53 protein-coding genes and 1 tRNA gene (1 of these 54 cut by a window edge) are annotated in these 56233 nt (G+C 66.7%); 24 read left to right on the top strand and 30 right to left on the bottom strand.

Features of this window, described 5'->3' with window-relative positions; translation table 11 throughout:
- From nagA to nagE, 4 genes are all read left to right on the top strand, one after another.
- Window positions 1-914: the 3' portion of an N-acetylglucosamine-6-phosphate deacetylase gene (nagA, locus tag DIE11_RS19005; RefSeq protein ID WP_059691447.1), read on the top strand. Its footprint begins 190 nt before the window's first position; the window shows 914 of its 1104 coding nt (coding positions 191-1104); its start codon lies beyond the left edge, outside the window; its stop codon occupies window positions 912-914.
- Entirely contained in the window at window positions 907-1914 is a 1008-nt protein-coding gene (locus DIE11_RS19000; RefSeq protein ID WP_059599886.1) for an SIS domain-containing protein, read from the top strand. Before nagA ends, DIE11_RS19000 begins: the two co-directional genes overlap by 8 nt.
- Before the next feature lie 15 nt (window positions 1915-1929).
- Window positions 1930-4512, top strand: a complete 2583-nt coding sequence (gene ptsP, locus DIE11_RS18995; RefSeq protein WP_124626324.1) for a phosphoenolpyruvate--protein phosphotransferase — start codon at window positions 1930-1932, stop codon at window positions 4510-4512.
- 86 nt (window positions 4513-4598) lie between these two features.
- Window positions 4599-6359: an N-acetylglucosamine-specific PTS transporter subunit IIBC gene (nagE, locus tag DIE11_RS18990; RefSeq protein ID WP_124626322.1), complete on the top strand. Its 1761-nt coding sequence runs from the start codon at window positions 4599-4601 to the stop codon at window positions 6357-6359.
- Window positions 6360-6549: 190 nt separating this feature from the next.
- Here nagE and DIE11_RS18985 read toward each other — a convergent pair whose 3' ends face one another.
- Window positions 6550-9033: a family 20 glycosylhydrolase gene (locus tag DIE11_RS18985; protein WP_124626320.1), complete on the bottom strand. Its 2484-nt coding sequence runs from the start codon at window positions 9031-9033 to the stop codon at window positions 6550-6552.
- A 167-nt stretch (window positions 9034-9200) separates the two neighbouring features.
- Between DIE11_RS18985 and DIE11_RS36405 the strand changes: the two genes are divergently transcribed.
- On the top strand, window positions 9201-9479 hold the full coding sequence (locus DIE11_RS36405; RefSeq protein WP_185633786.1) for a hypothetical protein: 279 nt from the start codon (window positions 9201-9203) through the stop codon (window positions 9477-9479).
- Between the two features lie 107 nt (window positions 9480-9586).
- Here DIE11_RS36405 and cydX read toward each other — a convergent pair whose 3' ends face one another.
- From cydX to rpoH, 5 genes are all read right to left on the bottom strand, one after another.
- Window positions 9587-9709 carry a cytochrome bd-I oxidase subunit CydX gene (gene cydX / locus DIE11_RS18975; protein ID WP_059598852.1) on the bottom strand — a complete coding sequence of 41 codons (123 nt, stop codon included), beginning with the start codon at window positions 9707-9709 and terminating at the stop codon, window positions 9587-9589.
- Between the two features lie 54 nt (window positions 9710-9763).
- Window positions 9764-10900, bottom strand: coding sequence for a cytochrome d ubiquinol oxidase subunit II (cydB, locus tag DIE11_RS18970; RefSeq protein ID WP_059598851.1), 1137 nt, complete (start codon window positions 10898-10900; stop codon window positions 9764-9766).
- Between the two features lie 31 nt (window positions 10901-10931).
- Window positions 10932-12512 (bottom strand): cytochrome ubiquinol oxidase subunit I, encoded by a 1581-nt coding sequence (locus DIE11_RS18965; protein WP_124626318.1) that lies wholly within the window; start codon window positions 12510-12512, stop codon window positions 10932-10934.
- Window positions 12499-12780 carry a cytochrome oxidase putative small subunit CydP gene (gene cydP / locus DIE11_RS18960; protein WP_124626316.1) on the bottom strand — a complete coding sequence of 94 codons (282 nt, stop codon included), beginning with the start codon at window positions 12778-12780 and terminating at the stop codon, window positions 12499-12501. Before cydP ends, DIE11_RS18965 begins: the two co-directional genes overlap by 14 nt.
- Before the next feature lie 328 nt (window positions 12781-13108).
- Window positions 13109-14044 carry an RNA polymerase sigma factor RpoH gene (gene rpoH / locus DIE11_RS18955; RefSeq protein ID WP_059541288.1) on the bottom strand — a complete coding sequence of 312 codons (936 nt, stop codon included), beginning with the start codon at window positions 14042-14044 and terminating at the stop codon, window positions 13109-13111.
- Window positions 14045-14405: 361 nt separating this feature from the next.
- Here rpoH and DIE11_RS18950 point away from each other — a divergent pair, with 361 nt between their 5' ends.
- Window positions 14406-14975, top strand: a complete 570-nt coding sequence (locus DIE11_RS18950) for an acyloxyacyl hydrolase (RefSeq protein ID WP_124626314.1) — start codon at window positions 14406-14408, stop codon at window positions 14973-14975.
- A gap of 45 nt (window positions 14976-15020) precedes the next feature.
- Window positions 15021-15404 carry a nuclear transport factor 2 family protein gene (locus tag DIE11_RS18945; protein ID WP_059464474.1) on the top strand — a complete coding sequence of 128 codons (384 nt, stop codon included), beginning with the start codon at window positions 15021-15023 and terminating at the stop codon, window positions 15402-15404.
- Between the two features lie 145 nt (window positions 15405-15549).
- On the opposite strand, the gene leuA is transcribed toward DIE11_RS18945, so the two are convergent.
- Together leuA and ybiB are read right to left on the bottom strand one after the other, a co-directional pair.
- Complete coding sequence (leuA, locus tag DIE11_RS18940) at window positions 15550-17196, bottom strand: 2-isopropylmalate synthase (RefSeq protein WP_124626312.1); 1647 nt, start codon at window positions 17194-17196, stop codon at window positions 15550-15552.
- Between the two features lie 394 nt (window positions 17197-17590).
- Window positions 17591-18583 (bottom strand): DNA-binding protein YbiB, encoded by a 993-nt coding sequence (gene ybiB / locus DIE11_RS18935; protein ID WP_124626310.1) that lies wholly within the window; start codon window positions 18581-18583, stop codon window positions 17591-17593.
- Between the two features lie 181 nt (window positions 18584-18764).
- Here ybiB and maiA point away from each other — a divergent pair, with 181 nt between their 5' ends.
- The gene (gene maiA, locus DIE11_RS18930; RefSeq protein WP_124626308.1) at window positions 18765-19409 is read left to right on the top strand and encodes a maleylacetoacetate isomerase; all 645 of its coding nucleotides are present in this window, start codon (window positions 18765-18767) and stop codon (window positions 19407-19409) included.
- Between the two features lie 104 nt (window positions 19410-19513).
- Here the strand turns inward: maiA and ftsY are convergent, their stop codons facing one another.
- Window positions 19514-20659 (bottom strand): signal recognition particle-docking protein FtsY, encoded by a 1146-nt coding sequence (gene ftsY, locus DIE11_RS18925; RefSeq protein ID WP_124626305.1) that lies wholly within the window; start codon window positions 20657-20659, stop codon window positions 19514-19516.
- A gap of 202 nt (window positions 20660-20861) precedes the next feature.
- Between ftsY and rsmD the strand changes: the two genes are divergently transcribed.
- The 3 genes from rsmD (at window position 20862) to DIE11_RS18910 (ending at window position 22411) form a co-directional block, all read left to right on the top strand.
- Entirely contained in the window at window positions 20862-21476 is a 615-nt protein-coding gene (rsmD, locus tag DIE11_RS18920) for a 16S rRNA (guanine(966)-N(2))-methyltransferase RsmD (RefSeq protein ID WP_124626303.1), read from the top strand.
- Between the two features lie 111 nt (window positions 21477-21587).
- The gene (gene coaD / locus DIE11_RS18915; RefSeq protein ID WP_006398238.1) at window positions 21588-22085 is read left to right on the top strand and encodes a pantetheine-phosphate adenylyltransferase; all 498 of its coding nucleotides are present in this window, start codon (window positions 21588-21590) and stop codon (window positions 22083-22085) included.
- Window positions 22086-22144: 59 nt separating this feature from the next.
- Window positions 22145-22411 carry a YfhL family 4Fe-4S dicluster ferredoxin gene (locus DIE11_RS18910; RefSeq protein ID WP_059598842.1) on the top strand — a complete coding sequence of 89 codons (267 nt, stop codon included), beginning with the start codon at window positions 22145-22147 and terminating at the stop codon, window positions 22409-22411.
- Between the two features lie 81 nt (window positions 22412-22492).
- On the opposite strand, the gene hisC is transcribed toward DIE11_RS18910, so the two are convergent.
- From hisC to DIE11_RS18870, 8 genes are all read right to left on the bottom strand, one after another.
- Window positions 22493-23560 (bottom strand): histidinol-phosphate transaminase, encoded by a 1068-nt coding sequence (gene hisC / locus DIE11_RS18905; RefSeq protein WP_124626301.1) that lies wholly within the window; start codon window positions 23558-23560, stop codon window positions 22493-22495.
- Window positions 23561-23690: 130 nt separating this feature from the next.
- Window positions 23691-24290: an aminoacyl-tRNA hydrolase gene (gene pth, locus DIE11_RS18900; RefSeq protein WP_059451462.1), complete on the bottom strand. Its 600-nt coding sequence runs from the start codon at window positions 24288-24290 to the stop codon at window positions 23691-23693.
- Between the two features lie 120 nt (window positions 24291-24410).
- Entirely contained in the window at window positions 24411-25019 is a 609-nt protein-coding gene (locus DIE11_RS18895; RefSeq protein WP_059598854.1) for a 50S ribosomal protein L25/general stress protein Ctc, read from the bottom strand.
- Window positions 25020-25181: 162 nt separating this feature from the next.
- Window positions 25182-26144, bottom strand: coding sequence for a ribose-phosphate pyrophosphokinase (locus DIE11_RS18890; protein WP_006483739.1), 963 nt, complete (start codon window positions 26142-26144; stop codon window positions 25182-25184).
- Window positions 26145-26188: 44 nt separating this feature from the next.
- Window positions 26189-26265: transfer RNA gene (locus DIE11_RS18885), tRNA-Gln, on the bottom strand.
- Window positions 26266-26318: 53 nt separating this feature from the next.
- Window positions 26319-27200 (bottom strand): 4-(cytidine 5'-diphospho)-2-C-methyl-D-erythritol kinase, encoded by an 882-nt coding sequence (gene ispE / locus DIE11_RS18880; protein ID WP_124626299.1) that lies wholly within the window; start codon window positions 27198-27200, stop codon window positions 26319-26321.
- A gap of 27 nt (window positions 27201-27227) precedes the next feature.
- The gene (lolB, locus tag DIE11_RS18875; protein ID WP_124626472.1) at window positions 27228-27848 is read right to left on the bottom strand and encodes a lipoprotein insertase outer membrane protein LolB; all 621 of its coding nucleotides are present in this window, start codon (window positions 27846-27848) and stop codon (window positions 27228-27230) included.
- On the bottom strand, window positions 27848-29671 hold the full coding sequence (locus tag DIE11_RS18870) for a tetratricopeptide repeat protein (protein WP_124626297.1): 1824 nt from the start codon (window positions 29669-29671) through the stop codon (window positions 27848-27850). The genes lolB and DIE11_RS18870 overlap by 1 nt, the downstream gene beginning before the upstream one ends.
- 86 nt (window positions 29672-29757) lie before the next feature.
- Between DIE11_RS18870 and mutM the strand changes: the two genes are divergently transcribed.
- Both mutM and mutY read left to right on the top strand, forming a co-directional pair.
- Window positions 29758-30585 (top strand): bifunctional DNA-formamidopyrimidine glycosylase/DNA-(apurinic or apyrimidinic site) lyase, encoded by an 828-nt coding sequence (gene mutM, locus DIE11_RS18865; protein WP_124626295.1) that lies wholly within the window; start codon window positions 29758-29760, stop codon window positions 30583-30585.
- A 37-nt stretch (window positions 30586-30622) separates the two neighbouring features.
- Window positions 30623-31729, top strand: coding sequence for an A/G-specific adenine glycosylase (mutY, locus tag DIE11_RS18860; protein WP_124626293.1), 1107 nt, complete (start codon window positions 30623-30625; stop codon window positions 31727-31729).
- 112 nt (window positions 31730-31841) lie between these two features.
- On the opposite strand, the gene DIE11_RS18855 is transcribed toward mutY, so the two are convergent.
- From DIE11_RS18855 to kdsD, 11 genes are all read right to left on the bottom strand, one after another.
- Window positions 31842-32477 (bottom strand): LON peptidase substrate-binding domain-containing protein, encoded by a 636-nt coding sequence (locus tag DIE11_RS18855; RefSeq protein ID WP_059598835.1) that lies wholly within the window; start codon window positions 32475-32477, stop codon window positions 31842-31844.
- A gap of 26 nt (window positions 32478-32503) precedes the next feature.
- Window positions 32504-33412 (bottom strand): RNase adapter RapZ, encoded by a 909-nt coding sequence (gene rapZ / locus DIE11_RS18850; protein WP_059526093.1) that lies wholly within the window; start codon window positions 33410-33412, stop codon window positions 32504-32506.
- Between the two features lie 76 nt (window positions 33413-33488).
- Window positions 33489-34457: an HPr(Ser) kinase/phosphatase gene (gene hprK, locus DIE11_RS18845; RefSeq protein WP_010090664.1), complete on the bottom strand. Its 969-nt coding sequence runs from the start codon at window positions 34455-34457 to the stop codon at window positions 33489-33491.
- Between the two features lie 119 nt (window positions 34458-34576).
- Entirely contained in the window at window positions 34577-35116 is a 540-nt protein-coding gene (locus DIE11_RS18840; protein ID WP_059598834.1) for a PTS sugar transporter subunit IIA, read from the bottom strand.
- Between the two features lie 170 nt (window positions 35117-35286).
- Window positions 35287-35646: a ribosome hibernation-promoting factor, HPF/YfiA family gene (gene hpf / locus DIE11_RS18835; RefSeq protein WP_006477786.1), complete on the bottom strand. Its 360-nt coding sequence runs from the start codon at window positions 35644-35646 to the stop codon at window positions 35287-35289.
- 159 nt (window positions 35647-35805) lie between these two features.
- Window positions 35806-37311, bottom strand: a complete 1506-nt coding sequence (locus DIE11_RS18830) for an RNA polymerase factor sigma-54 (protein WP_059598833.1) — start codon at window positions 37309-37311, stop codon at window positions 35806-35808.
- 134 nt (window positions 37312-37445) lie between these two features.
- Window positions 37446-38222 (bottom strand): LPS export ABC transporter ATP-binding protein, encoded by a 777-nt coding sequence (gene lptB / locus DIE11_RS18825; RefSeq protein ID WP_059598832.1) that lies wholly within the window; start codon window positions 38220-38222, stop codon window positions 37446-37448.
- Window positions 38219-38884 carry a lipopolysaccharide transport periplasmic protein LptA gene (gene lptA / locus DIE11_RS18820; protein ID WP_059464489.1) on the bottom strand — a complete coding sequence of 222 codons (666 nt, stop codon included), beginning with the start codon at window positions 38882-38884 and terminating at the stop codon, window positions 38219-38221. Before lptA ends, lptB begins: the two co-directional genes overlap by 4 nt.
- Before the next feature lie 20 nt (window positions 38885-38904).
- Window positions 38905-39519 (bottom strand): LPS export ABC transporter periplasmic protein LptC, encoded by a 615-nt coding sequence (gene lptC, locus DIE11_RS18815; RefSeq protein WP_059451451.1) that lies wholly within the window; start codon window positions 39517-39519, stop codon window positions 38905-38907.
- A 3-nt stretch (window positions 39520-39522) separates the two neighbouring features.
- Window positions 39523-40059, bottom strand: a complete 537-nt coding sequence (locus DIE11_RS18810) for an HAD family hydrolase (RefSeq protein WP_059598831.1) — start codon at window positions 40057-40059, stop codon at window positions 39523-39525.
- The gene (kdsD, locus tag DIE11_RS18805; RefSeq protein WP_059598830.1) at window positions 40059-41042 is read right to left on the bottom strand and encodes an arabinose 5-phosphate isomerase KdsD; all 984 of its coding nucleotides are present in this window, start codon (window positions 41040-41042) and stop codon (window positions 40059-40061) included. Before kdsD ends, DIE11_RS18810 begins: the two co-directional genes overlap by 1 nt.
- 125 nt (window positions 41043-41167) lie before the next feature.
- On the opposite strand from kdsD, the gene DIE11_RS18800 reads away from it, so the two are divergent.
- The 5 genes from DIE11_RS18800 to purU all read left to right on the top strand — a co-directional run bounded on the left by DIE11_RS18800 (window position 41168) and on the right by purU (window position 46292).
- Window positions 41168-43174 carry a monovalent cation:proton antiporter family protein gene (locus tag DIE11_RS18800; protein ID WP_124626291.1) on the top strand — a complete coding sequence of 669 codons (2007 nt, stop codon included), beginning with the start codon at window positions 41168-41170 and terminating at the stop codon, window positions 43172-43174.
- 78 nt (window positions 43175-43252) lie between these two features.
- Entirely contained in the window at window positions 43253-43819 is a 567-nt protein-coding gene (locus tag DIE11_RS18795) for an adenine phosphoribosyltransferase (RefSeq protein ID WP_059526281.1), read from the top strand.
- 34 nt (window positions 43820-43853) lie between these two features.
- On the top strand, window positions 43854-44468 hold the full coding sequence (locus DIE11_RS18790) for a LysE family translocator (protein ID WP_059451447.1): 615 nt from the start codon (window positions 43854-43856) through the stop codon (window positions 44466-44468).
- 5 nt (window positions 44469-44473) lie between these two features.
- Window positions 44474-45331, top strand: a complete 858-nt coding sequence (locus tag DIE11_RS18785) for a DUF4743 domain-containing protein (protein ID WP_124626289.1) — start codon at window positions 44474-44476, stop codon at window positions 45329-45331.
- 76 nt (window positions 45332-45407) lie between these two features.
- Window positions 45408-46292: a formyltetrahydrofolate deformylase gene (gene purU / locus DIE11_RS18780; RefSeq protein WP_124626287.1), complete on the top strand. Its 885-nt coding sequence runs from the start codon at window positions 45408-45410 to the stop codon at window positions 46290-46292.
- 119 nt (window positions 46293-46411) lie between these two features.
- On the opposite strand, the gene DIE11_RS18775 is transcribed toward purU, so the two are convergent.
- Together DIE11_RS18775 and uvrA are read right to left on the bottom strand one after the other, a co-directional pair.
- The gene (locus DIE11_RS18775; protein ID WP_185633785.1) at window positions 46412-47494 is read right to left on the bottom strand and encodes an AI-2E family transporter; all 1083 of its coding nucleotides are present in this window, start codon (window positions 47492-47494) and stop codon (window positions 46412-46414) included.
- A gap of 255 nt (window positions 47495-47749) precedes the next feature.
- On the bottom strand, window positions 47750-50635 hold the full coding sequence (gene uvrA, locus DIE11_RS18770; protein WP_059598825.1) for an excinuclease ABC subunit UvrA: 2886 nt from the start codon (window positions 50633-50635) through the stop codon (window positions 47750-47752).
- Window positions 50636-50903: 268 nt separating this feature from the next.
- Between uvrA and DIE11_RS18760 the strand changes: the two genes are divergently transcribed.
- The 6 genes from DIE11_RS18760 to phaP all read left to right on the top strand — a co-directional run bounded on the left by DIE11_RS18760 (window position 50904) and on the right by phaP (window position 55900).
- A complete protein-coding gene (locus tag DIE11_RS18760; RefSeq protein WP_124626285.1) occupies window positions 50904-52091 on the top strand; it encodes an MFS transporter in 1188 nt (395 codons plus the stop codon).
- Window positions 52092-52194: 103 nt separating this feature from the next.
- Window positions 52195-52746 carry a single-stranded DNA-binding protein gene (locus tag DIE11_RS18755; protein WP_059603013.1) on the top strand — a complete coding sequence of 184 codons (552 nt, stop codon included), beginning with the start codon at window positions 52195-52197 and terminating at the stop codon, window positions 52744-52746.
- Window positions 52747-52859: 113 nt separating this feature from the next.
- Window positions 52860-53411: a G/U mismatch-specific DNA glycosylase gene (mug, locus tag DIE11_RS18750; protein ID WP_124626284.1), complete on the top strand. Its 552-nt coding sequence runs from the start codon at window positions 52860-52862 to the stop codon at window positions 53409-53411.
- Entirely contained in the window at window positions 53398-54021 is a 624-nt protein-coding gene (locus DIE11_RS18745) for a DNA-3-methyladenine glycosylase (protein ID WP_124626283.1), read from the top strand. The genes mug and DIE11_RS18745 overlap by 14 nt, the downstream gene beginning before the upstream one ends.
- 71 nt (window positions 54022-54092) lie before the next feature.
- On the top strand, window positions 54093-54857 hold the full coding sequence (locus DIE11_RS18740) for a ParA family protein (RefSeq protein ID WP_059603020.1): 765 nt from the start codon (window positions 54093-54095) through the stop codon (window positions 54855-54857).
- 461 nt (window positions 54858-55318) lie between these two features.
- Window positions 55319-55900 carry a TIGR01841 family phasin gene (gene phaP / locus DIE11_RS18730; RefSeq protein ID WP_059603023.1) on the top strand — a complete coding sequence of 194 codons (582 nt, stop codon included), beginning with the start codon at window positions 55319-55321 and terminating at the stop codon, window positions 55898-55900.
- The last annotated feature ends 333 nt before the right edge of the window (window positions 55901-56233 follow it).

Here is a 56233-nt window from a genome sequence, read left to right as displayed (position 1 = left end):
ACGCGATCGAGACGATCGCACGCACACACGCGCAGTTCGGCACGACGAGCCTGCTCGCGACGACGATGACCGCGCCGCGCGACGAACTCATGCAGGTCGTCGCGAATCTCGGCACGGTCGCGCGCACTCGCACGCCGGGCGGCGCGCGCGTGCTCGGCGTGCATCTCGAAGGGCCGTACATCAACCCCGGCAAGCTCGGCGCGCAGCCGGACGCGGCCGTGTCGGCTGTGCTCGACGAAGTGCTGAAGTACCTGTCGATCGCGCCGATCCGGGTCGTCACGCTCGCGCCGGAAATCGCCGGTCACATCGAGATCATCGGCGAGATGGCCGCGCGCGGCGTGCGCGTGCAGCTCGGCCACTCGCTCGCGACCTACGACGACGCCGTCGCCGCGCTCAAGCACGGCGCATGCGGCTTCACGCACCTGTTCAACGCGATGTCGCCGCTGCATCACCGCAACCCGGGCCTCGTCGGCGCCGCACTCGCGCATGCCGAATACGCGGAAATCATCCCCGATCTGTTGCACGTGCACCCGGGCGCGATTCGTGCGGCGCTGCGCGCGATCCCGCGCCTGTACGTCGTGACCGACAGCACGTCCGCCACCGGCATGCCCGACGGCGAATACCGGCTCGGCAGCCAGCACGTGACGAAGTGCCTCGGCGGCGTGCGGCTGGCCGACGGCACGCTCGCCGGCAGCACGCTGACGATGGACCAGGCGCTGCGCAACCTCGTGTCGCTCGGCCTGCCGATCGCCGACGTGTCGAACCGGATGTCGCGCTATGCGGCCGACTACCTCGGCGTCACCGATCGCGGCCGCCTCGAGCGAGGCGCATGGGCCGACCTCGCCGTGTTCGATCGCGACCTGAACCTCACCGCGACCTACGTCGAAGGAGAATCGATTGTCGAATATGCTTAAGGAAGCGCGCGAGTCCGCCCAGGTCGTCGCCGCGCAACTCGCCGACACCACGCGCGTCGAAGCGCTCGCGGGCCAACTCCTCGATCACCCGCCGGCCGTCGCGCTGACGGTCGCGCGCGGCAGCTCGGATCACGCCGCCAGCTATTTCGCGAGCCTGACGATGAGCCGCCTCGGCGTGCCCGTCGCGTCGCTGCCGATGTCGGTCGCGACGCTGCAGCAGGCGCCGCTGAAGGTGCAGGACCAACTCGCGATCGCATTTTCCCAGTCGGGCAAGAGCCCCGACCTCGTCAACACCATGGCCGCGCTGCGCGAAGCCGGCGCGCGCACCGTCGCCGCCGTCAACGTCCTGCCGTCGCCGCTCGCCGATGCGTGCGAGCACCAGCTGCCGCTGCTTGCCGGCCCCGAACTGTCGGTCGCCGCGACCAAGAGTTACATCGCGATGCTGTCGCTGTCCGCGCAGATCGTCGCGTACTGGCAGCGCGACGCCGCGCTGATGACGGCATTGCGCGGCCTGCCCGACGTGCTCGCGCAGGCCGGCCGGCTCGACTGGTCGCCGGCCGTTGCCGCGCTCGCGGGCATCGAGCGGATGATCGTGATCGGCCGCGGCCTCGGTCTTGCGATCGCTCAGGAAGCCGCGCTGAAACTGAAGGAAACCTCCGGCATCCAGGCCGAGGCATTCTCGAGTGCCGAAGTCCGTCACGGCCCGATGGAGTTGATCGACCGCGACTATCCGCTGCTCGTGTTCGCGCCTCCGGGGCCGGAGCAGGCCGGGCTGCTGCAGCTCGCGCAGGACATGCGCGCACGTGGCGCGGCCGTGCTGCTCGCGGCGCCCGCCGGCACGCCCGGCGCGACCTTGCCGCTCGCGCAGTCCGCCCATTCGGCGCTCGACCCGATCGCCGCCATTCTTTCGTTCTACGTGATGGCGGCGGATCTCGCCGTCGCGCGCGGCCGCAATCCCGACACGCCGCGCCACCTGAACAAAGTCACCGAAACGCACTGATAGCCGAGACAGCCGATGAGACGCGCCGAGGAGTCCCAGTTGAAGAGTTCCACCCATGATCAGATCGTCCTGCTTGCCCCGCTGACCGGGCCGATCGTCGCGCTGGCCGACGTGCCCGATCCGGTGTTCTCCGGCGGGATGTTCGGCGACGGCATCGGCATCGATCCGCTCGCGGGCCGGCTCGTCGCGCCGTGTGCGGGCATCGTGTCGCATCTCGCGCGCACGGGCCACGCGGTGACGATCACGACGCCGGAAGGCGCGGAAGTGCTGCTGCACATCGGCATCGACACCGTCGAGCTGAACGGGCAGGGCTTCGCCGCGCATGTCGAGGCCGGCGCGCGCGTCGAAGCGGGCGACCTGCTGATCGAGTTCGACCAGGACGCGGTTGCACGCAGCGCGCATTCGCTGGTCTCCGTGATCGCCATCGCGAACTCCGACGCGTTCGACGTCATCGAGCGCGCGAGCGGTTTCGCGACGGCAGGCGAGACGCCGCTGCTGACGCTGCGCGGCAAGGGCGAGGCCGCCGCGCAGGCGGCGCAGGCCGGCGCGGCGGCGATGAACGAGGTGCGCCGCAAGGTCGTGCTGACGCAGCCCGGTGGCCTGCATGCGCGCCCGGCCGCGCGGGCGCGCGAAGCCGCGCGCGGGCTCGACGCACATGTCGAAGTGCATTTCGACGGTCGCAAGGCGCCGATCGCAAGCGTGGTCGGCCTGCTCGGCCTTGGTGCCGGCGAAGGCGCGACGATCGAGCTGGTCGGCCGCGGTGCGCACGCGCAGCAAGCCGTCGAAGCGGTCGAGCACGAGTTGCTGCGCGAAGCGCACGGCGAGGTCGAGGAAAGGCCGGCGCGGCTCAAGTCGCCCGCACCGCAGCCGATCGTGCGCAACACCGGCGCAACACTCGATCCGAACACGCTCGCGGGCGTGTGCGCGGCGCCCGGCATCGCGGTCGGCACGCTGGTGCGTCTCGACGATGCGGATATCGTGCCGCCCGAGCAAGCGACCGGCACGCCCGCGTCGGAAAGCCGCCGGCTCGACCAGGCGCTGATGGCAGTCGACGCCGAACTCGACGAAACGGTGCGCAGCGCATCGGCGCGCGGCGCGGTTGGCGAAGCGGGCATCTTCGCGGTGCATCGCGTGCTGCTCGAGGACCCGACGCTGGTCGACGCGGCGCGCGACCAGATCAGCCTCGGCAAGAGCGCGGGCTTCGCATGGCGCGCGACGATCCGCACGCAGATCGACACGCTGTCGAAGCTCGACGACGCACTGCTCGCCGAGCGTGCGGCGGACCTGCGCGATATCGAGAAGCGCGTGCTGCGCGCGCTCGGCCACACGAGCGGCGCGACGCGCACGCTGCCCGACGAGGCCGTGCTCGCGGCCGAGGAATTCACGCCGTCGGACCTTTCGTCGCTCGATCGCCAGCGCGTGACCGCGCTCGTGATGGCACGCGGCGGCGCGACGTCGCATGCGGCGATCATCGCGCGCCAGCTCGGCATTCCGGCGCTCGTCGCGGTCGGCGACGCGCTGTACGCGATTCCGGACGGCACGCAGGTCGTCGTCGATGCGAGCGCGGGCCGTCTCGAACACGCGCCGACCGCGCTCGACGTCGAACGCGCGCGCCACGAACGCCAGCGCCTGGACGGCGTGCGCGAAGCGAACCGGCAACTGGCCGGCGCCGCCGCCGCGACCGTCGACGGCCGCGCCATCGAGATCGCCGCGAACATCGCGACGCTCGACGACGCGAACACCGCGGTGGACAACGGCGCGGATGCGGTCGGCCTGTTGCGCACCGAACTGATGTTCATCCATCGCCAGGCCGCACCGAGCGTCGTCGAGCACCAGCAGAGCTACCAATCGATCGTCGACGCGCTGCAGGGCCGCACCGCGATCATCCGCACGCTCGACGTCGGCGCCGACAAGGAAGTCGACTACCTGACGCTGCCGCCCGAACCGAACCCGGCGCTCGGCCTGCGCGGCATTCGCCTCGCGCAGGTGCGCCCCGATCTGCTCGACGATCAGCTGCAGGGCCTGCTCGCGGTGAAGCCGTTCGGCGCGGTGCGCATCCTGCTGCCGATGGTGACGGATGCGGGCGAACTCGTGCGGCTGCGTAAGCGTATCGACGAATTCGCGCGTGCGCAGGGCCGTACCGAGCCGATCGAAGTCGGTGTGATGATCGAGGTGCCGTCGGCGGCGCTGCTCGCCGACCAGCTCGCGCAGCATGCGGATTTCCTGTCGATCGGCACCAACGACCTGACGCAGTACACGCTCGCGATGGACCGCTGCCAGGCCGATCTGGCCGCGCAGTCCGACGGCCTGCATCCGGCCGTGCTGCGCCTGATCGACATCGCGGTGCGGGGCGCGGCGAAGCACGGCAAGTGGGTCGGCGTGTGCGGCGCGCTCGGCGGCGATCCGCTCGCGGTACCGATCCTCGTCGGCCTCGGCGTGACCGAACTGTCGGTCGACCCGGTGTCGGTGCCGGGCATCAAGGCGCGCGTGCGCCGTCTCGATTACCAGTTGTGTCGCCAGCGTGCGCAGGATCTGCTCGCACTCGACTCGGCACAGGCGGTAAGGGCAGCAAGCCGCGAGGTCTGGCCGCTCGACTGAACGTCGACGGCGGGCGCGCGAGCGTTTCACGACGCAAGCAATTAGGTCAACGACGATTAATGACGAGACATGGATTGGAGGACTGAATGGACGGGAATCCGTTTCTGAAGATACAGGGCCTGGGCCGGGCGCTGATGCTGCCGATCGCGGTGTTGCCGGTCGCCGGCATCCTGCTGCGGCTCGGACAGCCGGACGTGTTCAACATCAAGATGATCGCCGACGCCGGCGGCGCGATCTTCGACAACCTGCCGCTGCTGTTCGCAATCGGCGTGGCGGTCGGTTTCGCGAAGGACAACAACGGCGTGGCGGCACTCGCGGGTGCGATCGGTTACCTGATCGAAACCGCGATCATGAAGGATATCGATCCCAAGCTGAACATGGGCGTGCTGTCCGGGATCATCGCGGGCGTGGTCGCGGGCTTGCTGTACAACCGCTACAAGGACATCAAGCTGCCCGACTACCTCGCGTTCTTCGGCGGGAAACGGTTCGTGCCGATCATCACGGGGCTGGTCTGCGTGGTGCTCGGCATCGTGTTCGGGTATGTGTGGCAGCCGGTCCAGCATGCGATTGACGCGGCCGGCCAGTGGCTGACGACGGCGGGCGCGATCGGTGCGTTCGTGTTCGGCTTCCTGAACCGCCTGCTGCTCGTCACGGGCCTGCACCACATCATCAATTCGCTCGCGTGGTTCGTGTTCGGCAACTTCACGCCGCCGGCCGGCGGCGAGCTCGTGCACGGCGACCTGCACCGCTTCTTCGCGGGCGATCCGACCGCGGGCACCTTCATGGCCGGCTTCTTCCCGATCATGATGTTCGGCCTGCCGGCCGCGTGTCTCGCGATGCTGCACGAAGCACCGAAGGAGCGCCGTGCGATGGTCGGCGGCCTGCTGTTCTCGATGGCGCTCACGTCATTCCTGACGGGTGTGACCGAGCCGATCGAATTCAGCTTCATGTTCCTCGCGCCGGTGCTGTACGTGATCCACGCGGTGCTCACGGGGCTGTCGCTCGCGATCTGCCAGATCCTCGGCGTGAAGCTCGGCTTCACGTTCTCGGCCGGCGCGATCGACTACGTGCTGAACTATGGGCTGTCGACGAAGGGCTGGATCGCGGTGCCGCTCGGTATCGCATACGGCGTCGCGTATTACGGGCTGTTCCGCTTCTTCATCCGCAAGTTCAACATGGCGACGCCGGGCCGCGAGCCGGCCTCGACCGACGCTGCGGCCGAGTCGTACGCATCGGGCGGCTTCGTCGCGCCGGCAGCTGGCGCGGCGGCGGCACCGCGTGCGCAGCGCTACATCGCCGCGCTCGGCGGCGCCGGCAACCTGACGGTCGTCGACGCATGCACGACGCGCCTGCGCCTGACCGTCGTCGATCCGGAGAAGGTGTCGGAGCCGGAACTGAAGTCGATCGGCGCGCGCGGCGTGCTCAAGCGCGGCGGCAACAGCGTGCAGGTGATCATCGGGCCCGAGGCCGACATTATTGCCGACGAGATGCGCTCGTCGATCAGCAGCGGCGCGACCATCGCGGCGGCGACGGCGACGGCCCCTGCAGCTCAGCCGGTCACGGGTGCGGCGGCCGGTCCGCTCGATCCCGATCCGCTGCGCTGGCTCGCGGTGTTCGGCGGTGCGACCAACGTCGCTTCGCTCGACGCGATCGCGACCACGCGCCTGCGCGTCGTCGTGCGTGACGCATCGGCGGTCGATCGCGATCGACTCGGCGCGCTCGATGTCGCATGGGTGTCGCTGGACACGTTCCACATCGTCTGCGGCAACGCCGCGGCACGCTACGCGGAACAGCTCGGCGCGCGCCTGACGTCGACGGGCGGCGGGGCGGCCCCGCAACCGGCCTGATCCGGCATGATGCGATGAGGCAGGCCCGGTCCGCGTGGCGGGTTCGGGCCGCCGGTCGGTAAAACGAGAACGGCTTGCGATACGTCGCAAGCCGTTTTTTCTTGGCGGGGCGTGTGCGCGATGCATTCGTCCGCACCGCGCACCGTTTGCGTGGATCAGCAACCGCTCAGTTGCTCAACCGCTTCACCGTTCACGGATTCGTCAGCGTGAAGGTCGGCTTCCGGTAGCCGATGCCGGCCCGGTCGAGCTTCGGCAATTCGCGCTGCGTGAGCAGCGTCGCGAAGCCGGCCCAGTCGCGCTGCAGCGCGGCCAGGTCGACGTGATGCGTGTCGCCGCGCTTGAAGCGCACGCCGGCCGCATACGGCAGCTCCCAGTCGGCCCGGTGCCACGCGCGCTCGGCGAGCGCGAGCAGCCGCGGATAGGCCATGTATTCGAGGAAGGTGTCGTTGCGCATCACCTCGCCCCACGCCTGCCCCTGCATGCCTTCGATGCGCGGCGCGGGGCCCGAGCCCGTCACCTCGAACGCGTTGCCGTCACGATCGCCCATCACTTCGGCGTTCTGCGGCAGGTTCTCGGGCGCGAACGAGAACACCTTGTACTCGTCCGTCGCGTGCGAGCCCCAGTAGTAGCCGCGTTCGCGCGGGTTGAGCGTGTACGGGAAGTCGAAGTACAGGTAGTCGGGCAGCGCGAGCACCGTCAGGTAGCCCTTGCCGCTCAGATCGCGCGCGCTGTCCGATGCGCCCCAGAAGATCGTGTCCCACAGCGACACCATCACGTGTCGCGTGCTGAAGTCCTGGGGCCCGTTTGCATGCTTGATGCCGTCTTGCCACGCGGCCATCGTGTCGATTCCGTTCGCGTCGACCGCCGCGCTCACCTGTTTCGCGAAACGCGTCGGCAACTCGTCGATCGACTTGATCTCGCCGCGCTGGAGCAGCGCCGTGCACGCGGGCGAACGCGCCCACGGTTTGTCCTGCGCGGCGACATCGATGCGCCCCTTGTTCGGGTCGGTGCCGTTCAGCGGCTGGAAGCCCGCGCCGAGGAAAATGTTCTTCGCCTCGTCGCCGCCGTAGTGCCAGGTGTGCAGCGGCGCCTGCGCGTCCGCATGCATCGCCGCGATCTCGCGGATCACCTTCGATGCGAAATTGAGCGCGCCCGGCACGCACGGGTTCAGGTCGCTGCGCCGGTCGTAGAACTGCACCGTCGTCAGGTTCGTCGTGTCCTGCGGATCGAGCAGCCGGTACGCGTTCGCTTCCTGCTCGCGGCCAGCCGCATGCAGCCGCCGGTAGCGCGCCTCCATCGTCACGACGGCCGCACGCGCATGCGCGGGCATGTCGATCTCGGGGATGATCGTGACGAAGCGGGCAGCTGCGTAGCGCACGAGCGCCACGTAGTCGTCGCGCGTCAGGTAGCCGCCGCCCGAGCGGTTGTCGGGGCCCGAGCCGAGTTGCGGCAGCAGGCAGCGTGTCTCGCTCGGGTCGTGACAGCGGCGTGAACCGATTTCGGTCAGCTCCGGCAGGCCGGGAATCTCGATACGCCAACCCTCGTCGTCGGACAGATGCAGATGCAGGCGGTTGAGCTTGTACGCGCTCATCTGGTCGATCAGGCGGCGCAGCGTCGCCGGGTGCTTGAAGTTGCGCGCGAGGTCGACGTGCATCCCGCGATGCGTGAAGCGCGGCGCATCCTCGACGAGCATCGCCGGGATCGGGCCGCCGCCGGCGGGCGCGAGCGAGTAGAGCGTCTGCACGCCGTAGTAGAGGCCCGCGCGATCGTAGCCTTCGATCAGCACGCCGCGCGGCCCGATCGCGAGCCGGTACCCGCCCGGCACCGCAATGTCGGCCGGCAGCCGGCGCGGTGCGACGGCACCGCGGACCGGCACGCGCGCGCCGTCGAGCCCGAGTGTCGTCGCACGTTCGCGCAGCGCCGCGACCTGCACGTCCGGCAACTCCGGCAGCGCGAGCTCGATGCCGCGCAGGTCGAGCGTGCCGGGCAGCCGCTGTTCGCGCTTCACGCTCGGCAGCGCGCGGCTCGCGTCGGGGCGTGCCGCCACGGGCGGCGCGTTGCCGGTCGAATTGTTTTGCGCGTCGGCCGGCAGCGATTCGACATAGCGGAGCTCGTCGTCGGTGTCGTTGTAGCGGAGCACGGCGGGCGGTGCGCCGTCGACGACGACGTACGGGCGCGGAATCACGTCGCTGTAGCGCAGCAGCCAGTATTCGGCGACGAACGGCAGTTCGATGCGTTCGCCGGGCGCTAGCCGCACCGAGCCCGGCTGCGGCGTCAGCTCGTACAGGTCGCCGGTGAGCCGCCGCAGCGCGAAGCCCGGACGATCGATTCGCAGCAGGCGTCGGATGCTGTGCAGGTACAGCTTCCAGCCGCCGTCGGCGATCGTCTGGTGGCCGCGGTTCTGCAGGATCAGGCGGCCGGTCGCGCAGGCCGCGCCGTCGGCGCCGAGATCGGCGCACGGCACGCCGGCCGCGGCCGCGTGGTTGTTGTCGACGGCGACGCGCAGCGCGAGGTCGTTCGACAGAAGCGTCGCGAGACTGGCCGCTTGCGCGGCTGGATGTGCGATGCCGGCAGTCGCGACGGCGGCGGTCGGCGTCGGCTGCGCGCCGATCGCGACAGGCGGCAGCGCTGCGATCAACAGGCCGGCAACGAAGGATGGCAAGGTGTGCTTCATTCGAACTCCTGAGAAAAAGGTAGGCGCAGCGGCGTCGTGGGGCGACGTCGCTGCGATCGGGGTCTTTCAATGGAGCTGCGGGAGATACCCGCGCACGGGGCGATGCGGCTGCACCGCGCGCATTCGGCACGCAGGGGCGTGCGTTACGGAACGGGAGACGGGCACGCGTGCCGATCGGATCGGCGGGGCGGCATATGGGTGCTCATCGGCGGCGCACGGTAAACGCCGCGGCAACGATGCGGCCGCAGCAGGCCGCGTTCGACCGGCCGCGCATGATCGCAACGGCAGACGCTGCCGCATACGCATGGCAACTCGGCGCGCAGGCGCGCGCCAGACACGGGATTCGCATGTCTCCCCCACCCGATGGATTCGGCCTGTCGGCGGCCGTGTTCAAAGATCTTATGAAACCTTTGATTGGTATTCAAGTGGTATCAATCTGGCGCTAAATTGGCATCGAGGAATCGCGGGTGCACCGATGGTACGGACGAAAAAAAACCTCGCGTGACGCGAGGTTCGTTCCTGACGGGAGGGGCGGTGCGCCTCCCGCGCGCGGTCAGTCGCGACGTGCGCGCACCGGCGCTTCCTGCGGCTTCTGCCGCACTTCGAGCCACATCGCGTTGACGATGCCGAACGACAGCGCGACGCCGATACCGAGAATCCAGCTGAAATACCACATGATCCGACTCCTTGCGAAACGGTGGGCGAGGGCGCGCATGCGCCCCGGCCGGGTTCAATACATCGAGTGCTTGTTCTCTTCGAGCGACTGATGCGTGACCTTGCCGCGCATCACGCGGTACACCCAGCTCGTGTAGAGCAGGATGATCGGCAGGAATACGATCACCGCGAACAGCATCACCTGCAGCGTCCTGTGGCTCGACGTCGAATCCCACACGGTCAGGCTGCTGCGCGGGTCGAGCGACGACGGCATGATGAACGGGAACATCGAGAAGCCTGCGGTCAGGATCACGCCGGCGATCATCAGGCCGGTGCAGAAGAACGCCGTCTTTTCCTGCTTCGAGCCGGCGAGCAGCAGCGCGAGCAGGCCGCCCGCGATCCCGACCACGGGTGCCGCGATCATCCACGGATACTCGCCGTAATTCGCGAGCCACAGGCCCGAGCCGGCGGCGACGTCCTTGAGCAGCGGGTTCGCGACCGTGTCGGTCGGCGCGGCGTGCGTGATGTGGAAGCCGCCGATGGTCGACGCGATCAGCACGCCGGCCAGCACGAACAGCACGACCGCGAGGAGCGCCGACACGCGCAGCGCGACCGACGCGCGGCGTGCGATCACGCCGTCGGTCTTCATCTTGATGAACGCGGCGCCGTGCGCGACCAGCATCGTGAGGCTGACGAGCCCGCAGAGCAGCGCGAACGGGTTCAGCAATGCCCAGAAGCCGCCGTAGTAGGTTACGCGCAGGTCGCTGTCGAACTTGAACGGCACGCCCTGCAGGAGGTTGCCGAACGCGACGCCGAACACCAGCGCCGGCACGAAGCCGCCGACGAACAGGCCCCAGTCCCAGCCCGCGCGCCAGCGCGGGTCGGGCCGCTTGCTGCGATAGTCGAAGCCGACCGGCCGGAAGAACAGCGCGAACAGCACGAGCAGCATTGCGAAGTAGAAGCCGGAGAACGACGCGGCATAGACGAGCGGCCAGGCGGCGAACATCGCGCCGCCGGCCGTGATCAGCCACACCTGGTTGCCTTCCCACGTCGCGCCGACCGTGTTGACGATGATGCGGCGCTCCTCGTCGGTCTTGCCGAGGAACGGCAGCAGCGCGGTCGCGCCCATGTCGAAGCCGTCGGTGACGGCGAAGCCGATCAGCAGCACGCCGACGAGCAGCCACCAGATCAGCTTGAGAGTTGCATAGTCCATAGCGATTCCTTGTTCCGTTTCAGGTGCGTGCTCAGGCCGGAGCGCGCTCGCTGGCCGCGGCGAGTTCGTGGTGATAGCGGCCGGTATGCAGCGACGACGGGCCGAGGCGTGCGTACTTGAACATCAGTTTGATCTCGATGATGAACAGCGCCGTGTAGAACGCGATGAAACCGGCGAGGCTCAGGTACAGGTCCGAGGGCGTGAGGCTCGACGCGGACAGATGCGTCGGCAGGATGCCCGCGATCGTCCAGGGCTGGCGGCCGAGCTCGGCGACGACCCAGCCGAATTCCGCGGCGAGCCACGGCAGCGGGATCGCCCACACCGCATAGCGCAGGAACCAGCGGCGGTTGTCCTGCAGCAACTGGCGGCGCGCGCAGAACCAGAACGCGGCGACGAAGGTTGCGAGGAACAGGAAACCGAGGAACACCATGATCCGGAACGAGAAGAACACGGGCGCGACCGGCGGGATCGTCTTCTTCGCGGCGGCTTTGATCTGCTCGGGCGTCGCATCGACCACGTTCGGCGTGAACTGCTTGAGCATCAGCCCGTAGCCGAGATACTGCTTGTGCTGGTCGAACAGTTCGCGCGTGGCCGCGCTCGTGTCGCCTTCCTTCATCTTCTGCAGTGCGCCGTACGCGACCATCCCGCTCTGGATGTGCTCCTCGCTGTGCTTCGCGAGTTCGCGCAGGCCGACCACGGGTTCGTCGACCGAGCGCGTCGCGATCAGGCCGAGCGCGTACGGAATCTTGATTGCGTAGTCGGTACGCTGTTCTTCCTGGTTCGGAAGGCCGATCAGCGTGAACGATGCGGGTGCCGGCTGCGTTTCCCATTCGGACTCGATCGCGGCGAGCTTCATCTTCTGCACTTCGCCGGTCGTGTAGCCCGACTCGTCGCCGAGCACGATCACGCAAAGCGTCGACGCGAGGCCGAAGCCGGCCGCGACCGCGAACGAGCGCAGCGCGAAATCGGTGTCGCGCTTTTTCAGCAGATACCACGACGAGATGCCGAGCACGAACATCGCAGCCGTCACGTAGCCGGCCGACACCGTGTGCACGAATTTCACCTGCGCGACCGGGTTGAACAGCACGTCGAACAGGTTCGTCAGCTCCATGCGCATCGTCTGATAGTTGAACTCGGCGCCGACCGGGTTGTTCATCCAGCCGTTCGCGACGAGGATCCACAGCGCGGACAGGTTCGAGCCCAGCGCGACGAGGAACGTGACCATCAGGTGCTTGACCTTCGACAGGCGGTTCCAGCCGAAGAAGAACAGGCCGACGAACGTCGATTCGAGGAAGAACGCCATCAGCCCTTCGACCGCGAGCGGCACGCCGAAGATGTCGCCGACGTAGTGCGAGTAGTACGACCAGTTCGTGCCGAACTGGAATTCGAGCGTGATGCCGGTCGTCACGCCCATCGCGAAGTTGATCCCGAACAACTTGCCCCAGAACTGGGTCATGTCCTTGTAGACCTGTTTGCCGGTCATCACGTAGACGGCTTCCATGATGACGAGCAGCCAGGACAGGCCGAGCGTCAGCGGCACGAACAGGAAGTGGTAGAGCGCCGTGATGCCGAACTGCAGACGTGACAGATCGACGACTTCACTGCTTATCATGGTGGTCTCCCTCGGTAGATGCGGGCGCCGGTACCGAGAGCAACTTCTCGGCGACGGCGGCAGGCGGAAGCGACATGTGCTCAGCCTGCGGATGATTGAAGAATGCGTATTTGAGCGACATCAAAAGGATCAGCTTGACGATCAACACCAGGGTGATGTCGCGGGCGAGGGTTGGCCCGCGAGCCCACGCGGCGATGCGCGCGCGCCAGCCGAGCGTGCCGGTGGCCTGCGGGGGAGGCGGCGCAGGCTCTTTATTGATCGAGATCAAGGTGATTATCCTGAATCGATTTACGTGGGTTTTGGGGCGACTCTACGTCGGATTTATGACGGCGGTTAAGCTGTTTTAATCCTTTTAAGCCGACATGCCAATTTTAAAATGCCGGCTTTCCGATGCCGAGTGCTGCGCTGCGGCAGACCGTCGCGAAGCGCATGTCAAAACTTGAGGTAGATCAAGGTTATGCGGAAGGGGCCGGAATTTGCCCGATACCCGATCAATACGATCGATTAATGCGGGGCGATCGAGGCGAAACCACAGACGAAAAAAAACCGCTGCCGGGCGGGCAGCGGTTTTGGGTAAAGCGCTCTAAATCGGGGAGTCAGGCGTATTCGGCGAGTGCCGTGCGCATCTTTTTCATGGCGCTCGCTTCGATCTGGCGGATGCGTTCCGCCGACACACCGAACTCGGCCGCGAGATCGTGCAGCGTCGAGCCGCCCGAGCCGTCGTCGTCGACGTTCAGCCAGCGCGCCTCGATGATCCGGCGGCTGCGCGCGTCGAGCGCCTCGAGCGCCTGCGCGATGCCGTCCGTCTGCAGCATGTCGCGCTGACGCGCGGCGAGCACGGCGGTCGGCTCGTTGTGCGAATCGGCCAGGTAGGCGATCGGTGCGTACGACTCCTCGCCGTCTTCCACTTGGCCCTCGAGCGCGATGTCGCCGCCCGACAGACGCGTTTCCATCTCGGTCACGTCTTCGCGCTTGACGTTGAGCTCCTGCGCGAGGCCGTCGATTTCCTCGGGCGTCATCGCCTGCATGCTCTTCTTGTGGCTGCGCAGGTTGAAGAACAGCTTGCGCTGCGCCTTCGTCGTCGCGACCTTCACCATCCGCCAGTTGCGCAGGATGTACTCGTGGATCTCGGCCTTGATCCAGTGGATCGCATACGACACCAGGCGCACGTTTTGCGCCGGGTCGAAACGTTTCACAGCCTTCATCAGGCCGATATTGCCTTCCTGGATCAGGTCGCCGTGCGGCAGGCCGTAGCCGAGGTAGTTGCGCGCGATCGACACGACAAGCCGCAGGTGCGACAGCACGAGGCGGCGTGCCGAGTCGAGGTTGTTGTCTTCGCGGAATTCGGTCGCGTACTGGCGTTCCTCTTCGGCGGTCAGGAGCGGGATCCGGTTGACGGCCTGGATGTACGCGTCGATGTTGCCAAGCTGGCCCGGCAACATCGATTGAGTTGCGAGCGCCAGCGAGCCTGCCGATTCGGCCTTGGCCGGCGTCGGGCTCAGGGTGTTCGGAAGGGTCAGGGCGTAGCTCACTAAAAAACTCCTTTGGAATCAGGGACAAACCCCTGGTCTCGGATGAGATTCCGAGGCTCATCTTAGCACTCCCGTAATCTGAGTGCTAATTCCTTAGAGGGGGCGGGGGCATGCAAGTTCCCGATTCTCTATCGAACTTGTCGAATCGATAGTCTAATTTGCGACAAGGCTGACCGGAGGAAGTTCCGTAAGTTGTTGTTTCTGATAGTAATCAGTAGACGGTTTCGATTTTTGTAGTTTTGGAAGCAAACAATTTCGCTTCGTGATGCCGATCCGAAAAGTCCTTTACCATACCATTCAGTTCGCTCGGGCCCGGCCGCTGCGGCAAGGCTCCATTCAATCCACAAAGTTGGAGTGTCTGATGAACAATAAGAAGAATTGCCGGCCCCGTAGCCGGCTTGCGCTGCATGCGCTGCTGGCGGCGTCGCTGCTGGGCGGATCGGGTGCGGCGTTCGCGGATCGATGGGGAATCCAGGCGGGCGGCGGGTTTTCCGATCGCCACGGGATCGACAAGGCCGATCTCGGCGTCGTGTGGGATCCGGGCTGGAACTGGTGGGAAATCGGCGGCTGGCACTTCGCGTTCGTGATGGAAGGCCACGCCGGCTACTGGCACACGGGCGGCAATGTTCATGGCAGCATCGGTGAATTCGGCGCGACGCCGATGTTCCGCTTCATCAAGAGCGCGGGCCAGGTACGTCCGTTCATCGAGGCCGGCGCCGGCATCCGCTTCCTGACTTCCCCGACGATCTCCAACAAACTGTCGCTGGCGACGTCGTTCCAGTTCGTGGACGTCGCCGGTGTCGGCGCGCAGTTCGGAGAACGGCAACAGTACCAGCTCGGCTACCGTTTTCAACATGTGTCTAACGCGGGTATCAAAGAGCCGAATCCTGGTATAAATTTCCACCAGTTCTACGTGCAGTACAACTTCTGATCCGCACGCCCGCGCACGGCGGGCGCGTTGCCGAGGAGTCAGGCGATGGCGAAGGTGGTCGATGCGATTCGCGCACTCGAGCGCGATCGGTTCCGGGCGATGGTCGACGGGGACGGCGAGGCGCTCGATGCGCAATTGTCGGACAAGGTGTTCTTCGTGCACACCAACGGCAAACGCGAAACCAAGCAGCAGTTCATCGACGCCATCGTCGCCGGCCGCCGCCGCTATCGCCAGATCGAAATCCAGTCGCAGGATCTGCTTCCCGTCGGTGACGCAACCTGCGTCGTCACCGGGCGCGCTCTGATCGAGATGGAAACGAACAACGGCGGGCTGGTGTTTCCGATCGCCTATACCGCCGTCCATACCCATGAGCAGGGGCAGTGGCGTCTGCTGGCGTGGCAGGCGACGCGGTGCGCGACCGAGACATGAGCGCGCGTGGCGCTCCTTTTTCGTGTCCCGACCGAAGCGGCCTTCTGGGCCACTTTTTATTGCCCGTGCGGCGCGGATTGCGCGCAGCACGGGCGGTCACGCACCGCTCGCTTGACGTTTGAACCCTGAAGCGAAAACCTGCCGGTCAGGCCGCCGCACGGCGGTCGGCGCACTGCCAGGCCGAACGGTTGATCGCGCTGACGACCGCATCGAGCGCGGCGCTCGTCGCATCGGCATGCACTCCGACGCCGTGCCGCAGCGGCGCATCGCCGACCCGGCAGCCGACCGATACCGCGATTCGTCCGTCCGTCGTGCGCGCGTGTTCGCACGAGGCGACGTCGACCGTTGCGCCGGCCGCCGTCGCGAAGGCCGCGGCCATTCGTTGCACGACCTCTTCCGGTGTCGCGTCGGCCGGCGGTGCGCCCGCGATGTCGCGGTTCTGCCAGCGTGCGGCGTCGCCATGGCGCGCGGCCGGGCCGGCGGTCTCGAAGAATTCGCGGGCGAACAGCGCGCAGATCGCGTCGCCGGTCACTTCCTCGCCGGAGACATCGGCGAGTGTCTGCACCGCGTGGCTGAATTCGATCTGCACGCGCCGCGTCGGCGTGAAGCCCATCCCGCGTTCGAGCAGGAACGTCGCGCCGCCCTTGCCGGACTGGCTGTTCACGCGAATGACCGCGTCATAGCTGCGGCCCAGATCGGCCGGGTCGATCGGCAGGTAAGGCACCTCCCACACCGCGTCGGGGCGCTGCTGCGCGAAGCCCTTGCGGATCGCATCCTGGTGCGAGCCCGAGAACGCGGTGAATACGAGGTCGCCTGCGTACGGATGGCGCGGATGCACCGGAATCTGGTTGCAGCGCTCGACCACACGGCGCACCGCGTCGATGTCGGAGAAATCGAGGCCCGGATCGATGCCCTGCGTATAGAGGTTCAGCGCGAGCGTGACGAGATCGACGTTGCCGGTGCGCTCCCCATTGCCGAACAGGCAGCCCTCGATGCGGTCGGCGCCCGCGAGCAGCGCGAGTTCCGCGGCCGCGACCGCGGTGCCGCGATCGTTGTGCGGATGCACGGACAGCACGATGCTGTCGCGATACGCGAGGTTGCGGTCCATCCACTCGATCTGGTCGGCGAACACGTTCGGGCTCGCGGCTTCGACGGTCGCCGGCAGGTTGACGATCATCTTGTGATCGCGGGTCGGCCGCCACGCCTGCGCGACCGCGTCGCACACCTCGCGCGCGAACGTCAGCTCGGTCATGCTGAAGGTTTCCGGTGAGTACTGGTAGGTCCAGTGCGTGTCCGGGCGGGCCGCCGCGTGTTCCTTGATGAGTCGCGTGCCCTCGACCGCGAGCGCCTTCACGTCGTCCTTCGACATCCCGAACACGATGCGCCGGAACGACGGGCAGATCGCGTTGTACAGGTGCACGATCGCGCGCGGCACGCCTTCGAGCGCGTCGAAGGTGCGAGCGATCAGGTCTTCACGCGACTGCACGAGCACTTCGATCGTCACGTCGTCGGGAATGCGCTTGTCGTCGATCAGCTTGCGGACGAAATCGAAATCGGTTTGCGACGCCGACGGAAAACCGACTTCGATCTCCTTGAAACCGATCGCGACCAGCATGTCGAAGAATTCCAGCTTCTGTTCGATGCTCATCGGCTCGATCAGCGACTGGTTGCCGTCGCGCAGGTCGGTGCTCATCCAGACGGGCGCACGCTCGATGGTGCGGGTCGGCCAGCGGCGGCCATTGATGCGGACGGGTTCGAACGGACGGTACTTGTCTTGCGGGTTGCGCTTCATCTTCTGGACCTCGGGTCTCAAGTCGCGAGCGAAGACGGGCGGCATGGGCGACGGGTGGCGCTGCCTCGCACCGTGGCGCCGGAAACGCGCTGCGGATGCGGATGATCTTCGCGAATCGGCCGACGGATAGACGGACGAATGCTGACGACTTCGGGTTGTAAAAACTGCGAGAAGGGTGCTGCGAGGAACTGCAGGGAGGGACCGTGCGGACAGCACACGGCGCTACGACAGCCTTAGGCTAGTCGTAGCGATAGCGACCGCGCTAGGCGGCCGGAGGTAATTCGGAGGGTGTTCGGAAAGGAACGCATGGCGACAACTCTATGTCAGGATGCATGCGCGTGTCAAATGGTCGGTTGAAAGGCCGGCGCGACGGCGTGCCGGCCCGGGACGCCGGTCACGGTGCGAGCCGGGCTGTCCGCTCGATTCGTACGATCCGCACGATCGTCTCGACCTGCCGCGCAAGCGTGTCGGGTACCGGAATTTCGCCGCGCAGCACGGCGTCCGTCCACGCGGCCGTGGTGGCCGCGTCGCGCGATTCGGGCAGCGCCACAGGCGGCGCGTCGCTCGACGAGCGCTCTGGCTCGATCAGCATGTCGCACACGCCGTCGTGCAGCCAGTCGACCTGCACCTGGCGCCGCGTGTCGGCCACCGCTTCGCCTTCGGTGCCGCGCGCGAGCAGCGCGCCGCCCAGTGCGGCGTCCGGATGATCGCGGAACAGTTGCGCGAGGCTGTCGCGGTACGGCGGATGCGTGTAGTTGACGAGCCGCAGCCCGGCCGGCGCGAACGGCTGCAGGATCTTCACGAGCGTGTGCGTCGAGTTGCGCACGCCGAGCACGCCGCGCAGCGACAGCAGACGCGCGATGCGCGGCGCCAGCGCGTCAATGGGCGCGAACGCGACGCGGCGCTCCGCGAGCGTGTCCTCGATCGCGTCGTGCGATGTCGACGGCGGGATCGACAGCGCAGAGAAGATCTCCGCGCTCGTCACGCGGCCCGGATCGCGCTCGACACCGTGTACGAGCACCGGTACGCCTTCGCGCGCGAGCAGCAGCGCGAGCAGCGGCACCAGGTTCGGCTGCTTGCGCGCGCCGTTGTAGCTCGGGATCGACACCGGGCGGAACGCGGCGTCCTGCACGTGCACGGGTTCGAACGACGCCTGCGCGGCGGCGAGCATCGCGGCCAGTTCGTCGGCGCTTTCGCCCTTCAGGCGATAGGCGATCAGGATCGCGCCGAGTTCGACGTCCGACACGCGCGCATCGAGCATCGCGCGATAGAGCTCGAACGTGTCTTCGGCGGACAGCGCGCGTGCGCCGTGCGGGCCGCGGCCGATTTCCTTGATGAAGCGGGCGCAAGGAAACGGCGAGGTTGCTGGGTCGAGGGGAGCGGTCATCGGGGCGTGGGGCGGGCGGCCGGCATCGGGCCGCGCGGTGAGCGGTGAGGAATGCCCCGAGTATCGCACGGGCACGGCCGCGCGCGCCGACGCGGCGCGGCGCGCTAAACTCGGGTTCCCGGCGGTGCCGCGTGCGCCGCGGACGCAGTCGCCGGCCGAATACGAACCAGAGAGACATCCCATGAAGCTCTACAGCTATTTCCGCAGTTCCGCGTCGTACCGCGTGCGGATCGCCCTGAACCTGAAGCAGCTGCCGTACGACACGGTTCCCGTGCACATGCTGCGCGACGGCGGCGAGCAATTGAAGGACGCCTACCGCGCGGTGAATCCGGATGCGGTCGTGCCGACGCTGATCGACGGCAATGCCACGCTGCAGCAATCGCTCGCGATCATCGAATATCTCGAGGAAACGCATCCCGAACCGGCGCTGTTGCCAAAGCAGCCGGTCGACCGCGCATATGTGCGGGCGATTGCGCTGCAGGTCGCGTGCGAGATCCATCCGCTGAACAACCTGCGCGTGCTCAAGTACCTGAAGCACTCGCTGAAGGTGTCCGAGGAAGCGAAGAACGACTGGTACCGGCACTGGATCGAGGCGGGTTTCGCATCGCTGGAGACGCGCCTCGCGAACGATCCGCGCACCGGCAAGCTGTGCTTCGGTGACACGCCGACGCTCGCCGATATCTGCATCGTGCCGCAGGTGTTCAACGCGAACCGTTTCTCGATCGACACGACGCGCTTTCCGACGATCCAGCGGATCGCCGATCATGCGTCGACGCTGGACGCGTTCAAGGCCGCCGAGCCCGGCGCGCAGCCCGACGCCGAATGACGCCGAATGACGCCGTGGGTCAGCCAGCCGCCGGCTGACGGCTTCCGGACGTGCATGAAAAAAGGGCGCCCGAAGGCGCCCCGTGCGGTGCGGGCCGGCGGCGTTCAGTCGAGCAGCGCGTCCGCGAATTCGACTGCGCTGAACGGCTGCAGGTCCTCGACTTTCTCGCCGACGCCGATGAAGTAGACGGGCACCGGGCGCTGCCGCGCGATCGCGGCGAGAATGCCGCCCTTCGCGGTGCCGTCGAGCTTCGTGACGATCAGGCCCGTGAGGCCGAGTGCATCGTCGAATGCCTTCACCTGCGTGAGCGCGTTCTGGCCCGTGTTCGCGTCGATCACGAGCAGCACCTCGTGCGGCGCGCCATCGTGCGCCTTCGAGATCACGCGCTTCACCTTCTTCAGCTCTTCCATCAGGTGCAGCTGCGTCGGCAGGCGGCCGGCCGTGTCGGCCATCATCACGTCGATCCTGCGCGCGCGCGCCGCGCTGACCGCGTCGAAGATCACGGCGGCCGGGTCGCCGCTTTCCTGCTGGACGACCGTCACGTTGTTGCGCTCGCCCCAGACCGCCAGTTGTTCGCGCGCGGCCGCGCGGAACGTGTCGCCCGCAGCCAGCAGCACCGACTGGTCGAAGCTCTGCAGGTGCTTCGCGAGCTTGCCGATGCTGGTGGTCTTGCCTGCGCCGTTCACGCCCGTGATCATCATCACGAGCGGCTGCGCGCGGCCGAGCATCAGCGATTTCTCGAGCGGCTTCAGCAGTTCGACGAGCAGGTCGTGCAGCGCGCCCTTCACCTGCTGCGGATCGGTCAGCCGGCCAGCGCGCACCTTCTCGCGCAGCGCGCCGAGCAGGTACTCGGTCGCATCGACGCCGGCGTCGGACATCAGCAGCGCGGCCTCGAGCTCTTCGTACAGGTCCTCGTCGATCTTCGTATTGACGAATACGCCGGTGATGCTCGAGCCCGTCTTTGCGAGGCCGGACTTCAGGCGCGCGAGCCACGATTTCTTCGCGGAGGCGTCCTGCGTCGGCGGCGGCACGATCTCGACCGCTTCGACGACTTCGTCGCTGCCGTCGTTGGTCGGCGTGACCGTCATCACGACGGCAGGCGCGGCCTGCTGCGGTTGCGCGGGTGCTTGCGGCGCTTCGATCGCCTGGCGCGTGTCGGACGGTTCGTCCGGTCGCGGCGCATCGATCGATTGCGATTCCGCGGAGTCGGGCTCCTGCGTTTTCTTGAATCGTTTGAAGAAGCTGAACATGGTCTGACGTCGGGAAGAGGGCGGGGCGCCGCTAGGGCGCAGCGCCGGACGGGCCGTCGTGCGTGTGCATGGCGGCCGAAACCGTGCATTTTATCAGTGCGGCGGCGCACTCGCGTCAGCCGGTGCCGCCGCTGTGGTAACGTGCGCCTGTTTGGCGGTGCGCCCTCCTGCGCACCCGGTCCCCCCGTTGTCGATATTCCGTATGTCCCGTTCCTCTTCCGGCCGCCCGACGGCCCCCCCTGGCCGCGGCAAGCCGCACACGATCCGCATCATCGGCGGTGACTGGAAACGCACGCCGCTCGCCGTGCTCGATCTCGACGGCCTGCGGCCGACGCCCGATCGCGTGCGCGAGACGCTGTTCAACTGGCTCGGCCAGGATCTCGAAGGCCGGCGCTGCCTCGACCTGTTCGCGGGCACCGGTGCGCTCGGGTTCGAGGCCGCGTCGCGCGGCGCGACGAGCGTCGTGATGGTCGAGCGCCACCCGCGCGCGGCGCAGCAACTGCGCGCGATCAAGGACAAGCTCGGCGCACGCTCGGTCGAGGTCGCGGAAGCCGACGCGCTGCGGCTCGCGGCCGGGCTGACCCCGGGTGCGTTCGACGTCGTGTTCCTCGATCCGCCGTTCGGTGAGCCGGCCGTACTCGATCGCGCGATCGCGCTGGCGGCGCCGCTCGTCGCGCCGGAGGGCGCCCTGTACGTCGAGACGGGCGCGGAGCTCGACCCGGCCGCCCACGAAGCGCTGGCCGGTTGGCAGGTGGTGAAGCACGGCAAGGCGGGTGTGGTTCACTTTCATTTGCTGCGGCGCGAAAATGATGAATAATGCGCGTTCCATACGAGGCGGCGCGCCGCAAAGGCGACGCATGCCCATCTCGGCAGCGGCGTGCGCGTCGCACGGCTGCCACCCCGTTTGCGTGATGACAGGAGGAGCGACATGGTAGTCGCCGTGTATCCCGGTACGTTCGATCCGCTGACACGCGGGCACGAAGACCTCGTGCGGCGTGCATCGAGCATTTTTGATACGCTGGTGGTCGGTGTTGCCGACAGCCGCGCGAAGAAGCCGTTTTTCTCGCTGGAAGAACGTCTGAAGATTGCGAACGAGGTGCTCGGCCATTATCCGAACGTGAAGGTGATGGGTTTCAAGGGCCTGCTGAAGGACTTTGTCCGCACCAACAACGCGCGCGTGATCGTGCGCGGCCTGCGTGCCGTGTCCGATTTCGAATATGAGTTCCAGATGGCCGGCATGAACCGCTATCTGCTGCCCGACGTCGAGACGATGTTCATGACGCCATCCGATCAGTATCAGTTCATCTCGGGGACGATCGTGCGCGAAATCGCGCAGTTGGGCGGCGATGTCAGCAAGTTCGTGTTCCCGTCCGTCGAGAAGTGGCTGACCGAGAAAGTCGCCGCGATGGGAGGCCCGGCCGCGTGACGCGGCGCCGGCCGGTTTCGCTGCGAAGCCGGCCGCTGGCCTGAAGAAGTGAGATCAGTATGTCTTTGATGATTACCGACGAGTGCATCAATTGCGACGTGTGCGAGCCAGAGTGCCCGAACGGCGCGATTTCGATGGGCCCGGATATCTACGTGATCGACCCCAACAAGTGCACCGAGTGCGTCGGCCATTTCGACGAACCGCAGTGCCAGCAGGTGTGTCCGGTCGAATGCATTCCGCGCGATCCGCAGCATGAGGAATCGCACGCGCAGTTGATGGCGAAGTATCACGCGTTGACCGCCGCGAAGGGCGACGACGCGCAGTGACCGTGCGGTGACGCGCGCGTCGCAACGGCATGAATTCCCTGACCGGCGCCGTTCGGCGCCGGTTCCACTTCTCCCTTCGCTTCAGCCGATCAGGTCGCGCAATGCCGCGACGAGCGCGTCGCATTCGGCGTCGGTGCCGACGGTGATGCGCAAATGCTGGTCGATGCGTGGCGCCCGGAAGTGCCGTACGAAAATTTCCCGATCCTTCAGCTTTGCCGCGATCGTGCCCGCATCGTGCGCGGGATGGCGCGCGAACACGAAATTCGCGCTCGACGGCACGACGTCGAAACCGAGTGCCTCCAGCGCGTGCGTGAGCCGCGCGCGGCTGTCGATCACGCGTCGGCAGGTCGCACCGAAGTAGTCGGTGTCCTCGTATGCCGCCTGCGCGGCGACCTGCGCGAGCCGGTCGAGCGGATAGGAATTGAAGCTGTCCTTCACACGATTCAGTGCGTCGATCAACGCCGCATCGCCGAACGCGAAGCCGACGCGCATGCCCGCGAGCGAGCGCGCCTTTGACGTCGTGTGCACGACGAGCAGGTTCGGATGGCGGTCGATCAGCGTGATCGCGGATTGCGCGCCGAAATCGACGTACGCCTCGTCGATCAACACGACCGACGACGGGTTCGCGGCCGCAATCCGCTCAATGTCCGCGAGCGGCAGCGCGCGCCCGGTCGGCGCGTTCGGGTTCGGAAACAGCACGCCGCCCACATCGTCGAGATAGTCTTCGACACGGATCGAGAAGTCGTCCGCGAGCGGCACGATTGCGGTCTCGACACCGTACAGGCGCGCGTAGGTCGGGTAGAAGCTGTACGAAATATCGGGAAAGCGCAGCGGCCGGTCATGCTTGAGCAGTGCCTGGAACGCGTGCGCGAGCACCTCGTCGGAGCCGTTGCCGACGAAGACCTGCTCGGGCTTGATGCGATGATGGGCCGCGACCGTCTCGCGCAGTGCGCGCGCGAGTGGGTCGGGATAGCGGCGCAGCGTGTCGCCGGTGTCGCCGAGTTCGCGTGCGATCGCCGCGACGACGCGCGGCGAAGGCGGATAGGGATTCTCGTTGGTGTTCAGCTTGACGGGGTGTGCGAGCGCGGGCTGTTCGCCCGGCACGTAAGGCACGAGTTGCTGAACGATGTCGCTCCAGTAACGGCTCACCGCTTGGCTCCTGACGGGCAAAAACAACCAGATTACCGCATGTGGATGCGGCGGTGCGCGATTGCGCACGACCGAGACGCCGCCCGGCGGCGCCGGACGGCACGTTGCACCATGCCGGTGCGGTGCGCAGTCAGTTGCGATGCAACTGCATCGTCGCGCGGTCGAGTTCGCCCTTGACGACCATCGGCATGACGGCGAGCGCGCGCTCGATCGATGCGTCGATCACGTCCTGCTCTTCGCGGCGCGGCGGCTTCAGCACGAAGTTTGCGACGTCGGGCTTCGCGCCGGCGCGCGCGCCTTCCGGGATCAGGTCGCGCGGATGGCCGATGCCGATGCGCAGGCGCCAGTACTGCTGGGACGACAGATGCGCGGTGATGTCCTTCAGACCGTTGTGACCGCCGCTGCCGCCGCCGAGCTTCAGCTTCACCGTGCCGGGCGGCAGATCGAGTTCGTCGTGTGCGACGAGGATCTGGTCGGGCAGGATCTTGAAGAAACTCGCGAGCGCGACGACCGACTGGCCGGAGCGGTTCATGTAGGTTTGCGGCTCGAGCAGGTGGACTTCCTCGCCGTGCAGGCGCGCCTTCGCGTAGAAGCCATGGAAGCGGCGCTCGTCGCGCAGCGTCGCGCCTGCTTCGCGGGCGAGCTGGTCGATCAGCCAGAAGCCGGCGTTGTGGCGCGTCGCAGTATATTCTGCCCCGGGATTGCCGAGGCCGACGATCAGTTTGATCATGACGTTTCGTAGGCGGCAGCGCCCGCCTGGGCGCAGAAAAAGAAAAACCCGCCGGGCAAGCCGCGGCGGGTTGTGTCGACCGTTTCTCGAAACGGATCGAACGGGCGCGTAGGCGGCCGTTTAGGCAGCCGGCGTTTCGCCTTCGCCTGCTGCGTCCGACACGGCACCAGCCGGGACCGTCGCCGATGCGACAACCGGGTTTTCCGCGTCGACGTGCGCGACCAGCGTCACGCCCTTCGGCAGTGCGATGTCCTTCGCGTGCAGCGACTGACCTGCTTCGATCTTCGACAGATCGACTTCCAGGAATTCCGGCAGAGCCGACGGCAGGCACTCGACTTCGATTTCCGTCGTGACGTGCGAGACGATTGCGCTCGACAGTTTCACTGCCGGGCTGACTTCAGCGTTCAGGAAGTGCAGCGGCACCTTCGTGTGCAGCTTCTTCTTCGCGTCGACGCGCTGGAAGTCCACGTGCAGCACGAGTTGCTTGAACGGGTGGTATTGCACGTCGCGCAGCAGAACCTGTTGCGACTGGCCAGCCACTTCGAGGTCGAGGATCGACGAGTGGAAGGCTTCCTTCTTCAGTGCGTGCCACAGCGCGTTGTGATCGAGTTCGATCTTTTGCGGGGCTGCTTCGCCACCGTAGACGATACCCGTGGTCTTACCGGCGTTGCGCAGGCGGCGGCTCGCACCCGTACCTTGCTGTTGGCGCTCGAAAGCGACGACTTTCATGTGATTCTCCATTAGCTGCCCGCGACCAGGCAGTAAAACGGGGCCGGCGAAATGGCGGCCCCCGATGAAACGGACGGGGCTTCGTCTATCCCGTCCGATTGTGCAAAAAGCGAAGCGTTGCCGCTTCGCTTTCCGCGCATGCTATGTCGTGTCGTTCCGCGATCAGGATTCCGCGAACAGCGACATCACCGAGTCGCCGCGGCGAATCCGCGAGAACGTTTCGGCCAGCAGGCTCGCGCTCGTCAGCGAGCGGATCTTCGAGCACGCCAGCGATTCGGCCGACAGCGGGATCGTATCGGTGACGACCAGCTCGTCGAGTGCCGATGCGGCGATGCGGTCGGCGGCGCCGCCCGACAGAACCGGGTGCGTCGCGTACGCGAACACCTGCTTCGCACCGCGATCCTTCAGCACTTGCGCGGCCTTGCAGAGCGTGCCGGCCGTATCGACCATGTCGTCCATGATCACGCAGGTGCGGCCTTCGACTTCACCGATGATGTTCATCACTTCGGCGACGTTCGCCTTTGGACGACGCTTGTCGATGATCGCGAGATCGCAGTTGAGCTGCTTCGCGAGTGCCCGGGCACGGACCACGCCGCCGACGTCCGGCGACACGACGAGCAGATCCGAGTAGTTCTGCTTGCGCAGGTCGCCCAGCAGGATCGGCGTTGCGTAGATGTTGTCGACCGGGATGTCGAAGAAGCCTTGAATCTGATCGGCGTGCAGATCCATCGTGATGATCCGCTCGACGCCGGCGATTTCCAGCATGTTCGCGATGACCTTCGCCGAGATCGCGACGCGCGCCGAGCGCGGGCGACGGTCCTGGCGGGCATAGCCGAAGTAGGGGATGGCGGCAGTGATCCGGCCGGCGGACGCACGCTTGAGCGCGTCGACCATGATCATCAGTTCCATCAGGTTGTCGTTCGTGGGCGCGCACGTGGATTGCAGGACGAAGACGTCCTTGCCGCGCACGTTTTCCTGGATCTCGACCTGGATCTCGCCGTCGGAGAAACGGCTGACCATTGCTTTGCCGAGGGGAATTCCAAGGATATTGACGACTTCCTGGGCGAGCGCGGGATTCGCGTTGCCAGTAAAGACCATCAAGCCATCATGGCTGTGGCTGCTCATCGTGCACCTGCTTCAGGCTTAGGCGGGAAATGCGGGAAAATTTTTGGCAGGGGAGGAAGGACTCGAACCCTCGCATGCCGGAATCAAAATCCGGTGCCTTGACCAACTTGGCGACTCCCCTACACTCAACTGATAACTTCACCGGACTTGTAGGCTATCCGATAAAGCAAAACTTCATGACGCGAAAGCGAAGAGCGGATGCTCGTTCAGACTCTCGGCAACTGCACCGTTCCAACTGGTGGGCAGCTTGGCTTTCGCCGCTTCTGCCTCGTGCCTGCTATGAAACGCTGCAAACACGCTTGCTCCGGAGCCGGTCATCCTCGCGGGGGTCACATCATACAACCATTTGACCACCTGCGCAACTTCCGCGTACTTACTTGTCACAACTTGCTGCATGTCGTTCCGGCCGAAGCTGTCTGGCCATCCCGCATCGCTGCTTTGCTGTGCAAGAAAGTCCGTAATTGTGACGCGCTTCGTATCTCTTGTCAACAACTCATCTGAAAAAATTTCAGCGGTGGGGACATGAACTCGTGGCGTCACAACCAAGAACCAGCGAGTCGGCAATTCTACCTCAGCTAATTCTTCTCCGATACCCTCAGCGAACGCATTTTTTCCAAAAACAAAAAACGGGACGTCCGCGCCGAGTTTCACCGCGAGCGACTGCAGTTCCGTGCGCGGCAGATCGAGTTGCCACAGGCGGTTCAGCGCGAGCAGCGTCGTCGCCGCGTCCGAGCTGCCGCCGCCGAGGCCCGCGCCCATCGGCAGGCGCTTGTCGATCTCGATGTCGACGCCGGCCGTGGTGCCCGTGTGCGTTTTCAGCAGGTTGGCCGCGCGCACGACGAGATCGCTTTCCTCGGGCACGCCCGGCACGTCGGTGACGCGTGCGACGCGACCGTCGTCGCGCAGCGTGAAGTGCAGCGTATCGCCCCAGTTCAGCAGCTGGAACACGCTCTGCAGATCGTGATAGCCGTTCGGTCGACGGCCGGTGATGTGCAGGAACAGGTTGAGTTTCGCGGGCGCAAGGCAGTTGCGCAGCGAGCGGATCGAATCGGTCATGCGTATGTCGGGGCTAGGTTCACGTGCTTACTGGTCGAGCACGAGCTTGATGTCGAGCGGCGGCGTCGCGCGCACGAGGTTGACGCGTTTGACGCCCGTCGCCGGTGCGTCCGCGTAGGCGAGATAGTCGATCGTCCAGCCGTCCTGGCGGATCTGCTTGACGTGCGTCGTGTCCGCGGGGTCGCGCACCGTCTGCGCGGGCGTCGCGGGCGCGGGCGTCGGCAGCAGCCAATAGCGCAGACCGGCCAGCGGCAGCGAGAAGCCGAGCGCGTTCTGCATCAGTTCGCCGACGTCCGTCGCGTATTGCGGCTGGCGGTTCGGCAGTTCGAGCGATGCGGCCTGCGGCGTCGATTTCACGACCGCGAGCGTCTGGCCGAGCGGGCTGCGCAGTTCGAGCGACACGTCGTCGCCGTGCTCCTGCCAGTCGAAGTTACCGTACACGTTCTGTGGTCGGCCGAGGCGGTCACTGTACTGCACCGCGAAGCGGCCGTGGTACGCGTGTGTCGCGGCCGTCTGCAGCACGGCGCCCGACGGCGCATTTGCCGACGGCGGCGTGCTCGCGCAGCCGACGAGCGCGAGCGCGGCGCCAGCCGCGGCAAGCGCGCGCAGCGCGCGGGAAGACGGGGAAAGCATCGGGAACATCCGCATCACAGGCCGTTGACCTGCAGGCGCTTGAGCGTCTGCACGAGCGTGTCGTTGTCGGGTTCGAGCTTCTGCGCGGCACGCCACGCGACGCGCGCGTCGTCCTGCGCGCCGCTCTTCCACAGCACTTCGCCGAGGTGCGCGCCGATCTCGGCGTTCGGCTGCAGCTCGTACGCGCGCCGCAGCACCTTCGTCGCGCCCGCCGTGTCGCCCATCCGGTACTTCACCCAGCCGAGGCTGTCCATGATGTACGCGTCGTTCGGCGCGAGCGACAGTGCCTTGTCGATCAGCTTGCTGGCCTCGGGCAGGCGCTGGTTGCGATCGGCCAGCGAATAGCCGAGCGCGTTGTACGCCTGCGGGTTGTCGGGCTGCGTGCGGATCAGCTCGCGCAGCTGCTTTTCCATCGCCGCGTAGTGGCCGGTCTTCTCGGCCGCCATCGCGTAGTCGTAGCGCAGGTCGGGATCGTCCGGGAAATCCTGGACTGCCTGCGCGAGTCGCGCCTCGGCTTCCGGATAGCGCTTCGCGGTGAACAGGATCGACGCATCGGTGCGTGCGACCACGGCCGCATCGCGCGGATCGCTGATCGGCAGGTCGTCGAGCACCTTGCGTGCCTCGTCGGTCTTGCCCTGTTTCTGCAGCAGCTGCGCGCGCGTGATCTGCGCGGGCAGGTAGTGCTGGCTCGTCTGGTCGACCTTGTCGAGCCATTGCGACGCCTGCGCATCGTTGCCCTGTTCGATCGAGATCTGCGCGAGGTAGATGTAGCCCTGGCCGACGTCGAGGTTCGGCTGCTTGTCGCCGAGCTGCACGTACTGTTTCAGGTACGCGCTCGCGTCGTCGAGCTTCTTCTGCTGGATCTTGATCAGCGCGAGCGCCATCAGCGGCGTCGGGTCCTTCGAGTCGAGCTTGCGCATCGTCTCGAACTGCTTCTGCGCGTCGTCGAGGCGGTCGTCGGAGAGATAGAGCTGCGACAGAGCGAGGCGCGCATCGCGCGACTTCGGATTCTGCTGAACATATTTCTCGAACGACGCGATGCCGGCCGCGCGCTCGGCGGGCCCCATCTGCGACAGCATCAGCGCCGCCGGCAGATAGTCGGGGCGGATCTGCAGCGCCTGCTTCAGCGACTGCGCCGCGCCTTCCTTGTCGTCGACCGCGATTTGCTGCCGCGCGATCGCGAGCTGCGCCTCGGGGCGGTTCATGTCGTTCTTCAGCATGTCCTTCAGCACCGCGAGGCCGCCGACGCGGTCGGCGCCGCGCACCAGCAGTGCCTGCAGCGCGAGGATCGCGGGGCCGCGCGTTTCACCGGTCGCGCGGGCCAGTTCGCGCGCGAGCATCGGCTGCGCGTCGGCCGGCTTGCCGGCGAGCACGAGCAGCGCGGCGTCGACTTGCGATGCGCGGTTCGAATCGGGTGCGTACTGGCGCCACAGATTGGCTGCGGACAGCGCGTCGGCCGGGCTTTGCGCGCCGAGCGCGATCTCGGTCGCGCGCTGCGCCATGCGGGGGTCGCGCGTGTCGCGGGCGAGCGCGAGGTAGGTCTGGTAGGCCGGCGCAGGCTGGTTGCGCTGGAGCGCGACCTCGGCGGCCAGCACCTGATAGACGATCTGGCTCGTCAGCGGGACGCCCGGGAGATCCTTTTTCTCGTCCGGCATTACGTGCTCGAACGCGCCCTGCGGCTCCGCGTCGTCCGATGCCGGATTCTGCGCGTGAGCCGGGAAGGCGGTGAGGGTCCACGCGGCGAACAGCGCGGCGCCGAGCGCACGGCGGACCGGGAAGGCGCGCGCGCCGCGCACGGCGGCGGGGCGCTTCAGAAGCAGCTTCGAGGGCAAGGTCATGGAAATCCGTTCGATGTTTCAACCGATTGTAACGCGCTCGCTACAATACACGCACGATCGTGAATCCAGTCTCAGACCCGCAAAACATGCCAGAGTTGCCAGAAGTCGAAGTCACGCGCCGGGGCATCGAGCCCTTTGTCGCGGGCCGCCGCGTCGAGCGTGTCGACGTCCGTACCGCGATGCTGCGCTGGCCCGTGCCGGCGGGGCTCGCCGAGCAATTGCGCGCGCGCGAGGTGCTCGCCGTCGAGCGTCGAGGCAAGTATCTGCTGTTCGAGGTTGACGCGGGCTGGTTCATCGTTCATCTCGGGATGACGGGCACGCTGCGCGTGCTGCCCGCAGCCGGCGTGCCGGTCGCCGCGAAACACGACCACATCGACTGGATCTTCGACGAATTCGTGCTCCGGTTCCGCGATCCGCGCCGTTTCGGCGCGGTGCTGTGGCACCCGCGCGAAGCGGGCGACGTGCATGCGCATCCGCTGCTCGCCAGCCTCGGCGTCGAGCCGTTCTCGCCGGCGTTCACCGGCGCGCTGCTGCACGCGCGCACGCGCGGCCGCACGGTGTCGGTCAAGCAGGCGCTGCTCGCGGGCAACATGGTCGTCGGCGTCGGCAACATCTATGCGTCGGAGAGCCTGTTTCGCGCGGGCATCCGGCCGACGACCGCCGCCGGCAAGGTGTCGCTGCCGCGCTACGAGCGGCTGGCCGACGCGGTGCGCGCGACCCTCGCCGACGCGATCGAGCGCGGCGGCAGCACGCTGCGCGATTTCGTCGGCAGCAACGGCGAAAGCGGCTATTTCCAGCTCGACTGCTTCGTCTACGACCGGGCGGGGCTACCTTGCCGCACATGCGGCACGCCGATCCGCCAGATCGTGCAGGGGCAGCGCTCGACCTATTTCTGCCCGACCTGCCAGCGTTGAGTCGCGCGTTGCAACCTCTTTCCAAAGATTCGAACACTTGAAGCCGCCCCGCATTGCTCCCGCTCCGTTCCCCGTCACACCGCTGCATCGCACGTTCGCCACGCGCCTGATCGCCTGGCAGCGCGTGCACGGTCGCCACGACCTGCCGTGGCAGAACACCCGCGATCCCTACTGGATCTGGCTGTCGGAAATCATGCTGCAGCAGACGCAGGTCTCGACCGTCGTCCCGTATTACACGCGCTTTCTCGAGCGCTTTCCCGACGTCGCCGCGCTCGCGGCCGCGCCGTCCGACGACGTGATGGCGCTGTGGGCCGGGCTCGGCTACTACTCGCGCGCACGCAACCTGCATCGCTGCGCGCAGGTCGTCGTCAACGAGCATGGCGGCGTATTCCCGTCGACGCCGGAAGCGCTCGCCGAACTGCCGGGCATCGGCCGTTCGACGGCCGCGGCGATTGCGTCGTTCGCGTACGGTGCGCGCGCGACGATCCTCGACGGCAACGTGAAGCGCGTGCTGGCGCGGGTGTTCGGCGTCGAAGGCTTTCCGGGCGAGAAGCGCGTCGAGAACGACATGTGGGCGCTTGCGGAATCGCTGCTGCCGGATGCCGCGAACGCGGCCGACGTGAGTGCCTATACGCAGGGGCTGATGGATCTCGGCGCGACGCTGTGCGTGCGCGGCAAGCCGGATTGCGCGCGCTGCCCGTTCGCGGGCGACTGTGTCGCGCAATCGACGGGCCGGCAGCGCGAACTTCCGGCCGCGCGGCCGAAGAAGGCGGTGCCGACGCGCAAGACCTGGATGCTCGTGTTGCGCGACGGCGACGCCGTGCTGCTTGAGCGGCGTCCGCCGGCCGGCATCTGGGGCGGCCTGTGGTGCCTGCCGCAGGCAGACGGCGATGTGGCACTCGCGGAACTCGCACGCGGCTTCGGCGGTGGCGGCCCGGTGCCGCTCGCGCCGTTCACGCACACGTTCACGCATTTCCGGCTCGAGATCGAGCCGCGGCTGAGCGATGTGGCGAACGGCGGGCGGCCGCGCACGCACGTGCAGGATGCCGAGACGGCGTGGGTGCCGTTGGCGGGGCTCGATGCGTACGGCGTGCCGGCGCCCGTGCGCAAGCTGCTCGATGCGTTGAGCGGGCCGCTGCTGTAAAGAAAAGGGAAGGGCGCGGCGCGCTCACGGAAGCACCGGGCCGCCGCGGGTGTTTTGCCCGCCAGGATGATTCGCTCGCGCCGCCGCTGCGACGCGCTTGGCCAGCCGAGGCTTACAGCCATCCGTGCCGATCGAGCACGTGGTGCACGGCATCGATCCGCGCGCCGACGTCCGGAAATTCCATCAATTTCTGCCGCGCACGCAGGTCGAGCGGCAGCAGTTCAGCGAGGCGGTTCGATACCCAGCTCGGGTCGTCGAGGCGAAACGGTTCGGCGAACGGCATCTTGTCCGGTTCGGATTTCTTCAGCGCTTCGATGATGCGCTCCAGCACCTCGGCACACGAGCCGAATTGCGCGAGCGCCTGTTCACCTTCGAGCGGGATGTCGTCGGGCAGCGGCTCCGCGATCCCGACCAGCAACCCGTTGCCTTCGACGCGATACGACAGCAGCTCGAACCGCTGCGTGCCGATCGCCTGCAGGTACAGCATCCCGAATTCGCCGGTATCGCACTCGGTGATGCGCGCCATGCAGCCGATCGTCTCGGGCACCGACACGGCGCCGTCCTGCGCGACCTCGGGTCCGCTCTTCAGCAGGCACACGCCGAACGGCGCGTCGTCGCGCAGGCATGCGCGGGACATGTCGAGATAGCGCGCCTCGAACACCTTGAGCGGCAGCCAGCCACCGGGGAACAGCACCGTGTGCAGCGGAAACAGCGGCAGGTCGATCAGGGTGGTCGATAGCGTGGACATGGCGCACCGGCAAGAGGGCGGTGTCGCTAAGGTCGTTCGACCTCGGCGACGAGCCGCGACGACGCGTCGACATCCACGGGCGCGTCACGATGCCGCACGATCACGTTCGCATCGTGCGCGAGGCGCGCGGCGAGCGTTTCCGCGATGAACACCGAGCGATGCTGACCGCCCGTGCAGCCGATGGCGACGGTCAGGTAGCTGCGGTTGTCTTCGCGAAAGTGCGGGAGCCATTTCGTCAGGAACGCATGGATGTCGTCGATCATCTGGTGGACGATCGGCAGTGCGTCGAGAAAGGCGATGACCGGCTGGTCCAGCCCGGTGAGCGGGCGCAGCTCATGGTCGTAGTACGGGTTCGGCAGCGCGCGCACGTCGAACATCAGGTCGGCATCGAGCGGCACGCCGCGCTTGAAGCCGAACGACTCGAACATCACCATCAGGTCGTTGTTCTTCTGCTCGATGAAGCGCTTGACCCACGTGCGCAGCACGTTCGCGCGCAGCGTGCTGGTATCGATCTGGTGGCCGAATTCGGCGAGCGGTGCGACCAGCTCGCGTTCGCGCTCGATCGCTTCCTCGAGCGACGACAGCAGCCCGACGTTCGCGTCGTGCGACGGCGAGCCGGACAGCGGGTGGCGCCGGCGCGTTTCGGAGAAGCGCTGGATCAGCGCCTGCGTGCTCGCGTTGAGGAACAGCACGCGGACATCGTGCTCGAGCGACAGCGCGCGGATCAGACCGGGCATTTCGTCCAGCGACGCGCTCGAACGCGCGTCGATCGCGACTGCGAGCCGGTGCTGGCCGCCGTCGGCCAGGTAGCGGGCGAGTTCGGGAAGCACGTGCGGCGGCAGGTTGTCGACGCAGTAGTAGCCTGCGTCTTCGAGCGCGTTCAGCGCGACGGACTTGCCTGAGCCGGAGATGCCGGTGATAAGGACGATGCGCATGGGAAGCAGAGAATCCTGACGTTTCATCATAGCACCGGCTCGACGCGTCGGCGCTGCGAGGCCGGCGCGGGGAGCGTTACACGAGCTTGCCGGGGAACTGACTGTCGGGATCTTGCATTGCGAGTCGTTGCCGATCCATGAAATCGCGCAACGTGTCGATTCCGCGCAACTGCAGGATCGTATTCCGCACGGCCGCCTCGACGAGCACCGCGAGGTTGCGGCCGGCCGCAACCTGAATCGTGACCTTGCTGATCGGCAGGCCAAGCACGTCGACCGTCTGGCTTTCCAGCGGCAGCCGCTGGAATTCGCCGTCCGGGCGGCGCACGAGCTGGACGATCAGCTTCAGCTTCATTTTCCGGCGGACCGCCGTTTCACCGAAGATCGTCTTGATGTCGAGCAGGCCGAGGCCGCGCACTTCGAGCAGGTTCTGCAGCAGCGGCGGGCAGCGGCCTTCGACGAAATCGGGGCCAAGTCGGACGAAGTCGACGGCATCGTCGGCGACGAGGCCGTGGCCGCGACTGATGAGTTCGAGGCCCAGTTCGCTCTTGCCGAGCCCGGAGTCGCCGGTGAGCAGCACGCCCATCCCGAGGATGTCGAGGAACACGCCGTGCAGCGTCGCGCGCGGCGCGAGGATGCGCGACATGTAGAGCCGCAGGCTGTCGATCACCGCGGCGGCCGACATCGGCGTCGTGAACAGCGGCGTGGACGAGCGCGTGCAGCGCAGCACGAGTTCGGGCGGCGCCGCAGCGCCGCCGGCGACGACGAGGAACGGTGGCTCGAGGGCGATCAGCTCGGCCATGTGGCGCGAACGGTCTTCGTCGGTCTGCCGCTGGTAGTAGTCGATTTCGGCTTCGCCGAGCACCTGGATCCGGTTCGGGTGGATCAGATTCAGGTGGCCGACGAGGTCGGCGCTCGACGTTGCGTTGGCGACGGTGTCGGCCGAAAAACCGCGCTCCCAGCCTTCATGCCCCGTCAGCCAGCTCAGCTTCAGCGTGGCCGCGTTGTCGTCGAAGATGCTCTGGGCGTTGATGCTGGACGTATCCATGACTCTCGTCACTCCAATGGGCCGGTGTGCAGGCGCGCGGCGACGGACGTCGCCATGCCGGGCGGCCCTGGACGACGGCGTGTGCCGCCTCGTACCGGAAAAATTCCGCCCGGATCAACTCAAGGTTGCCACTGAGTGAGCAGGCGATGCAACTCGGCGATATCCGTTTCGTTGTGCAGACGCTCGCGCGCGTCGCGATCGGACAGCAGTTGCGCGATTTCCGACAGGATCTCGAGGTGCTGCTGGGTGGCTTGCTCGGGGACGAGCAGGAAAATCAGGAGACCGACGGGCTGGCCGTCGGGCGCTTCGAACGGGATCGCGTCGGCCAGCCGCACGAACGCGGCGAGCGGGTGCTTGAGCCCCTTGATGCGCCCGTGCGGAATCGCGACGCCTTCGCCGAGCCCGGTCGAACCGAGGCGCTCGCGCGCGAACAGGTTATCCGTGACGGTGCTGCGGGCGATGCCGTTCTGATTCTCGAAGATCAACCCGGCTTGTTCGAAGACGCGTTTCTTGCTGGTGACGGAGAGGTCGATGACGACGTTCTCTATGGGCAGGATTTTGGCTAGGCGATTCATGTTGGCAGGCGATTGGGCGGCCTGGGGTCTCCTTGCGGCGGCAGACTGATTTTCCATGTTCGGCGATATCAAGGCGTTCGGCATCGGAAACCTGCAAGGCAGCTACCGCACCCAACGCCCCCCCGGCGATAACCGGAACATTATAGAGCACAGCCGCGTGCGTGGCGCGGCATGGACGGACCGGTCGCACCACTGCCGCTCGGACACAAAAAAAACGCCCGGCGAACCGGGCGGCGTGTGTATTGCGGTGAACGTTATTGCGGCGGCAGTTCGATCTGGTCGATCGACGGCTGCAGCTTGATCGGGTCGTGCGCATGGGTCTGCAGACGCTCCATGTGCTTGACGACCTGGCGATCCAGCTTGTCGATCAGCAGATCGATCGCAGCATACAAGTTGCCGTTCGCGCTTTCGACGAAGATGTCCTTGCCCTTCAGATGCAGATTGATTTCCGCGCGCTGCTGCTTGTCCTTTTCCTTGTGATTGTCGACCGAGAGGATCACAGTGCCATCGATTACCTGATCGCTATGCCGTAGCACCCGGTCCAGCTTGGTGATCACGTATTCGCGAATTGCAGGCGTGACTTCGAGATGATGTCCACTGATCTTCAGGTTCATAGTGCTTCTCCAAGCGAGTGACCACCCGGCCGCATCGAGGCGGCGCTCCGGTCGACTTGCCCCTGCCGCAGGTAGCGGCACATTCGCGGACAAGTCGCCCGGCCTGTTCCCCGTGTGCGCGGTGGCCGGAACACGCCTGCCGCCGGGCAGGCAGCAGGCTTAAAGAGACTTGCGCAGATTCACTGCCGGGATTTTGAGGGCTTCGCGATACTTGGCAACCGTGCGGCGCGCGACCACGAATCCCTGTTCTGCCAGCAGCTCGGCAATGCGGCTGTCCGAAAGTGGCGATTTTGGGTCTTCAGCTCCTATCAGTTGCTTGATCAGGGCTCGGATGGCGGTCGACGATGCGGCGCCTCCGGTGTCGGTCGAAACGTGTGATCCGAAGAAGTACTTAAATTCAAGCGTCCCGAACGGGGTCAGCATGTACTTGCCAGTTGTCACACGGCTGACAGTCGACTCGTGTAGGCCCAGCGTATCAGCTATTTCCCGCAAAACCAAGGGGCGCATGGCAATTTCACCGTGCGCAAAGAAATTCTTCTGACGTTCGACAATAGCCTGCGCGACACGCAGGATCGTGTCGAATCGCTGCTGGATGTTCTTGATCAGCCAGCGTGCTTCCTGGAGCTGCTGTTTCAACGATCCGGCCGACGGGTCGCCGCGGCTGTTGCGCAGGATGTTCGCGTACAGGTTGTTGATTCGCAGGCGCGGCATCACTTCCGGATTGAGTTCCGCGAGCCAGCCCTGGCCGGCCTTCTTCACGATGATGTCGGGCACGACGTAGTCGGCCTCGGCCTTGCCGTACGCGGCGCCGGGGAACGGCTCCAGCGAACGGATCAGCGCGTGCGCGTCGCGCAGCGCATCGTCGCTCGCCTTCAGGTGTTTGCGCAGCCGCGTGAAGTCGCGCGCGGCGAGCAGTTCGAGATGCTGCGACACGATCTCGAGCGCGAGCGTGCGTGTCGGGGACGGATCGAGGCGCAGCAACTGCAGCTTCAGGCATTCGGACGCCGAGCGGGCCCCGACCCCGGCCGGGTCGAAACTGTGCAGCAGCGCGAGCGCCGCATTCAGTTCGTCGCAGTCGATTTCCAGTTCCGGCGGCAGGTCGGCGAGCACTTCGTCGAGGGAGGCGGTCAGGTAACCGTCGTCGTCGAGCGATTCGATCAGGAACATCACGAGCGCGCGATCGCGCGGGCTGGCCTGCGTGACGCGCAATTGCGCGGACAGGTGGTCGCGCAACGACGTCGCGGCTTCCTGCACCTGCAGCGGCGGGAGGTCGTCGTCGTCCGATGCGCCGCTCGAGCGGCCGAACTCGTCGAGATTCCACTGCGGGCCGTCGCCCGCGTCGCCCGACGCGTAGCTGTCGTATTCGTCGGCGGCGGCCGGTTCGTCGCGCTCGGCGCGATCGCTCGACTGGCTGCTGCCGTTCGCGGCGCCCGACTCGGTATTCTGGCTGGGAGGCGTCTGCGCGATCAGCGATCCGTCCGCCGCGACGCGCAGCGGGCTCGCGATCCATTCGTCATCGTTCTCGAGCAGCGGATTCTGCGCGACGGCCATCGCGACTTCCTGCTGCAGTTCGAGCGTCGACAACTGCAGCAGCCGGATCGACTGCTGCAGTTGCGGTGTCAGTGCCAGGTGTTGCGACAGGCGGAGTTGAAGGCTGGCTTTCATGGCAGAGAGGGAGTCATACCGGCAGTTTGCCACGACCCAGGTGCCTTGAGCCATCCGCGATTACGCGCGGCGCGGCGCACGGCCGCAGGCGGGAGCCGCCGGACGCCGGAGGGGGCGGCCAGCCGCGGGGAAGGTTACATGCGGAAGTGTTCGCCGAGGTACACGCGGCGCACGCTTTCGTTTTCGATGATTTCGCTCGGCGCGCCGGCGGCGAGCACCGAACCGTCGCTGATGATGTATGCGTGGTCGCAGATGCCGAGCGTTTCGCGGACGTTGTGATCGGTAATCAACACGCCGATGTTACGCTGTTTCAGGAACTTGACGATCTTCTGGATCTCGAGCACTGCGATCGGGTCGACGCCGGCGAACGGTTCGTCGAGCAGGATGAAGTTCGGGTTGGTCGCCAGCGCGCGCGCGATTTCGACGCGACGGCGTTCGCCGCCCGACAGCGACAGCGCCGGGTTCTCGCGCAGGTGGCCGATCTGCAGCTCGTCGAGCAGCGCCTCGGTGCGCGCCGCGATCGCGTCCTTCGACAGCCGCTTGCCGTCGTCGCCGTGCTGCAGTTCGAGCACCGCGCGGATGTTTTCCTCGACGGTCAGCTTGCGGAACACCGACGCTTCCTGCGGCAGGTACGACAGGCCGAGCGACGCACGCTTGTGGATCGGCAGCAGGCTGATCGAGCTGCCGTTCAGCGAGATCTCGCCCGCGTCGAGCGGCACGAGGCCGACGATCATGTAGAACGACGTCGTCTTGCCGGCGCCGTTCGGGCCGAGCAGGCCGACGACTTCGCCGCTCTTCACGTCGAGCGACACGTCCTTGACGACCGTGCGCGAGCCGTAGCGTTTCTTCAGGTTGCGGACGACGAGCGAGCTCGTCGTGCCGGCCGGCTGGCGGTTCGAAAGCGCGTTCATTGGCCCGGCGCTCCCTGGATCGTGGTCGACGGCGACAACTTCGCCGGCGCGCCGTTCAGCTGCCCGGGGCCACCGTTCTTCGGCGACAGCATCGCGCGCACGCGGCCGTTCGGGTTGCCCGGTGCCGCGACGTCCTTGCCGCCCTTCGCGGTGTAGAAGTCGCGCTGGCCGTCGTACGTGATCACGCTGCCGTGCACGGTGTCGGCGATCGTCGACGTGCCCTGCAGGCGGCGCACGGTCGCGGCGGTGGTCAGCGTCGTCAGGTCCTGCTTGCCGTCGTAGTCGATGCGCTCGGCGTCGCCGTCGATGTATTCGTCGAGACCTTCGCGTTTCTGGCGGAACGTCGCGTGCTTCTTGCCGCTGCCGAACGACGTCGCGTACTGATAGCCTTCGGGATCCTGGCGCACTTCGACGCGGTCGCCCTTGATGATGATCGTGCCTTTCGTGATCACGACGTTGCCGGTCGCGACCGTCACCTGCTTCAGGTCGTCATAGGTCAGGTTGTCCGCCTCGACGTTGATCGGCTTGTTCTGGTCGGCCTTCTCGGCATGGGCGAGCGGCGCCAGCCCGACGAGCGGGAGCGCCACGAGCGTCGCGGCGAGCGCGGCGCGGACGGCGCGCGCAGCGCCGCCGGAATTCTGTCGAGGGAACGGTTCGTTCATGCAGTCACGTGAGGGATGCGTCACCTGGATTGACCTTTCGAGCCGCCGGACGTGTCCGCCGCGGCGATCGTGCCGCGCACGTTGCCGTAAAGCTCGATGACCCGGGTGACGTTGTTGTACTTCATGCCGTCGGTCGCGTTGACGAGCGACAGGCCGCGCTGAAGTTTAACCGGCTTTTCGGTCTGGATCACATCGTCATTGACGAAGATCCGGAAATGCTGCGAATCGGCCTGCATCTGCGGGTCGCCGCCGCCGGCCACGCGCAGGATGCGCGCGTCGTCGTACAAGTCGACGATCGACACGTCGCCGTTGACGGTGCCGCGCTTCGCGGTGGTCGTCACGACCGGCTTGCCGGGCTGGAATGCGCGCATGGCCGGATCGGTCAGGTCGCTGTTTTCGGTATCTTCGTAATGAATCAGCTTCGCGGCCGTCAGACGGTACTGCGTCGTGCCCGTCTGGTCGAGCTCGGTGACCGAGAAGTTGTCCGCGAAATAGTCGGGCGTGTGGCGCTTCGGCTGCACGGTGCCTTCGCCGGGCGGCGGCAGCGTCGCCTGCAGCAGCCACCACGTGATGCCCGCGAGCGCGGCGACCGCGACGAGCGGCAGCAGCTGGGTCCAGCGGAAATGCGTGTTCATCCGTCAGGCTCCGCAGGCAGCGGCGAGCAGCGCGTCGTAGCGGCGCTGCGCGCGCAGGATCGCGTCGCAGACTTCGCGCACCGCGCCGTGGCCGCCGCGGGCCTCGGCCACCCAGTGCGCGCGGGCGATCACCTCGGGGTGCGCGTTGGCCGGTGCCGTCGCGAAGCCGCAGCGCAGCATCACCGGCAGGTCGGGCCAGTCGTCGCCCATATAGCCGCAGGCGTCGGCGGTGATGCCGAGCGACGCGATCAGGTCGCCGAACACGGCGAGCTTGTTCTCGACGCCCTGGAACAGATGCGCGATCTTCATTTCCTTCGCGCGGGCCGCGACGATGTCCGAGCGGCGGCCGGTGATGATCGCGGTTGCGATGCCGGCCTCGCCGAGCAGCTTTACGCCGTGGCCGTCGAGCGAATTGAACGACTTCATCGCGTCGCCTGCCGCGGTAAACAGCAGGCCACCGTCGGTCAGCACGCCGTCGACGTCGAAAACCATCAGCTTCACGCGGCTCGCGCGTTCGGCCGCAGTCAGCGCTGCACTCATCAGATCACCTTCTTCGAAAACAGGTCGTGCATGTTCAGCGCGCCGATCAGCGCACCGTCGGCATCGACCACCAGCATCTGGTTGATCCGGTGGCGCTCCATCAGTTCCACGGCCTCGACCGCGAGATTGTCGGGGCCGATCGTGCGCGGTTCGCGCGTCATCACGTCGACGATCGGCAGCGTGCGGAAATCACCGTCGCGCGCCAGCACGCGGCGCAGGTCGCCGTCGGTGAAGATGCCGGCCACGCGGCCGTCGGTGTCGACCACGGCGGTCATGCCCAGGCGCTTCGCGGTGATCTGGAACAGTGCGTCCGACAGCGTCGCGTCGAGCCCGACGCGCGGAATGTCGTCGCCCGAGCGCATCACGTCGCGCACGTGGGTGAGCAGGCGCCGGCCGAGCGCGCCGCCCGGATGCGAGCGCGCGAAATCCTCGGAGCCGAAGCCGCGCGCGTCGAGCACCGCGACGGCGAGCGCGTCGCCGAGCGCGAGCGCGGCGGTCGTGCTCGCGGTGGGGGCGAGGTTCAGCGGGCAGGCTTCCTTCGAGACCGCGGCGTTCAGGTTCACGTCGGCGAGCGTGCCGAGGCTCGATTCCGCACGGCCCGTGATCGCGATCAGCTTCGCGCCGATCCGCTTCACGAGCGGCAGGATCGCGACGAGTTCTTCCGACTCGCCGGAATAGGAGATGCCGATGAAGACGTCGTCCGACGTGACCATGCCGAGGTCGCCGTGGCTGGCCTCGGCCGGGTGGACGAAGAAGGCCGGCGTGCCGGTGCTCGCCAGCGTGGCCGCGATCTTGCGGGCGATATGCCCGGATTTGCCGATGCCGGATACGACGACGCGGCCGCGGCAGCCGAGCAGCAGCGCGACGGCCTGGACGAAGTCGCCGTCGAGCTGGTCGCGCAGCGCGCGCACGGCGTCCGCCTCGATGTCGAGCACGTCGCGGGCGAGCGCGAGCGCCCGATCATCATTGATTTTCGCTATCATGCGCGGAGTATAGCAAAGGCGTTTGTTCGCCGCGCCGCGCCTTCGGACTCGTCCGATGCCGCTTGCCCACCGCCACCACCCGCGCCCGCATTGCCGTGGCCCCGACGAACGAGGACGCTTCGCCCGTGATTTCCCCGCTCGAAATGACCCTGCTGCTGCTGCTGGCCTCGGTGGTGGGCGTCGTCGTATTTCGCTCGTTGAACCTGCCGCCGATGCTCGGCTACCTGACCGTCGGCATCCTGGTCGGGCCGCACGCGTTCGGCGTCGCCGCGGATCTGGAGCGGGCCGAGCATCTCGCGGAATTCGGCGTGGTGTTCCTGATGTTCTCGATCGGCCTCGAATTCTCGCTCGCGAAGCTGCGGGCGATGCAGCGGCTCGTGTTCGGGCTGGGTCTCCTGCAGGTGGTCGCGACGCTCGTGCTCGCGCTGGCGCTCGGCCTGCTGTTCGAGCGCTGGGTGCACATCACGTGGCAGGGCTGCATCGCGCTCGGCGGCGCGCTCGCGATGTCGTCGACGGCGATCGTGTCGAAGATGCTCGCCGAGCGGCTCGAGATCGAGACCGCGCACGGCCGCAACATCTTCGGCGTGCTGCTGTTCCAGGATCTGGCCGTGGTGCCGTTGCTGATCGTGATCGCCGCGTTCGGCGCCGAGTCGTCGAAGGATCTCGCGCTGACGCTCGGCTTCGCGGCGGTCAAGATCGTGATCGCGCTGACGCTGCTGCTGGTCATCGGCCAGCGTTTCATGACGCGCTGGCTGAACGTCGTCGCTCGGCGCCGCTCGCAGGAGCTGTTCGTGCTGAACCTGCTGCTCGTCACGCTCGGCGCCGCGTTCATCACCGACCGCTTTGGCCTGTCGCTCGCGCTCGGCGCGTTCATCGCGGGGATGCTGATCTCCGAGACCCCGTTCCGCCATCAGGTGGAGGAGGACATCAAGCCGTTCCGCGACGTGCTGCTCGGCCTGTTCTTCGTGACGACGGGGATGCTGCTCGATCCGCGCGTGATCTGGGAGCATCCGGTGCTCGTGTTCGGCTTCTTCGTCGGGCAGATCCTGTTCAAGGCGACGACGATCGCCGGACTTGCGCGGCTGTTCGGCGCGACGCCGGGCGTCGCGATGCGCACCGGCATCGGCCTCGCGCAGGCCGGCGAATTCGGCTTCGTGCTGCTGAACCTGATCCTCGACCGCCATCTCGTCGATTCGACGCTGCTGCAGGCGATCCTCGCGTCGATGCTGCTGTCGATGCTCGCCGCGCCGTTCCTGATCCAGAACGCCGATCGGATCGTGATGCGGCTGTCGTCGACGGAATGGATGCAGCAGTCGCTGCAGATGACGCGGATCGCGACGCAAAGCCTCAAGCAGCGCGGCCACGTGATCATCTGCGGCTACGGCCGCGCGGGGCAGAACCTGGCGCGCATGCTCGAGCAGGAAGGCATTCCATACGTCGCGCTCGACCTCGACCCCGATCGCGTGAGCGCGGCTGCGACGGCCGGCGAATCGGTCGTGTTCGGCGACGCGGCGCGCCGCGAGTCGCTGCTCGCGGCCGGTATCCATCGCGCGGCGGCCGTCGCGATCACGTATGCGAACACGCCGTCCGCGCTGCGTGTGCTGCATCACGTGCACGAACTCGAGCCGACGCTGCCGGCGATCGTGCGCACGGTCGACGACGCCGATCTCGAGAAGCTGCTCGCGGCCGGCGCGACCGAGGTGATTCCGGAGATCGTCGAGGGCAGCCTGATGCTCGCGTCGCACACGCTGGTGCTGGTCGGCGTGCCGATGCGCAAGGTCGTGCGGCGCGTCGAGGAGATGCGCGACGAGCGCTACAGCCTGCTGCGCGGCTATTTCCGCGGCGCGGACGATGCGGACGACGACGATCACGAGCAGGTGCGGCTACAATCGGTGCCGGTCGACGCGCGCGCGGATGCGGTCGGACGCTCGCTGGAGGAACTCGGGCTGTATGCGCTCGGGCTGGAAGTCACGGCGATCCGCCGGCACGGCATCCGCGGCGTCGAACCCGATCCGCAGACCAAGCTGCGCGCGAGCGACATCGTCGTGCTGCGCGGGCTGCCCGAGGCGCTCGCGCTCGCGGAGGAGCGGCTGTCGCGGCATCGGCGCGAACCGCCGGCCGCAGTCGCGTGAGTCGCAATTCGATAACCTGACCCGTATTTACTCGAAACGGTGCCCGATCTTCGCGCACCGTTTTTTTCGGAGAGTTTCATGCCGCATTCGTCGTCGGGCGCACCGCTCGATCCGGTCGCCTTCATCCACAGCCAGATCCGCACCGTGCCCGACTGGCCGCAGCCGGGCGTGATGTTCCGCGACATCACGACGCTGCTGCAGAGCCCGAAGGCGCTGCGCATCCTCGTCGACCTGTTCGTCGAACGCTATGTCGATGCGAAGCTCGACTATGTCGCGGGGCTCGACGCGCGCGGCTTCATCATCGCGCCGATCGTCGCGTACGAGTTGAGCGTCGGCTTCGTGCCGATCCGCAAGGTCGGCAAGCTGCCGTACAAGACGTGCTCGGAGTCGTACGACCTCGAATACGGCAGCGCGACCGTCGAGATCCACGAAGACGCGTGCCGCGCCGGCGACCGCGTGATCATCATGGACGACCTGATCGCGACCGGCGGCACGATGATGGCGGGGCGCAACCTGCTGCAGCGGCTCGGCGCGGTCGTCGTCGAAGGTGCGGCGATCATCGATCTGCCCGATCTCGGCGGCTCGACGCTGCTGCGCAACGCGGGGCTGCCCGTCTATACCGTCACCGAATTCGCCGGCCACTGAACCACTGGACGCCGGCCCACGCCGCGAGGTCACGATGCCCAACTTCATGCTGTTTCTCGCCACGTCGATCGCGATCACGTTCGCGCCGGGTCCCGACAACCTGCAGGTGCTCGCGCGCGGCATCTCGCAGGGCCGAGCGGCCGGCTTCGTCGCCGCGCTCGGCTTCACGGCCGGGATCCTGTTCCATACGACGCTCGCGGCGCTCGGCGTCGCGGCCGTGCTGCGCTCGTCGCCGGTCGCGTTCCAGACACTGAAGCTCGCGGGCGCCGCGTACCTCGTGTGGATCGGCATCAAGGCGTTGCGCAGCCAGGGGCTCGCGAACGCGCACGAGCGTCCGCCGCAGCCGCTTGGCGCGATCTTCCGGCAGAGCGTGATCGGTAACCTGATGAACCCGAAGGTCACGCTGTTCTTCGTCGTGTTCCTGCCGCAGTTCGTCGATCCGCATGGCGTGCAGGGCGTGACGCTGCAGATGTTCGAGCTCGGGGCGCTGTTCATGCTGCAGACGGCCGTGGTGTTCTCGCTGTTCGGCGTCGGCGCGGGCGCGATCGGCACATGGCTGAAGCGCCGCCCGAAGGCCGGCGTATGGCTCGACCGGATCGCCGGCGCGACGTTCATCGCGATCGGCATTCGCGTCGCGCTGAAGGACTGAGCCCGATGACGTTTCCTTGCATCGCGGCCGCGCGCCGCTTCGATCCGGCCGCGCACCTGCGTTTCGAGATCGCCGGCGAGCAGGTCGGCTGGGTGCGTCGCCAGGACGTCGCCAAGCTCGCCCGCTGGCCCGACGTGTTCGAGCTGACCGACACGCGCGTCGTGCTGTCGGCGCGTTATGACACGGTCGACGCGCGCAGCATGGCGCTCGCGAGCGCGATCGGTGCGCTGGCGGCCGAGGGCGCGATTCCGGGCTGGCGCGACGAGATCTACGCGATCCGCAACCGCTTCGACGATCCACCGCTCGCGTATATCGAACGCGCCGCGTCGCGCTTCTTCGGCACGCAGACCTATGCAGTGCACCTGAACGGCATCGTAGAATATGCGGTTGCGCCGGGTGAGCCGGCCGTGCCGCGGATGTGGCTCGGCCGCCGCAGCGCGACCAAGGCAACCGATCCCGGCATGCTCGACAACGTCGTCGCGGGCGGCATCGGCTGGGGCCTGGGCGTTCACGAGACGCTCACGAAGGAATGCTGGGAAGAGGCCGGCATGCCGGCCGAACTGGCGGCGCGCGCGATCGCGGGCCGGGCGGTGCAGGTGCTGTGCTCGCTGCCGGAAGGCACGCAGTCCGAACTGATCTTCGTGTACGACCTGCCGCTGCCGCGCGACTTCGCGCCGCACAACCAGGATGGCGAAGTGGCCGAGCACCTGCTGGCCGGTGTATCCGAAGTGGTCGGCTGGCTGCGCGAAGGCCGCGCGACGATGGATGCGAGCCTCGCGATGCTCGACACGCTGCTGCGCCATCGCTGGCTCGCGGCGGCCGACGCGGCAGGCATCGACGCGCTGTTCGCGCCGGCCGCGTAACGTGCAGCACGCCGGCCCGAGCGCGGCCGAACGAACGGCCTATTTGACGAATACCGAAACGAAGGGAGTAGCGGTCATGTCGACCGATCACAGCTTTATCTTGAAACTGTCGTGCCCCGACCGGCACGGCATCGTCCACGCAGTCTCGGGCTTCCTGTTCGAACGCGCCAACAACATCCTCGATTCGGCGCAGTTCGGCGACAGCCGCACCGGCGAGTTCTTCATGCGCGTGCACTTCGTGCAGGACGGCGGGGGCGCGGATGCCGCGTCGGCGCTCGACACGCTCCGTAACGAATTCGCGCCGCTCGCCGAGCAGTTCGCGATGCGCTGGGAGATGCACGACGCGGCCGTGAAACCGCGCGTCGTGATCATGGTGTCGAAGATCGGCCACTGCCTGAACGACCTGCTGTTCCGCTACCGCACCGGCCAGCTGCCGATCGAGATCCCGGCGATCGTGTCGAACCACAAGGAGTTCTACCAGCTCGCCGCGAGCTACAACATCCCGTTCCATCACTTCCCGCTCGTCGGCGGTTCGTCCGATGCGGCGAAAGCCGCGCAGGAAGCGCGTGTGCTCGAAGTGATCGACGAACACCAGGCGGATCTCGTCGTGCTCGCGCGCTACATGCAGATCCTGTCGCCGAACATGTGCCAGCAGCTCGCCGGCCGGGCGATCAACATCCACCATTCGTTCCTGCCGAGCTTCAAGGGCGCGAAGCCGTACTACCAGGCGTTCGACCGCGGCGTGAAGCTGATCGGCGCGACCGCGCACTACGTGACGACCGATCTCGACGAAGGCCCGATCATCGAGCAGGAAGTCGAGCGCGTCGACCACAGCATGACGCCCGACCAGCTCACCGCGATCGGCCGCGACGTCGAGTGCGTGACGCTCGCGCGCGCCGTGAAGTGGCACGTCGAGCACCGGGTCGTGCTGAACGGCACGAAGACGGTCGTGTTCCGCTGATCGGCGGTGCGGGGCGGCCATTGGCCGGCCGCTGGCCCGGATGCAAAAACGCCGCACCCTTGACGGGGCGCGGCGTTTTTTTATCGCGTGACGCGCGTGACGCGCCGGGCAGCGTTGCGTCAGATCAGCCGCAGCATGTACAGCTCGCGCTTCAGGTACGCATAGAAGATCGGTGCGGCGATCACGCCCGGCAGCCCGAACGCGGCTTCCATGATCAGCATCGCGAGCAGCAGTTCCCACGCGCGCGACTCGATCTGGCCGCCGATGATCTTCGCGTTCAGGAAGTATTCAAACTTGTGGATCACGACGAGGAACGCGAGCGACGCGATCGCGGTGCCCATGCTGACCGACAGCGACACCGCGACGATCAGCGTGTTGGAGATCAGGTTGCCGATCACCGGCAGCAGCCCGACGATGAACGTGACGAGCACGAGCGTCTTCGACAGCGGCAGCCGCTGGTGGAAGATCGGCAGCGCGACGAGCAGGTAGATCGCCGTGAATGCCGCGTTGATCGCCGAGATCTTGATCTGCGCGAACACGATCCGGCGGAACGACTCGGCGAAGCGCGACACGCGCGTGACGAGCGCGGTCGACAGCGGCCGGCGCACCTTGCCGTGCTCGACGCCGATCGCGATCATCGCGCCGATGATCATCCCGAACAGCACGTGGCCGAAGCCGCGCGCGACGCTCTTGCCGCCTTGCTGGAGCTGATCCATGTGCGAGTGCATCAGCAGCGCCGCCTTGGTCTTCATCTGTTCGACGTCGACGGGCAGCAGGTTCGCGATCCAGGCCGGCGTGCGGGCGCGGGTCTGCTCGACGATCTGCATCAGCTGGTCGAGCAGGCTCTGCAGGTTCGGCACCGTGTGCTCGAAGTGCTCGATGATGCCGATCGTCAGGCCGGTGAGCCCGCCGACGATCGCGATCGACAGCAGCACGACGGCGACCCAGCGGGCGCGCATGCTCGTCGTGTGGCGTTCGATGACCGGCGCGATCGTGTGGATCAGCTGATAGACCAGCAGGCCGGCCAGCAGCCCGCCCAGCAGCTTGAGCTCGATGACGAGCACCATCGCGACGAGGGCGAACAGATAGCTGCCGATCTCGATCGCCGACAGCTTCGGCAGGCTGAAGTCGCTCGTCAGCCGCACACTGCGCAGGTGCGGCTCGCGGCTCTGGGCGTCGCGCGACTCTTGTTGCTTCTCCATCGTGGATTCCTGTCGTTCGTGTGTCATGCCGCGCGGTGGGCGGCAGGACGGCGGTCGCCCGGCGCCGCACCGGATTGGTGCGGATGGCGAACCTTACGACCGTAAAGTATAGCTGCCATTATGGTCCGCCACGGGGCTGTTTGGCTCGTGGTGTAAACGCAGAGGGGAAAACCGCGGAAGGGAAAACGATGACACCGGCGCCGCCGCGGGCGCCGGGCGCGCGCGGCCGGCAGCCGCGCGCGGGAACGGCAATTGTCAGCCGGCCGCCGCCTTGCGGGTCGGACGCTTGAGCAGCGGCGCGAGGTACTTGCCGGTGAAGCTCGCCTTCGTCTTCGCGACCTGCTCGGGCGTGCCCTGCGCGATGATCTGGCCGCCGCCTGCGCCGCCCTCGGGGCCGAGGTCGATCACCCAGTCGGCCGTCTTGATCACGTCGAGGTTGTGCTCGATGATCACGACCGTGTTGCCCTGGTCGCGCAGCCGGTGGATCACCTCGAGCAGCAGCGCGATGTCGTGGAAATGCAGGCCGGTGGTCGGCTCGTCGAGGATGTACAGCGTGCGGCCCGTGTCGCGCTTCGACAGCTCCAGCGACAGCTTCACGCGCTGCGCCTCGCCGCCCGATAGCGTCGTGGCCGACTGGCCGAGGCGGATGTAGCCCAGGCCGACGTCGAGCAGCGTCTTCAGCTTGCGGGCGATGACCGGCACCGCGCTGAAGAATTCGTACGCGTGCTCGACCGTCATGTCGAGTACTTCGCTGATGTTCTTGCCCTTGTACTGCACTTCGAGCGTTTCGCGGTTGTAGCGCTTGCCGTGGCACACGTCGCACGGCACGTAGACGTCCGGCAGGAAGTGCATCTCGACCTTCAGCACGCCGTCGCCCTGGCACGACTCGCAGCGGCCACCCTTCACGTTGAACGAGAAGCGGCCCGGATCGTAGCCGCGCTCCTTCGCGGTCGGCACGCCCGAGAACAGCTCGCGGATCGGCGTGAACAGGCCCGTGTAGGTGGCCGGGTTCGAACGTGGCGTGCGGCCGATCGGCGACTGGTCGACGTTGATCACCTTGTCGAAGTGCTCGAGGCCTTCGATCGCCTCGTGCGGCGCCGGCTCGGCCGACGAGCCGTACAGGTGGCGCGCGACCGCGTGGTACAGCGTGTCGTTGATCAGCGTCGACTTGCCGGAACCCGACACGCCGGTGATGCAGGTCAGCAGGCCGACCGGCAGCTCGAGATCGACGTGCTTCAGGTTGTTGCCGTGCGCGTCGACGATGCGCAGCATCCGCTCCGGATCGGGCGCGATCCGCTCGTCCGGATACTCGATCGTGCGCTTGCCGACGAGATACTGGCCCGTCAGCGACTGCGGGTTCGACTGCACCTGCTTCGGCGTGCCTTCGGCGACCACCACGCCGCCGTGCTCGCCCGCGCCGGGGCCCATGTCGACGACGTAGTCGGCCGTGCGGATCATGTCCTCGTCGTGCTCGACGACGATCACCGAGTTGCCGAGGTCGCGCAGGTGCTTGAGCGTCGAGATCAGGCGGTCGTTGTCGCGCTGGTGCAGGCCGATCGAAGGCTCGTCGAGCACGTACATCACGCCCGTCAGGCCCGAGCCGATCTGCGACGCGAGGCGGATGCGCTGCGCCTCGCCGCCGGACAGCGTCTCGGCGCTGCGCTCGAGCGACAGGTAGTCGAGGCCGACGTTGTTCAGGAAGGTCAGGCGCGCGACGATTTCCTTGATCACCTTGTCGGCGATCTCGCGCTTCGCGCCGTCGAGCGACAGGCCGTCGAAATAGCCGAGCGCGTCGCGCAGCGGCCAGCCGCTGATTTCATAGATGCCGCGCGCGTAGTCGCCGGTGCCGACCCGCACATGGCGCGCCTCGCGGCGCAGCCGCGTGCCGTCGCACGACGGGCATGGCTGGTTGTTCTGGTATTTCGCGAGTTCTTCGCGCACCGCGACCGAATCGGTTTCGCGGTAGCGGCGCTCGAGGTTCGGGATGATCCCTTCGAACACGTGCTCGCGGATCGTCGTGCGGCCGCGTTCATTGATGTACGAGAACGGGATCGTCTGCTTGCCCGAGCCGAACAGCAGCACCTTGCGGATCTTCTCCGGCAGGTCCTCAAACGCGGCGTCGATGTCGAATTCGTAGAACGCCGCCAGGCTCTGCAGCATCTGGAAGTAGAACTGGTTGCGGCGGTCCCAGCCCTTCACGGCACCTGCGGCGAGCGACAGCGACGGGTGCGCGACGACCCGCTTCGGATCGAAGAACGTGATCTGGCCGAGGCCGTCGCATTCCGGGCACGCGCCCATCGGGTTGTTGAACGAGAACAGGCGCGGCTCGAGCTCCTGCAGCGAGTACGAGCAGATCGGGCAGGCGAACTTCGAGCTGAACAGGTGTTCGCGGTCGGTGTCCATTTCCAGCGCGATCGCGCGGCCGTCGGCGAGGCGCAGCGCGGTCTCGAACGATTCCGCGAGGCGCTGCTTCATGTCGGGGCGCACCTTCAGGCGGTCGACGACGACGTCGATCGTGTGCTTGTCGTTCTTCTTGAGCTTCGGCAGCGACTCGACCTCGTAGATCTTCGCGACGCCTTCGTTCGCGGTGCCGCCGCCCGAGCGCACGCGAAAGCGCACGAAGCCCTGCGCCTGCATCTCCTCGAACAGCTCGACGTGCTCGCCCTTGCGGTTCGCGACCACGGGCGCGAGGATCATCAGCTTGGTTTCCTCGGGCAGCGCGAGCGCCGCGTCGACCATCTGCGACACGCTCTGCGCCTCGAGCGGGATGTCGTGGTCGGGGCAATACGGCGTGCCGACACGTGCGAACAAAAGTCGCAGGTAGTCGTGGATCTCGGTGACCGTGCCGACGGTCGAACGCGGGTTGTGGGACGTCGCCTTCTGCTCGATCGAGATCGCGGGCGACAGGCCCTCGATCAGGTCGACATCGGGTTTCTCCATCAGTTGCAGGAACTGGCGGGCGTACGCGGACAGGCTCTCGACGTAGCGGCGCTGGCCCTCGGCATAAAGGGTGTCGAACGCGAGCGACGACTTGCCCGACCCGGACAACCCGGTAATCACGACCAGCTTGTGGCGCGGCAGGTCGAGATTGACGTTTTTCAGGTTGTGGGTGCGTGCCCCACGGATACGGATCTGTTCCATGAACCTGGCGAAAATGGAGGGAACCAAACCTGCTACTATAACGGCTTTTCGAGGCCGTCGTTGGGGGTCCCCAGCCTTTGCAGCAGCTGGCAGCAAGGCGGTGTCCACGCCGGGGGAGCGGCCGCGCCGCACGGCTCGAGGCGGCCCGCAGGCAGCCTGCGTGACCTCCCGGAAAGCGGTTTCCGGAAAGCGCCTGCCGGGCCGGTGGCCCTGATCTTCCGCCGCCCGCCGCCGGGCGGACATTCCGATCATTCGAAATTCATTCCCGATGTCCAATCCGTCCGCCACGTCTTCCCGCATGAGTGCGCCCGAACTGCGCGCGACCACGTCGCTCGCGGCGATCTTCGCGCTGCGCATGCTCGGCCTGTTCATGATCATGCCGGTGTTCTCGGTCTACGCGAAAACCATCCCGGGCGGCGACAACGTGCTGCTCGTCGGCATCGCGCTCGGGGCCTACGGCGTCACGCAGTCGCTGCTGTACATCTTCTACGGGTGGGCGTCAGACAAGTTCGGCCGCAAGCCCGTGATCGCCACCGGCCTCCTGATCTTCGCGCTCGGCAGCTTCGTCGCCGCGTTCGCGCACGACATCACGTGGATCATCGTCGGCCGCGTGATCCAGGGCATGGGCGCCGTGTCGTCCGCGGTGCTCGCGTTCATCGCCGACCTGACCTCCGAGCAGAACCGCACGAAGGCGATGGCGATGGTCGGCGGCTCGATCGGCGTGTCGTTCGCGGTCGCGATCGTCGGCGCGCCGATCGTGTTTCACTGGGTCGGGATGAGCGGGCTGTTCGCGATCGTCGGCGTGCTGTCGATCCTCGCGATCGGCGTCGTGGTGTGGATCGTGCCCGACGCGGCGAAGCCCGTGCACGTGCCGGCGCCGTTCGGCGAGGTGCTGCACAACGTCGAGCTGCTGCGCCTGAACTTCGGCGTGTTGGTGCTGCACGCGACGCAGACGGCGCTGTTCCTCGTCGTGCCGCGCCTGCTGGTCGACGGCGGGCTGCCGGTCGCCGCGCACTGGAAGGTCTACTTGCCGGTGATGGGGCTCGCGTTCGTGATGATGGTCCCGGCGATCATCGTCGCAGAAAAACGGGGCAAGATGAAACCGGTGCTGCTCGGCGGCATTCTGGCTATCCTGATCGGCCAATTGTTGCTCGGCAGCGCACCGCATACCATCCTGATTGTGGCGGCGATCCTGTTCGTGTACTTCCTGGGCTTCAACATCCTGGAAGCGTCGCAGCCGTCGCTCGTGTCGAAGCTCGCGCCCGGTTCGCGCAAGGGCGCGGCCACGGGCGTCTACAACACCACGCAATCGATCGGGCTCGCGCTCGGCGGCATCGTGGGCGGCTGGCTGCTGAAGCACGGCGGCGCGAACACCGTCTTCTATGCCTGCTCGGGGCTCGTGGCGGCGTGGCTTATAATCGCGGCCAGCATGAAAGCGCCGCCGCGCAAGGCCTGAACCCTCTTTTCGGGCAGGCACCGGCGGCGCTCGCCGGCTTGCCCGGCGGGCCGCTCCGACGATATTCGCGGGCGGCCCGGCATCGAATTTACTGGAGAAACACATGGCATCCGTCAACAAGGTCATCCTCGTCGGCAATCTCGGCGCCGATCCTGAAGTCCGTTACCTGCCGAGCGGCGACGCGGTTGCGAACATCCGTCTCGCGACGACCGATCGCTACAAGGACAAGGCAAGCGGCGATTTCAAGGAAATGACCGAGTGGCACCGCGTCGCGTTTTTCGGCCGTCTCGCTGAAATCGTCAGCGAATACCTGAAGAAGGGTTCGTCGGTCTATATCGAAGGCCGTATCCGCACGCGCAAGTGGCAGGGCCAGGACGGCCAGGATCGCTATTCGACCGAAATCGTCGCCGACCAGATGCAGATGCTCGGCGGCCGCGGCGGTTCGGGCGGCGGCGGTGGCGGCGGTGACGAAGGCGGTTACGGCGGCGGCTACGGTGGTGGTGGCGGCGGTCGCGGCGGCGAACAGATGGAACGCGGCGGTGGCGGCGGCCGTGCCGGCGGTGCGCCGCGCGGCGGTGCAGGCGGCGGTCAGAGCCGTCCGAGCGCGCCGGCAGGCGGCGGTTTCGACGAGATGGACGACGATATTCCGTTCTGACGGAACGTCGGCATCCCGCACCGGAATGGGCCCGAATGTCCGAGTCAAGCCAATCGCTTGGCACGGACCTTCGGGTCTTTTTCCGTTTACGCCCCGCGCCCCGGAGACCGCCAGTGGCTGACGCGCTCCCCGACCTCATCGCCCCGCGGCTCGATGTGCTGTTCTGCGGGATCAACCCCGGCATGACCGCCGCCGCGACAGGGCATCACTTCGCGGGCAGGAACAACCGCTTCTGGCGCGTGCTGCATCTCGCGGGCTTCACGCCGGACGAAATCGCGCCGAGGGACGACCGGACGATCCTCGCGTACGGATGCGGGCTGACCGCGGTCGTACCGCGACCGACCGCGAGCGCCGATCAGTTGTCGCACGCGGAATTCGTCGCCGAGGTGGCCGTCCTCGAGCAGAAGATCGTGCATTACGCGCCGCGCTTCGTCGCGTTCCTGGGCAAGGCCGCGTACGCCGCGCTCTCCGGACGACGCGAGATCACGTGGGGCCGGCAAGCCGAGCACATGCAGCGCGCGACCGTCTGGATCCTGCCGAATCCGAGCGGCAGGAACCGCGCATTCGGCATCGACGACCTGGTCGACGCGTATCGCGAGCTACGAGAAGCGGCGCAAGCCGTTTCGGGCCGCCGGCAGAAGGGGGCGTCGGATGCCGAGCAATAAGCCCGCGTCGTGCTGGCCGGGCGCGCTGTTGCCGCGCGCGTTCTTCGATCGCGCGGCCACCGAAGTCGCACCGCAACTGCTGAACAAGATCCTGGCGGCAGCGGACGGCCGTGCCGGCCGGATCGTCGAAGTGGAGGCCTATGCGGGTGCGATCGACCCGGCCGCGCACACCTACCGCGGCAAAACGCCGCGCAATGCGACGATGTTCGGGCCGCCCGGGCATATGTACGTCTATTTCACCTATGGCATGCACTGGTGCTGCAACTGCGTGTGCGGTCCGCAAGGCGCCGGGACGGGCGTGCTGATCCGTGCGCTGGAGCCGCTGCACGGGCTCGAACGGATGCGTGCGGCCCGGCCGCCGCTGACGCGCGACCGCGATCTGTGCCGGGGGCCCGCGCGGCTGACCCAGGCACTCGGCATCGCCGGCGCGCAGGACGGGGTCGATCTGGTCGCCGCGCTTGAAGGTTTCGCGCTCGTGGATGACGGCATGGCGCCGCCCGCGAACCTGGCGGGCGGGCCGCGCGTCGGCATTCGCGTCGGCCAGGAGCTGCCCTGGCGATGGAGCGTGCCCGGCAACCGTCATGTGTCGGGACCGCTGCCGCGCATCTGACGTATGTCACGCGGCCGCCACGATTGACCGGCTAAGCTCGTCCTTTCGACGTTTCGATCGAAGGAGACACCATGCGGCGGGTCGTATTCAACCAGAAGGGCGGTGTGGGCAAGTCGACGATCGTCTGCAACCTGGCGGCGATCAGCGCGAGCGAAGGGCTGCGCACGCTCGTCATCGACCTCGACGCGCAGGCGAATTCCACGCGCTACCTGCTCGGCGACCGCGCGGCCGACGCGCATCCCGGCGTCGCCGAATTCTTCGAGACCGCGCTGACGTTCAACTTCCGGCCGGTCGACGTTGCCTCGTTCATCCATCCGACGCCGTTCGACGGGCTCGACGTGATGCCTGCGCATCCGGACCTCGACGCGCTGCACGGCAAGCTCGAATCGCGCTACAAGATCTACAAGCTGCGCGATGCGCTCAACGAGCTCGACACCTACGATGCCGTCTACATCGACACGCCGCCCGCGCTGAATTTCTACACGCGCTCGGCGCTGATCGCGGTCGAGCGTTGCCTGATTCCGTTCGACTGCGACGACTTCTCGCGTCGGGCCCTGTACACGCTGCTCGAGAACGTGAAGGAAATCCAGCAGGACCACAACGCGGCGCTCGAGGTCGAAGGGATCGTCATCAACCAGTTCCAGCCACGCGCGAGCCTGCCGCAGCGGCTGGTCGACGAACTCGTCGAGGAAGGCCTGCCGGTGCTGGCGTCGCGGCTGTCGGCGTCGGTGAAGATCCGCGAGTCGCATCAGCAGTCGACGCCGGTGATCCATCTCGAGCCGGCGCACAAGCTCGCGCAGGAGTTTCGGGCACTGCATCGCGAACTGGTCGGGTGAGGGTGTCGCCGCAGCCCCCTCCCGGCAATTCATATACGATCATTGAATTCGCCATTAATAATCCCGGAAACGATTTCAAAATAAATCTGGAAAAACGATTACATAAACATCTGTCCCGTTTTCAATGCGCGCCCTTTTTCTAATAACGGGAATAATGACGGGGTAAATGTTGCGGCCGGCTACCGCGGGTTATGCTGTAAAAAGGTAAAGGTCATTGTCGGGCAAGGCGTTGCGAGGCGACCCCATTATGAACAAGCACCGTTGTGAAGCGGTCACTTCGACATTTAAGGGTTTTCACCTAGTATTAATGCCACTTAATTGACAATTAATCCATCTAAAATGGCCATCCTCAACTCTTCACAATCAATCGTGCCTGAGGGTTGTGAATAAGGAAGCAGGCCCTCGATCTGACTTCCATTTTCTTTACGTCGTCTCTCGCATTGCCAACAGGAGCGTGCCCGATGTCCGTATTTGCCCCCGAAAAATTCGCCGCCGATTATCAGTCCGGAATCGCCGCGTGGTTCGCGATTGCCCGTCCGGCAATCAATGGTTTCGAGGCAGTCGTCGAACTCAACCTGCAAGCGGCCAAGACGGCGCTCCAGGAATACGAGGACAAGCTGAAGAACGCGTTCAACGCGAGCAACCCGGCTGCAGGCTTCGCGCAGCAAGTCGCCGCACCGCAGGAAGCCGCCGGCAAGGCCGTCGCATACGGTCGCCATCTGTTCGATATTGCCGTGTCGACGCAGGCCGAGTGGGCGAAGGTTGCCCAGGCTCAGTACGAACAGAACGACCAGCGCGTGAAGGAAGTGGTCGGCGAGTTGACGAAGCATGCGCCGGCGGGTTCGGGCGCCGTGGTCGCCGCGCTGAATTCGGCGCTGTCCGCGGCGACGGCCGCGGCCGACTCCGTGCGTGCTGCGACGGGGCAGGCGATCGAAGCCGCGCAAAGCGGTTTCGACGCAGTCAGCGAAACGACGGCCCGCGGTGCCAAGCAGACCGCCGCCGCTGCTCGCAAGGAAACCGCTTCGCGCGAATCGGCTGCATGAGCGCATGTCGCGCGCAGGCGCGACGCTGATTGAGCGGCGCCGGCGGGCGCCGGCCGCCGCGTGTGCCGCGTGGCGTTCGGCGTATGTCCGGCCGCCGCAGCGTGCCCGGACACGGTCGGGGCGGGCGGATGAGCGGCACGCGTGAGCGTGCGAACGTGCAGCCGCATCGCCGGCCACACGGCGCTCACGCGCCGCCGCCGCGCGGTGCCGGCACGCAATACGGATCGACCCACTGATTTCAATGCAGGAAGAGAACATGACGGACGTAGTGATCGTATCGGCCGCGCGGACCGCGGTCGGCAAATTCGGCGGTTCGCTCGCGAAGATCGCGGC

This window comes from Burkholderia sp. Bp9012, from assembly GCF_003853825.1.
Lineage (GTDB): Bacteria > Pseudomonadota > Gammaproteobacteria > Burkholderiales > Burkholderiaceae > Burkholderia > Burkholderia diffusa.
This window is presented reverse-complemented; position numbering and strand designations above follow the sequence as displayed.

What these genes read in the sequence shown, in the direction of transcription:
- DIE11_RS19000 (WP_059599886.1), top strand. Translation starts at nt 907, where the DNA reads ATGCTTAAGGAAGCGCGCGAGTCCGCCCAGGTCGTCGCCGCGCAACTC.
- ptsP (WP_124626324.1), top strand. Translation starts at nt 1,930, where the DNA reads ATGAGACGCGCCGAGGAGTCCCAGTTGAAGAGTTCCACCCATGATCAG.
- nagE (WP_124626322.1), top strand. Translation starts at nt 4,599, where the DNA reads ATGGACGGGAATCCGTTTCTGAAGATACAGGGCCTGGGCCGGGCGCTG.
- DIE11_RS18985 (WP_124626320.1), bottom strand. Translation starts at nt 9,033, where the DNA reads ATGAAGCACACCTTGCCATCCTTCGTTGCCGGCCTGTTGATCGCAGCG.
- cydX (WP_059598852.1), bottom strand. Translation starts at nt 9,709, where the DNA reads ATGTGGTATTTCAGCTGGATTCTCGGTATCGGCGTCGCGCTGTCGTTC.
- cydB (WP_059598851.1), bottom strand. Translation starts at nt 10,900, where the DNA reads ATGGACTATGCAACTCTCAAGCTGATCTGGTGGCTGCTCGTCGGCGTG.
- DIE11_RS18965 (WP_124626318.1), bottom strand. Translation starts at nt 12,512, where the DNA reads ATGATAAGCAGTGAAGTCGTCGATCTGTCACGTCTGCAGTTCGGCATC.
- DIE11_RS18950 (WP_124626314.1), top strand. Translation starts at nt 14,406, where the DNA reads ATGAACAATAAGAAGAATTGCCGGCCCCGTAGCCGGCTTGCGCTGCAT.
- DIE11_RS18945 (WP_059464474.1), top strand. Translation starts at nt 15,021, where the DNA reads ATGGCGAAGGTGGTCGATGCGATTCGCGCACTCGAGCGCGATCGGTTC.
- leuA (WP_124626312.1), bottom strand. Translation starts at nt 17,196, where the DNA reads ATGAAGCGCAACCCGCAAGACAAGTACCGTCCGTTCGAACCCGTCCGC.
- ybiB (WP_124626310.1), bottom strand. Translation starts at nt 18,583, where the DNA reads ATGACCGCTCCCCTCGACCCAGCAACCTCGCCGTTTCCTTGCGCCCGC.
- maiA (WP_124626308.1), top strand. Translation starts at nt 18,765, where the DNA reads ATGAAGCTCTACAGCTATTTCCGCAGTTCCGCGTCGTACCGCGTGCGG.
- ftsY (WP_124626305.1), bottom strand. Translation starts at nt 20,659, where the DNA reads ATGTTCAGCTTCTTCAAACGATTCAAGAAAACGCAGGAGCCCGACTCC.
- rsmD (WP_124626303.1), top strand. Translation starts at nt 20,862, where the DNA reads ATGTCCCGTTCCTCTTCCGGCCGCCCGACGGCCCCCCCTGGCCGCGGC.
- coaD (WP_006398238.1), top strand. Translation starts at nt 21,588, where the DNA reads ATGGTAGTCGCCGTGTATCCCGGTACGTTCGATCCGCTGACACGCGGG.
- DIE11_RS18910 (WP_059598842.1), top strand. Translation starts at nt 22,145, where the DNA reads ATGTCTTTGATGATTACCGACGAGTGCATCAATTGCGACGTGTGCGAG.
- pth (WP_059451462.1), bottom strand. Translation starts at nt 24,290, where the DNA reads ATGATCAAACTGATCGTCGGCCTCGGCAATCCCGGGGCAGAATATACT.
- DIE11_RS18895 (WP_059598854.1), bottom strand. Translation starts at nt 25,019, where the DNA reads ATGAAAGTCGTCGCTTTCGAGCGCCAACAGCAAGGTACGGGTGCGAGC.
- DIE11_RS18890 (WP_006483739.1), bottom strand. Translation starts at nt 26,144, where the DNA reads ATGAGCAGCCACAGCCATGATGGCTTGATGGTCTTTACTGGCAACGCG.
- ispE (WP_124626299.1), bottom strand. Translation starts at nt 27,200, where the DNA reads ATGACCGATTCGATCCGCTCGCTGCGCAACTGCCTTGCGCCCGCGAAA.
- lolB (WP_124626472.1), bottom strand. Translation starts at nt 27,848, where the DNA reads ATGCGGATGTTCCCGATGCTTTCCCCGTCTTCCCGCGCGCTGCGCGCG.
- DIE11_RS18870 (WP_124626297.1), bottom strand. Translation starts at nt 29,671, where the DNA reads ATGACCTTGCCCTCGAAGCTGCTTCTGAAGCGCCCCGCCGCCGTGCGC.
- mutM (WP_124626295.1), top strand. Translation starts at nt 29,758, where the DNA reads ATGCCAGAGTTGCCAGAAGTCGAAGTCACGCGCCGGGGCATCGAGCCC.
- DIE11_RS18855 (WP_059598835.1), bottom strand. Translation starts at nt 32,477, where the DNA reads ATGTCCACGCTATCGACCACCCTGATCGACCTGCCGCTGTTTCCGCTG.
- rapZ (WP_059526093.1), bottom strand. Translation starts at nt 33,412, where the DNA reads ATGCGCATCGTCCTTATCACCGGCATCTCCGGCTCAGGCAAGTCCGTC.
- hprK (WP_010090664.1), bottom strand. Translation starts at nt 34,457, where the DNA reads ATGGATACGTCCAGCATCAACGCCCAGAGCATCTTCGACGACAACGCG.
- DIE11_RS18840 (WP_059598834.1), bottom strand. Translation starts at nt 35,116, where the DNA reads ATGCCGAACGCCTTGATATCGCCGAACATGGAAAATCAGTCTGCCGCC.
- hpf (WP_006477786.1), bottom strand. Translation starts at nt 35,646, where the DNA reads ATGAACCTGAAGATCAGTGGACATCATCTCGAAGTCACGCCTGCAATT.
- DIE11_RS18830 (WP_059598833.1), bottom strand. Translation starts at nt 37,311, where the DNA reads ATGAAAGCCAGCCTTCAACTCCGCCTGTCGCAACACCTGGCACTGACA.
- lptB (WP_059598832.1), bottom strand. Translation starts at nt 38,222, where the DNA reads ATGAACGCGCTTTCGAACCGCCAGCCGGCCGGCACGACGAGCTCGCTC.
- lptA (WP_059464489.1), bottom strand. Translation starts at nt 38,884, where the DNA reads ATGAACGAACCGTTCCCTCGACAGAATTCCGGCGGCGCTGCGCGCGCC.
- lptC (WP_059451451.1), bottom strand. Translation starts at nt 39,519, where the DNA reads ATGAACACGCATTTCCGCTGGACCCAGCTGCTGCCGCTCGTCGCGGTC.
- DIE11_RS18810 (WP_059598831.1), bottom strand. Translation starts at nt 40,059, where the DNA reads ATGAGTGCAGCGCTGACTGCGGCCGAACGCGCGAGCCGCGTGAAGCTG.
- kdsD (WP_059598830.1), bottom strand. Translation starts at nt 41,042, where the DNA reads ATGATAGCGAAAATCAATGATGATCGGGCGCTCGCGCTCGCCCGCGAC.
- DIE11_RS18795 (WP_059526281.1), top strand. Translation starts at nt 43,253, where the DNA reads ATGCCGCATTCGTCGTCGGGCGCACCGCTCGATCCGGTCGCCTTCATC.
- DIE11_RS18790 (WP_059451447.1), top strand. Translation starts at nt 43,854, where the DNA reads ATGCCCAACTTCATGCTGTTTCTCGCCACGTCGATCGCGATCACGTTC.
- DIE11_RS18785 (WP_124626289.1), top strand. Translation starts at nt 44,474, where the DNA reads ATGACGTTTCCTTGCATCGCGGCCGCGCGCCGCTTCGATCCGGCCGCG.
- purU (WP_124626287.1), top strand. Translation starts at nt 45,408, where the DNA reads ATGTCGACCGATCACAGCTTTATCTTGAAACTGTCGTGCCCCGACCGG.
- DIE11_RS18775 (WP_185633785.1), bottom strand. Translation starts at nt 47,494, where the DNA reads ATGGAGAAGCAACAAGAGTCGCGCGACGCCCAGAGCCGCGAGCCGCAC.
- uvrA (WP_059598825.1), bottom strand. Translation starts at nt 50,635, where the DNA reads ATGGAACAGATCCGTATCCGTGGGGCACGCACCCACAACCTGAAAAAC.
- DIE11_RS18760 (WP_124626285.1), top strand. Translation starts at nt 50,904, where the DNA reads ATGTCCAATCCGTCCGCCACGTCTTCCCGCATGAGTGCGCCCGAACTG.
- DIE11_RS18755 (WP_059603013.1), top strand. Translation starts at nt 52,195, where the DNA reads ATGGCATCCGTCAACAAGGTCATCCTCGTCGGCAATCTCGGCGCCGAT.
- DIE11_RS18745 (WP_124626283.1), top strand. Translation starts at nt 53,398, where the DNA reads ATGCCGAGCAATAAGCCCGCGTCGTGCTGGCCGGGCGCGCTGTTGCCG.
- DIE11_RS18740 (WP_059603020.1), top strand. Translation starts at nt 54,093, where the DNA reads ATGCGGCGGGTCGTATTCAACCAGAAGGGCGGTGTGGGCAAGTCGACG.
- phaP (WP_059603023.1), top strand. Translation starts at nt 55,319, where the DNA reads ATGTCCGTATTTGCCCCCGAAAAATTCGCCGCCGATTATCAGTCCGGA.